We start from the raw sequence: 52,186 nt of genomic DNA on the forward strand, positions 1-52,186 counted from the left end.
AAAAGCCAATCCCTTGACCAAACCCTGATCAGAAAACCATACTTAGAGGTGGCTCACTTCTCGGTGGAAAAACCGGCTCAGTTCCGCGTGGAAACCAACACGCAGTCCCATGTAGCGCGTGTCTTCCTTCCACGACAGCATCGCCATGTACCAGTCGAGGTACTTCGTCGAAAAGCGGTGGTTGATTCCCTTGTAGGCCTTCTCGACACGGCTGAAGAAGCTCTCGATCACGTTCGAGTTCGTTCCGTCGTCCTCCTGATACTGCAGGCTGTGGTTCACGCGGGTCAACTGCACGAGGCCGATGAGATCGTCATACGCCTTGTGCTCGTCGGCGATCAGGAGCGCCTTCGGGTCGACATGCTTGGCGACAGCCGCCCAGGCGTCCTTGCCGTTCTCGTCCATGATCACTCGCGTCAATGTCCTGTCCGGAGCGTGTCGGTTGGCCTCTCTGAGCGCCAGAACGCACAAGCGCTTGCCGTTCTGGTTTTCCTTCTTACGCCCGTCCTTGCGCTCTTCCTTCTTGTTCGCCTTGCGAAGCACGCCGCCGACATACTTGCCGTCGAGCTGCACGGTGCCCTGAAGCTTGATCGCACCGCGACGAAGGCCGACAGCCTCGCGGAGCTTATGCAGCAGGACATAGGCAGTCTTGTACTGGACGTTTAGCTTGCGGCTCAAATGGAGCGCTGCCATGCCCTTGGCAGCCGTGATCTCCTCCCAGATCGCCATGATGATCTTCTTGAACGGCAGCTTTCGATTGGCGAAGACCGTTCCGGATGTCACCGAGAACTCGGCGCGGCATTCCGGCTCCGAGCAGCGGAAGCGGCGACGCCGGACGCTGTAGGGCTCCAGGCGGAAGTCGACGAACAGACCGTAGGCATCGTCTTCGGTGAGAGACCAGACCTTCTCGGGATCGAGATCGCGGCCATCCGGGCGCAGTAGCGGATGCTGTCCGAAACCATCCTTTGGATCAGGCCAAGCGCAACGGTCGTATTTCGAACCTCCGGTCTCCTGCAGAGAAGGGGTCGTAGGAGTTCGGCCTCAGGATAGGAATTCGCTTCTGGAGCATGTTCAGATTTCCGGTCGATACGCAGGACATAGGCGGACAACCCCGTCGAAGGACGGAAGCAAAGGTCAGCGCTCTATTCGTATCGATCTGAACATGCTGGACCAATACCAGGCCCTCTACCGGGAGTCGAGTCGCTTTGACCGCTCCATGAGGAAGTGGGTTGAAGTGCGCCCTATCTCAACGAAGTCATTTCGTCGGTAGAGGCTACCAACTGGGTTCCACAGAAGATATTCAAGGCGAACGGGGATGTCTTCGTTGTCCGCAAGTTCGAGGCAGTGGGCAAGAATTTTCGAGCCGATGCCGAGTCCTCGAAATGAGTCGATCAAATAGAATTCACCGAAGCGGACGAACTCCGGTAGCAATTGAAGCGAGAGAGTTCCAATTGGCCGTCCATTTTGCTCGATCTGACAGAATGGCTTCTCGCGCAATCGCTGCTCATGGACTTGGCGTTGGAACTTTTCATTCCATCCCCACCGCTGAATGATGTGAGGACCGAGGGCCTGCTTCTTCGCCTGGAATGAGAACTCAAGCTCGTCATCCGTTGGGGTGAGCATCCGAAATTTCAAATCGGGGGGAAGGTCAGGAACTTTCATAGGATCGAGCCTACCCTCAAGCGATCAGCCCGTCACCTCCGTTTTCGCTCGACGACTTCGCGGCAAGTGACACCGCCAAATGCTTTGTGGCACTTGCTCCATAATGCTGCATGTTTCCCTAGCCACTCTTTCGAGTATTTCACGCATTCGTCGGGACGCCAATGTTATATTGGTTACCGGAAATATGGATAGCTTTTCACGCTTTACCGTGCCGACCTTACGACTCGACCAGCACTTTGATGCGGTCAGCAACTCGTTTTACGAGGGACGGTTGAAGACCGACGATGGTGGCGCCTTGTTCATAAAATACGCTGACCGATTGGGCGCCTGCATTGAGGATTGCGTTCTAATCGACGATTCCAAGGAAGTCTGCTCTATCTTCTCTGACCTGGGTGGAACGCCCTTCCAAGTAACTGCAGAGCGCACGACAGATGCCATCCTGGACGGTTTGCTTAGGTCTTGACGACCAATGAAGTTGCGTTTTTGCCAATGACAGCTGTTGACGCTTTGTTGCCATCGCTGACACGGCATTTTCCGAGGCGGCAAGACACGCTTGGTCAAGGTGCGACTGGGACACCGCTCTTACCCGGCACCGTCATCCAGGCTGCAATGACCAGGCTGAGGGCAAAGCCATAAGTGGCTATAATTTGAGTTCTGGACTACCGTTTGTATGGCGTCCACGAAGGGATAGACACGGATCGCAATGTCGCGACGCGACTCCGCTCCCTGGCCAATATATGGTGGTCGCAAAATGATCCATCCCCCGGCAAAATGCTCGCCATACTGGAAATATTATCATAGATTGCAATTTGACAGTATGGCCCGCCAAAATGGGGATCTCACCTTGGCTCATTGGCTTGATAAATTACTCGATGTCACTATCATCGCGCGCGACCAGAAGACTCTCCAGTCCGCACTTTCTGATGTGGCTGAGCGCTTCGAATTTTCGGGTTACGCCTACATAAATCTTCGTTTCGGTCAGACTTTCGCGATTTCGAACTATCATTCTGACTGGCAAGACCACTATTTCAAGAGCGATCTAAAATTGCTGGATCCGGTCATCCAGCGAGCAAAGAAGCTGTGTCGTGCTTTCTCATGGTCAGGAGAGACCGATATGGGATCCATGTCCAAAGGCGAGTTGGCTTTCTTTGCCGATGCAGCTGACTTTGACATCCGATCAGGAATATCAGTTCCGATTACGCTTCCGAACCGGGGAACTGCGATGCTCACTTTCGCTTCCAGCAAGCCACAACTGGCGTCGGACCACGAGATCGACGCAGTAACCGCGGCTTCTACTGTCGCGCAGATCCATGCGCGCATTGAGTTGCTGCAAGCGACGCCGTCGGTCGAGGAACCGTTCTATCTCAGTCCGAAGGAAGTGATTTTCGCACGTTGGCTCGGGCTCGGCAAAACGGTGCAGGATGTCGCCGATGTCGAAGAAGTGAAGTACAATACGGTCCGCAAGACAATGGAGGAGCTGAGAGGCCGATACGACCTCTGCAACAACACGCAACTTGTGGCGTTGGCTATCAGACGCGGCTTGATTTGATCGGTCGTCAGACTTCCGGTGTCCTGCCGAGAATATCCAGGAGTGTGGTAAGCGCCGACATTTGCGAATGCATTTCGATTGCAGCGTCGAGGTATTCAACATGGGCGAGCGCTGCGGGTTCATGGCCTGCTTTAATATTGGGAGGAAGCTTGTGAAACAGCTTATCGGCTTTGTTCAGGAGATCGCGATGTCTTTTGATCGCCGTCACCGTCAGGTGTTCAACCACGGGTTCCGGCACACCGTTAAGGAGGCCGACAACCGCTCTCAAATTCAGATCGCGTAATTCAGTACGTTCGGTCATCATCATTCCATTTCCGTGAATTTAGCGCGATACGCGCCCAACTTCGGTGAATGGGCAAACGCCCTGCAGTTCGGCCGACGTGCCAATGAAGGCGAGCGCCAATTCACACTATTGCCATCAATACCACGACCGTAGAAGCTTTCCGTTGTTGCTTACCTTTATGGGCATAGAAATGATCGCATTTCCAATGCAGATTTGCACTCAACCCATTGGGTTCATTGAGTTGGGAGGCGCTCAAGCTCTGTTGCGTCCTTTTCCTCTCTCACGGCAGGTACCAATCAAAGCACGTCACCCTCGCCGGACCAGCGACTTCGCGATCTCGACGATATCATCACGAGATGCGGTGGGATCCTCCTTCGACCAGGCAATGCCAAGCCCGATCTTGAAGTCGATCCCCCTCACCTTCTTGAGCACGAAGCTGCGGTTCGGGATATCGGTTGTCCACTCCGGTGCAAAGCCGATACCGAGACCGGCAGAAACGAGAGAGACCAGCGAATAGGTGTCGTCACAGCTGTAGGCGACGTTCTTCGTCAGATCGTATTCCTCGAACTTTTCATTGAAGTATCGCTCGGTGAAGGAGAGGTTCTGCCGGTTGAAGGCAATGATCTTCTGATCGCGCAGATCCTCGATCGAGATCTCGTTGAGTGAAGCCAGAGGATTGCTCCCGGCAACTGCCAGCAGATAGCGCTCATGCGCAACGGAGAAGAAGCGCAGCGATCCGATGTTTTCGACCGGCCTGATGAAACCGAGGTTCAGCTGCCCGGTCTCCAGCCCGCGGATGATGTCTCCGGTATTGCCTGAGGCTATGTGGATGCGGACATCGGGAAACTTGCGGGCGATCTTGCCAAGGAACTGGGGCAGCATGCCCATGGTGGCTGGATAGACGGTGCCGATCTTGATCTGGCGGATGCGGCTTCCACCGGCCGCCCGCGTCAGCTCGGTCGTGAGCTCCATCTCGCTGAGGATGCGGACCGCCCGGTCATAGAAGGTCTCCCCTGCCCTTGTCAGCTCGACCCGACGAGTAGAACGGATGAACAACGGGCAGCCAAGCTCCCGCTCCAGCGCCATGACATGATTGCTGAGCGCAGGCTGGGCGATGTTCATCTTGATAGCAGCCCGACCGAAGTGAAGCTCCTCGGCGACAGCTCTGAAAAGAGATAATTGGCGCAGTTCCATCGAACCGATCTACGAGAAGAGTGGAGAACGAGGCCAAGCCACCGTGACGATAGGTAAAGTTCTGCTATGGTCGGAATCAGCCATGATCCGAGCTCCTGACAGCTTAGGTTGTGGCAGGCTGCATCTGGTGGCTCAAACACCGATGCGGCCGCTTTGAACCTAAATATTGCATGTGAACCAAAAAGTTTCAATGAGAAATCGTAAAAAATGAGCGAAATCACCGGGGCTCAAATTCGAGCGGCGAGAGCTCTTCTTAAATGGACGGCCGAAACCCTCGCTGAGACAGCGAGTGTAGGCCTGTCGACGATAAGGCGCGCAGAAGCCGAGAACGGAGCGCCGTCGATAACAGCCGCAAACCTGAAACTCATCCGGATGGTATTAGAGAGCGCTGGGATCCAATTTCTTCCAAGCAACGGTGGTGGGGTGGGGGTCCGATTCAAACAACCAAGCTAAACTTGTCCTCACTCAAGTGGCGGAAGTCGAAAACAACGCAGCCAGTTCATCAATCGCATAATCTAAACGCGCAGGTAGAGTTGGAAGCGCTAGACCAGTGCAATATCGATTTCATACTGGCGGGTGGGTGAACTCTAACGAGCGGGCATCGTCAACTTAACGAAACGTGGATACCGATGTGCGATGACGGGATATGACAGACCGTGACCCGCTCTATCGCCGCCATCGTTTTCCCGCTGAGGTGATTGCCCACGCCGTGTGGCTCTATTTCCGTTTTCCTCTCAGCCCGCGAATGGTCGAGGACTTGCTGGCTGCCCGTGGGATTATTGTCTCGCATCAAACGATCCGGCTTTGGGCGGAAAAATTCGGGCGAACGTTCGCCAACGAGATACGTCGTCGATCATCCGGTCGGCTTGGGGACAATTGGCACCTCGATGAAGCCGTTGTTTCGATCCGTGGCAAGAAGCATTGGCTGTGGCGCGCTGTTGATCAGGACGGTTTCGTCTTGGACGTTCTTGTGCAAAGCCGCCGAAATGCCAAGGCGGCCAAGCGTCTGATGCGCAAGCTCTTGAAGGCCCAGGGCCGAGCGCCGCGGGTAACGATCACCGATACGCTTCGATCTTACCACGCCGCAAAGCGGGAGATCATGCCCGGTGTTGAGCATCGTTCCCACAAAGGGTTGAACAATCGGGCGGAGAATCCCCATCGGCCAATCCGACGACGAGAACGGATCATGAAGCGCTTCAAGTCTCAGCGCCATCTGCAACGCTTTGTCTCCATCCATGACCCGATTGCCAACCTGTTCCATATCCCGCGCCACGACATCCCAACCAGCCATCATCGCGAACTGCGTTCGGTGGCGATGAACCTGTGGGCGAAAATCGCCCGGACATGAACCGCCATGGCGCAAGCGGGCTACGACTGCCTCGCGCCCTTTAAGTTTACGATGCCCTCAGACGTCGCTTGTTCCCACAGGATCAGTGGGCGAACCCGGCTTACTAAACGCCCATTTCAAGATCCTCATCCCCAAGCTTAGCCACACCGCGACCTTCTGACCCTCAGTGTATCCGACGAGCCCTAGCATCGTCAGCTTCGGCAAGCAGGAGGGGATTGATTGCTTCTCGCAAAACGCCACGACTACTAGCCGTATCGAAGAATAATGCATCCATGGATTGGTTTTTTTGGCTTGTCGGATTGGAAGATGTCCACTAACTAAAACTTCACCGTGTTTTTATGACCGCGTTGCACCAAACTGGGAATGTGAGACTAATGCCGAAATCACACACAGAAACTTCCTCAAGTTGCATTTTGCAATGATTTTATTTCAGCATAAGTCAACCGCGAGAGCATTCGCTCTGATCATTTGCAGTGCATCCGCAGCGTTTCCATCGCAGGCACAGAACGTCGCTCCCAAGGGCCAATTCATCGCTCAGAAATTCGATGACTGGTACTATCGTTGCAGCGGACAACCTAGCGACAACTGTGAGGTTGCGCAAATCGCGCAAGTGCAGAACGGCGGCAAAAACGTCAGCGTCCTCACGCTTGCCATCGCACCGAAATCCGTAGGCACCGGCAAAAAGGCAAAGACAGCTCTGACATTGACCGCGCTGCTGCCTCTGAACGTCTTTCTGCCTGCCGGTTTTTCGATCAACAGGAATGGCAAACCCTTAGCCAAGCTAGCCTACCGAAATTGCAATCAGGCTGGCTGCTGGGCACAGCAGGCGCTCGAGCCTCGCGACATATCGTCACTCGGCGGGAGTGAATCTGCAGAAGGTGTCGTGCGTCTGATGAATGGGCAGGACGTCAACATTCGCTTTTCCCTGAAGGGACTGAAGCAGGCTCTGGAGAAACTCCAAAGCACCAAAGTCAACTAGTCGAGCTGCATCATGATGATGACAGTTCGGTATGCCCCGGCGACGGGCATGGTTCTCCTATTGGGCATGACATTTGCGAGCCCACTCCAAGCACAATCTCCTGCAGACGAGTTCTCTCGTCGGCAAGAGCAACAAACGGAAACCCAGCGGTTGGACGCGCTGAAACGCATCACCCCGAACGCGGCGCCTGCTGCCAATGGTCGGCAGATACCCGTCGCCAGGACCCCCAACGGTCCTTGTTTCGACATCGAAGGCGTCGATGTCGACGGTGTTACGCAAATCTCATTGGCCTCGATCGCGAAGATCACCCGGCGCTACCAGGATCGCTGCATTGGACTTGGCGATATCAATGATCTCTTGCGGGCCGTGACCCATCTCTACCTCGATCATGGCTTCGTCACCTCCCGGGCATACGTGCCCGAGCAGGATGTCAGGGCCAGCAAGCGGCTTCGCGTGATCGTGATCGAGGGAACGATCGACGACATCTACGTGAATGGAAAGCCGGCTCCAAACAACGGCACGGTTGCGACGGCATTTCCACACATGATCGGCAGGATTGCGAACATTCGCGATGTTGAGCAGGGGCTTGATCAAATCAACCGTCTCTCGTCCAACAATGCCAAGACATCAATGTTGCCCGGCGCGAAAGTCGGCACGTCTGTTCTCAACCTCGAAAACAACCCGACGAAGCGCTGGCATGCATCCGCCGCCAACGACAACCTCGGCCAGGAAAGCACTGGGTACGCGCAAAGCTCGCTGCGTCTCGGTCTGGACGATGTGCTCGGCATAAACGATCAGCTTGGGTTGTCTTATCAACGCAGCGGCCCGGACTACCCCTGGGGTGGCGACGGACAAGGCAGCAGCAACAGCTATTCCGTCAATGCCAGCATCCCCTACGGTTATTGGACCTTTTCGGCCAACGGCTCCTGGTATGACTACGAGAGCGCCATTCCGGGGATTTTCGAGGCGATCGAGACATCGGGTGATTCCGGTCAGTTTGGCGTCGGGGCCGGCCGTGTGGTGCTGCGCGACAAGGATTCGATTACAACGGTCCGGAGTGGCCTCACCTACAAGCAGACCGACAACTTTCTCCTCGGCAACCGGATTGAGGTCGGCAGCCGCCGCTATAGCGTCGGCAGCCTCGGCCTGTCCCATTCACGTCGTATGCTGGGCGGTGTATGGGCTTTCGATGCGAGCTACGATCAAGGCCTCGATCTCTTCGGCGCGGTGGATGCCGGTGAGCCCGGCGCCGGCAGCGCCGATCCACGTTTCTCCAAATTCAGCGTCACCCTCAGTATAACCGAACCCTTCGAGATCGCTGGCGCGCACCTGGAGGCGACCTCGCTCCTCAGCGGTCAGTACTCACCAGATAATCTTTTCGGCGCAGAGCAAATATCGCTCGGTGGCTACAGCAATGTTCGCGGCCTGAGGGAGAGCGTGCTTTTCGGCAATAACGGAATGTTCACCCACAACGAGTTCGCCTGGCGCACCATGCCTTGGGCCAATGATGGGACGATCGCCAAAATACTAGGAGAGCTGAGGCCCTACATCGGTCTCGACTATGGCCGTGTCTTCTCCCAGGGCCGCTTCGACATTACCGGTGGCGATCTTTCCAGCTGGACCGCTGGTGCTCGTCTGGTCGGCGGCAGCCTCAACGTCGATCTGGGCTACTCCGACATTCTTTCAAGCAGTACCGCTACCGATGACGCCGGCTTCTTCTACGTCAGCGCGTCAGTCCATTGGTAGCGCCCTGCAAGGACAAAACAGAGCCAGAGAACTGAATTCGCGCGACGCTGTCGGCCGATTGTAATGCGTAAGGAGGCAAAGCAGATATGGAACGAGCAAGCAAAATTGCCTTTCAAGACATGAACGGCAATCGTCAGCAGAACCGAGAGTGCCAATATTTGGCCACTGGGCGCGTCGCAAAGCGATTGCTGGCGTCTGTTCTCAGTCTGGTTCTTGCGCTTCAACCAGTGCTTGTCCAGGCGCAGCAGGTCGCTCCTGACACCACGGCACCATCCGCCAATCAGCCGGGTATCAGTGTGGCTCCAAACGGTGTGCCGCTGGTCAACATAGCCACGCCGAACAGCCAGGGCTTGTCCCACAACAAATACGACAGCTTCAACGTCGGCGCACCAGGACTGATCCTCAACAACTATAATGGCGAAGTCGGAACCTCAAATCTTGGAGGCGTCCTTCCAGGCAACCCAAATCTTCGCAACGCCGGCTCGGCAGGCGTCATCCTCAATGAAGTTACCCGCGGTAGCCGTAGCGCCCTGAATGGGCCAACGGAAGTGTTCGGAGGGCGCGCGGACGTCATCATTGCCAATCCGAAAGGCATTACCTGCAACGGCTGTGGCTTCATCAACACGCCTCATGCGACCTTGACCACTGGCGTACCTGATCTCACAGCCGACGGCCGCCTAAACGGCTTCATTGTCCGTGGTGGCGATGTCACTTTCGGCTCCAATGGTACTAACCTTGCAGCAGGGGTCGGCGCGGTCGACCTTTTCGACGTCGTCTCCCGAACTATCAGCGTCAACGGTCCTATCTTCGGCAAAGATTTGCGACTGACGGCCGGAAAAGCGAAGTTCGATTACGCAACGGGTAAAGCAACAGATCTTGATACAACGACGGGCACACCGGAATACGCCATAGATGGCTCGGCGCTGGGCGCCATGCAGGGCGACCGCATCAAGATGGTCGTTACGGAAAAAGGAGCCGGCGTGCGGATGCATGCCGACATGGCCGCCAATGCCGGCGAACTATCCCTGTCGGCCGACGGGCGTATTTCCATCGGCAATGCATCCGGCAGCCAAGGTGTAGCAATTACCTCGCATCGTCGCGTCGATGCCGGAAACCTGACGTCAAAGGCACATGTCGTCGTTAAGGCAAAGGAGGGCATTACACTTCACTCGATCGCAGCGGACCGCGATGTGTCACTCGATGGGGGCACAGGCTTGATTTCGCTCTCCGGCGACACGTCGAGCCTAGGCAGCATCCAGATATCGGCCGGTGACGTTGCAACCGGCGACCTCAGATCCGGAAGCTCCGTTGCGGTGGCCGCGGTGTCGGGCGACATATTCATCGGGGACGTATCGGCAGCAGCAGGCGACCTCACCCTTTCCGCCATCAGTGGCGCGATTGCAGCCGGCACGTTGATCAGTACCGACAACCTCGCAATCACAGCCGGGCTCGATATTGCGCTCTCCGGGGATGCCATGGCAGGCGGAAATGTCGCCATGTCTGGCAGAAGTGTGAGCGTCGGCGGCATCACTTCGGGTTTTGATGTCGCTGCGACCGCTGCCGCGACCTTGGGTGCGGTTGTGCTATCGGGCACCGGCGACCTGACCCTTTCTGCGACCGCCGGCAACATCGAGGCACGTCAACTCCTCTCGGCGGGAGAGCTCAAGGCTACGGCGTCTCGAGACATCAGCGCAAACGCTATCAGCCACAAGTCCCTCAAGCTTGATGCCGGCAATGTGATTACACTGACCGGTCAATCGTTGGCTGCGTCCGATGTATCCGTCCAGGCAAACCAGTTGAACATCGATACGCTCATCTCCGGTGTCGATTTCGATGCGACGACGCTTTCATCGTCCGGAAGCATCGTTGTCGGGACCGACGGCACGCTTCTTCTTGTCGCCACGCAAGGGTCGATTGCGGCAAGGAGTCTGTTCAGCGCCGGAGACCTATCAGCGCATGCAAGCCAGGATATCACCTACGACAGTCTTCAAAGTTACGCCGATGCAAATCTTGCAGCCGACTTGGGCATCATCAGCCTCGAAAATATCACGCGCGCCGCAGGCGACATATCCGTGGCCGAGCGGGTTGTTGACCTTAGCGACGGACAAAGCGGAATAAGCACCGCCGGGACGCTTAGGATTAAGGCAAACAGCGCGAATTTCTCCGGTAGCACGTTAACCTTTGGCGGTCTCGACATCACGGTCGGTGGAACAGCCAACGTCAAGGATGCCACGCTGAATGCAACCTCGTCATCGGGGGGTAGCGGCGATCTGTTGATTTCCGCCACAACCCTCGCAGCCAACATGTCGACGAACCTGCGGGCAGCGGGCGATCTTGATCTGACGCTACCATTCTTCACCAATTCAGGAGAGCTTGCAGCAGGCCACGATGTGACGATCACGACTTCTGGCGATCTGACCAACGCAGCCACCGGCCTGATTTATGCCGGACATGACGCCAACATCTTTGTCCTCGGTGACATGCTCAATGATCAGGGCGCCATCTTGGCAGGGCATGATCTATCCATTGCGGGAGATGCCGGCGGCACCAGAAGCGGATCTATCACCAATCGTGCCGGGCTGCTGCAGGCTGGCAATGATGCCGCCCTTGTCACGAGCAACCTCGTCAATGAGCGGTCGAGCGTGCCGGCGCTCACCAATGTCCTCGTCTCCTCAGGAGTGGTGTCCAGATTTTCGCTCAATCCGACCGCCGCCGGACTGCCTTTTGCCTATATGGAATCGGCAGACCAGAATATGTACCAACTCTATCCGGGCATGAACCCGCCGCAGTTCGCCGACTACCAGCCGCTTCTCTGGTCGGTTGCGACGCTTCCTGATGGCACGACTTACCACGCCTGGACCTGGATTAGCGGGAACGGCCCGACGGCCGTCGCACCGATCTTCAACTGGATCAAGGATCGAGTGCCGAAAGATGCGAATGGCAATCCGATCCTCGATCCAAACAACCCGTCGCAATATTTCATCGTCGACCAGGTGATGCTTGGAGGTGTAGCCGACACCAGTACCACGTACACATTCGACGGCGGTGCCAATCTCAGCCAGTCGGTCTATGAGGACAGGTTTGCGTGGCCGCTGGGTGCACAGGGCCTAATCCAAGCCGGCGGAAACCTGACGGTCGATGCAACCACCCTTACCAACAGCTACAGCGCAATTGAGGCGGGCGGAAACGCGACGCTGAAAGGCAATGTCCTCAACAACCGGGGCGTCTCCCTCACCCGCACCACCACCACGACCTGCCATGCCGACGGCGCATGCGAAGGCTATGACGCGTCGGGCACGCGCAATCCCTCCAAGGACATTGCCAACGGCACGACAATCATCAACAAGACCGAATCGATCGGGGGTGCGTCGGCGACAATCAAGGCCGGCGGCGCCGTTAACATCTCCGGCTTTGCTGCGATCAACAACACGTCGGTGGCGGGATCGATCGCTGGAGCGAGCAACGTCGCTCCGTCCAACAGCCACGCGGACCCAACCGCCGTCCTGTCAGGCATATCGGCTGGAGGTGCGCTATTTACACTCAACGCCGCAGCCGGTGGTGCTTCCGGGGCAGCCCTGCAGCTCGCTCTCGCAAATTCGACGCCCAAGCCGCAGTCGGGCGGCTTTGGCGGCACTATTCCTGGCCAGACCTTCCTGTTTGAAACGCGTGCACAATTCCTGGATGTCGGTGCGTTCTACGGGTCCAGCTATTTCATCAGCCATCTCGGGTACCAACCCGACACCGAACGACCTTTCCTCGGGGATGCCTATTTCGAGAACCAGTATATCGACCAACTCCTGAGGCAGACGACCGGCCAAGGACTCGGCACCGCCTCGTTTATTCCCGGCAGCGATGCTGTCGAGCAGGTCAAGACGCTCCTGGACAACGGTCTGCAATATGCCACGGATCATGGCCTCAACATCGGGCAGACCCTCACGGCCGATCAAGTGGCCTCCTTGACCGAACCGCTGGTGTGGTACGAAACGCAGACCATCGATGGCGTGTCTGTCCTTGCACCTGTGGTTTACATTCCGAACACCGACATGGCGCAACTGACTGCTGCCGGTGCTCTGATTTCCGGTGGTTCCGTGCGTGTCGACGATGGTACCATCAGCAATTCCGGTGCGATGGTTGCCGACAGCCGTCTGTCAGTTTCCGGATCGACGATTTCCACCAACGGCGGCACCTTCAAAGCGAGCGGCGACGTCACGCTTGCCGCTTCTGGGACCATTACACTTCAAGCGCAATCTTTGGATCTCGGAGTCGAAGCGGTCGTCAATTCGAATGCCGCGGTTGTCGCGGGCGCTGATGCGACACTTACCGCCGGTTCGGATCTCGCGCTCAAAGGTGCGGCTGTCAAAGCCGGCGGCGACCTGGCGGTAGTGGGTCGGGACGTTACGCTGGATTCGCTGAAGGTCGCAGTCGGCGCCCAGCAGAATGCCTCGGGAACGCAATTGGCGAGCGGTGGGGCACTGACGATCGCTGCGGCCAACGACGTCAATGTCATCGGCAGCTCGGCAAAAGCCGGAACGACGCTTGATGTCACTGCCGGGCGTGGTTCGGTCAACGTCATTACCACCAGCCTCGATCGAAACACCGACGACGGATACAGCAGGACGTCCTCGACCGATCAGCAAAAGTCACAACTGGGTGCCGGCACCGATGCGACGATCAAAGCCGGAGACAGCATTCTCCTCTCCGGCTCATCGGTCAACTCTGGCGGCGACGCTGTACTTCAGGCTGCAAACACGATCAACGTTACCGTATCTCAGGGCGAATCCGACCCCCGTTTCGGCAAGAATACGTCCTCGACCTTTAGCCACAGCGGCTCCGAGATTGCGGCCGGAGGGGCGATCAGCGCAACAGCAGGCCAGGATCTCAGCATCGTCGGTAGCAAACTGACAGCCGAAGACACGGTCGACCTCAAGGCCGGCGGCGATGTGACGATCGCTCAGGCGACCGATTCGAGTACGCTCGATCTGCAGTCCTCGACGAAGAAGGGTGGTTTGTTCGGCTCTAAATCAGCCTCGACCAGCCATCTGGAGACAGAAACAGCGGTTGGGTCCGCAATCAGCGGCGCTGCTGGCGTCACGATCGTGTCTGGAGAGAACACCCAGATATCCGCCTCAACGATTCAGGCGGGGACGGACCAGACGAAGGCCAACCTGACTGTCACCACCGGTGGTGATCTGATCGTCGCGGCGGCTGAGGACATGGCCACTCGTGACGATCAGAAGAACAAAAGCGGCTTCCTCAGCAAGGGTGGATCTTCTTATCAAAGCTACGACGAATCCACCGTCGCCTCCAAGCTCGGTGCTTCCGGCAACGTCACCCTGAACGCAGGTGGCAACGCTGTCATTGCCGGCTCAATGGTGACGGCCGGCGATGCCATCACCGCCTCCGCCGACAGCATCTCTGTGATCGGCGCTCAGGAACGGCATCAGCTCGAGATCGAACGCAAGAAGTCCGGTCTGTTCGCCGGATCAGGAGACGGCTTTCTTTCGCTTTGGGGCAAAGAGCAGAAGGATCTCAGTCAAGCGTCGGAGTTGAATATTGCCTCTCTGCTGTCGGCTGGTACCGATCTGACGCTCAAGGCGCGCGAAAGCGACATCAACATTATCGGCTCCGGTATAACCGCAGGACAGGATATCGCCCTCGAAGCTGCCCGCGATGTCAACATCACGCCGGGTGCGGAAAGCGCGTCCTCGGCAGAGAAAGAGAAGCGCTCAGGCTTCGGCATCGCTTACAGTTCAGGCGACGGCAGTGCCTCGATTGGCATTGGGTTCGGCAAGTCGGTCGATCAGACCGCCCAGTCCTCAGCGACCAACGCAGTGTCCTCCCTGTCTGCCGGTCGCGATTTGACGATATCGGCCGCACGCGACGTCAACTTGCAGGCGGCACAGGTTTCGGGTGAGCGGGATGTCGCCATCCTGGCAGAGCGCGATGTCAATCTTCTATCGGCCCAGGACCAGACGAACTACGAGCAATTGCATGAAGAGTTTTTCGCAGGCATCAGTCTCTCCGTGTCAACTTCACTGCTAACCACGGCTCAAAGTGTCGGTAGTGCGGCCAAGAAGATCGGCGAAATCTCAGATGGGTACTCCACTGCAAATGCGGCCTTTGCCTCACTCAAGGCCTACGATGCGCTCGACAAGATCGCAAAGGGTGGCAACGTCGTGTCGGCGTCACTCACAGTGGGATTCACCTACGAAAAGGAAAAGGAGGCGGCTCAATCCTCTGTTTCAGTCCTGACCGACATACGCGGAGGACAGTCTGTAACGATCGAGGCCGTCTCTGGGAATCTTACGAGCCACGGAGCGCAAATCGCAGCGGGTTACGATGCCGATGGCGCGGTTGTCATCTCGGATAATGGCAAAGCTGGCGATATTGCGCTGAAGGCTGGCAAGGATATCATTCTCGAGATCGCACAGGCGACCACCAGTTCATCGACGAGCAACACGTCAGGAGGTGCAAGCCTCGGCGTTTCCGCGGGCGTAGGCATCAAGGGTGTCAATGCCGGACTGACGGATAGCGCCAATGCGTCGGTTGGAAGATCCAACGCCGATGGTACCACTCAGGTCAATAGTCACGTCAACGGTACCGGTGACATCACCGTGGAGTCGGGACACGATACGCGTCTCGCGGGCGCGGTTGTCTCCGGCGACACCGTGACAGCAAATGTCGGTGGTAATCTTACAATTCTCTCCGTACCCGACACCGGTGCAAATTCAAACCGCTCCGTTTCCGGTGGCTTTAGCCTCGGCGGCGGACAGGTTTTGTCCGGCGTGCGGATTGGCGGCGGCAGCGGCTCCGGCCAAACGAACTGGATCGCGGAGCAATCGAGCCTGATCTCCACTGGGGCGATGGACGTCGCGGTTGGCGGAAATACCCATCTCGGCGCTGGCAAGATCGTCTCTGAGTCAGGCAATCTCCTACTCGACACTGGCACGCTGACTTACGACAACTTCGAAGGCCGGATTGGATACGAAGGTTTCAGTGCCGATCTCGGCGTCGATCTCTCCAGTGGCAAAGACCAGAACGGCGAGTCTACCACCAACCACACGCTAGAAGGCTCCTATCGGCTCGACGATACTCGCCAAACGGTGCGCGCAACCGTCGGTCCCGGCGACATCATCATTCGCGATGAGGAAAAACAGGCCGCTCTCGCAAAGGACGGTAGCACCACACGCCCGCTCAATGAACTCAACCGCGATCCCGACAAGGCCTACGAGCTTACCAAGGACAAGCATGTCGAGCTCGACTTCTACCTATCCAGCAACAGCTTGCGGGCCGTCGGGAACGGTATCAAGGAGGCAATCGAGCCGGGCGGCTTCATCGACACTTATCTCCTTGGCAAGAAACTGACCCAGGAAGAAGTCGCGAACATCAAGTCGGGTCTTGCCGCGCTTGCTAATGGAGGATCCCTTGGAGGCTGCACTCAGCAACAAGGGTTCAATCTTTTCGACCTAATCGTGGCACCAGCCTATGCTGATGACTTCTTGACGGATTGCACAATTCGTCAGCGGGACGGCGAGCTCATTCATCTCGGCATAAAGTCTTATCAGGATTGCCAAGATGCCATCTACGCCTACCTGAACACAATCGACCCTAAAACCCGTTCGAACATCCTTCAAAACGCCGGCTTTGCCTTCGTCGTTGATCATCCTCTAGATGTAGAAAGTTGGATAAAAGGTGACTGGTTACTAGACGCAATCAGGAAACTCGATAGCGATGACCCCAATGGCGCGAATGCGAAGGCGTATGCGCAAGGGCAGAACGCCGCCGCCCTCGTCGGCGAGCAGCTTCGCGGAAAACGCTGGGAGATTTGGCAAGACACGTCGATTTCCTGGAGCGTCAAAATCGATCGCCTTGAGGCTACCGGTCTTGATGTGAACACGATCATCGCGATGGCGATGATCGGAGTCGCCACGAGCGGCGGAAAAATGTTGGGTGCGAACGGGGCGCAATTTGCCAGTAAGACAATTTGGAAGGGCGGCGGGAGAGAGCGTATTGACGTAGAAAACCCCAATCCCGGACAAAGGCCGGGACAAATTCACTATCAAGACAACAACGGCAACAAATATCTTTATGATCCGGCGTCGAATTCGTTCCCCGGAGCGCCGAAATCAGTGAACAATTTGCTGACAAATCCAAGCTTTAGCGCAGCCATCCAAAAGGGCCTCAAGAGCTATCTAGGTGAAATGTGATCAAGACAAACGAACAAATGCGAAAGCTGCTTAGTGAGGTAGCCGGCCGCCCCCCCCTTCATCCGGAATTGAAGGCACTCGCGGCCGGCGGCTTTACTGCCAAGTCCGGTTGCCAGTTCCTCTCCGCGCTCCTTCAGAACTCCAAGAGCGTTACTCGGAAGGATTTTCCCGACGCGGTGGGCCTGGAGTGCTTCGTCAACTCGGTCCACATCGACGACTACGATGTGACTGATCCTCTTTTGCAAGCGATAGTCTTTGTGGAGGAGGTTCTCAGAGCTTGGAAGGCCACCGGATCCGATTATATTCTAGTCGCGATAATCTCCTCCGAGGAAAACAATGTTGTTGTTAAATTTCACCTGAAGCGCGACGGGCAGAGATGGCTAGCCGAAGATCTCGATCGCTATCTGGATGCAATTCTTGTCGCCGAGATATCATCGAAGGAGCCATTAAACGCCTTGTTTTAGTAACGCCCGGATCATCAGCGTATTTGATCAAGCGACCGGAAAAGCGGTACAGCTATCCGAAGTCGAACTATCTGCACCAGGGGAGACGATCAGGACGCCTGGCGGCACGGCAAACGCCACCACCGGCATAAAATTGAATATGGCACCTGGAAGACATCCTTGATCACTCCTTTTACAGGGCGAGTTCTCCGGCCTTGGCATCAGAACGTCGGCGCAATTCCGTGCACATGTGGAGAACGTAATTTTGCATCCCAGCGAGATCCGGTATTATGCGAGCGGAAGAGAAGTCTATCTTCAGGAAGCCGCAGGCACCGTCGTCGTGGTCAATCGGACGGGTTCGGGACAAAGCACTGCATTTCAACCGCAAAATTGGTCCGAGTACATCTCATCCTTGCCAAAGCGAACCACTCCTTATCAGTGAAAGAGATCATGCAACTAATTGAGAGATCTAAGAATATTGTTTCCGTGGCTATGACATCAAGAAGCGTTAATGATCGTGGCAATTATCAGGGAGGCGGTATTCGGAACGTGTATTTCCAATTTCCACACTACAGTTGGCTATCCTCCAGAAGAGGTCGGGAAGATCGCCACTGATCTGGTCGCAATCTTGGACAGCTTGGGAGTGCACGAATAAGCAGCGGCGTAGCTCACCAACGGCGGTGATCTCCTCACCGCGCCGCTGCGATCTTCCTGTAGTTCTAGCACCGCGCGATCTACGAATTGTGTTTCTGTCGGTGCGACTTTTGTTGGCCGCGCGTGAAAGTTGAACCGTGAAAGCAAAAGTTACAAAGATACGGCCACTCAATTTCTCTTTCGACGGCTATACGCCGGAAAACGTCAGTCATTTTTATTTCCCAGCAGAGGCGTTAATTGGGCCAGAGGACAATGATGGTGCCGAGATATTCTCCTTCGAAGTAAGTTCCCCAAGCTGGTTTGCGGAAAATCAGTTGGATCGCCCTCGGTTTGCACGCCATTGGATCTTTATGGATTGCTATGATGAAATTGCTCTCAAAGCGCTTATTGTCGAAACTGTCGAAACTGTCGAAAGTATCGAAGGTGAGTGCTGGGAGGACATTGCGACAAAGCTGTCCCGCTTTATGTTTTGGGAATTCGAGGATTATCAACCTTACAACCCGTAACGATCAGAACGGATCAGCATTTCCAGTTGACAGGACCGGCCCTTCCAGCCGCCCAGGATCAACAGTTTTGCGAAGACCAATCCGATATACGCGAGCTCTCTGCGAAGAGCAAAGTCTCTTTTAAACTCAATTAAATAGCCGGTTTTCCAGTATGCGTTAAGAAACAAGAATATGGGCTCGCTAAATCGAATACTGCCCGGCATCTATCCGAAAGACCACCGAACATGGCGTCGCTCGTTGAACGTTCGGCAAACTTCTGGGTGTTTTTCCCGGTTGGCGCGGCTTTGAGGAGGAAGCTGATACGAAAAGTTGGATCTTGCGACAATGATGGCCCTGGCGGACGTAAGCGGAATAAAGATGTCTAACAGATCACGGCGTTTTAGTATTGTATGCCCACTTTCGATAGTCCTCGTTTCGCTTTTACTTGGCGGCTGCAATGCGGAAAAGACCGTGGGGCCAACGTAAATAGGGCCTTAAGCACCGGTCTTGCCAAGCCCTACAACAAGCTCAACGACCAATGGATGGGCAGGTCAAGCGCGGAATTCCATAGGAGGTTTGGTGCTGCCGTTGAGAATGCGGAAACGCCCAATGGCGTTTTGTCGACGTGGCGTCATGAACGCACGGTTCGTGTTCCCGGCCGTTGGTCACAGGACAGCTATCCCGGCGCCACGATGAAATATTATGTGCCACAACACGATGAGCCGAGGCTATGCGTGATCGCCGTTTCCATCGACAAGAACGTGATCTCGAAAATAAAAACGCTGGAGGATAATGCCGTTCCTGGCGCAAACTCCCTCTGCCAGAGCGCCTTCGGCCTATAAGGCAAGAGTGACATTCTAAGGAGAACCTTCTTGCCAAGTTCAGGCTCCGGCACGATTGGCATTGAGTACCGCAAGTCGGTGGATGAGACGTGCAGTGCTAACGTGGTCTCCTCCCTCATGATTACGACAAAGCCGGCGATATTACCCTGAGGGCTGGCAAGGAGATCATTCTCGAAAGCGCACAGGCGACTACCAGTTCATCGATGAGCAGCGCGTCAGGAGGTGCAAGCTTCGGCCTTTCCGCGGGCGTCGGCATCAAGGGTGTCAATGCCGGACTGACGGGTAGCGCCAATGCGTCGGTTGGAAAATCCAACGCCGCTGGTACCACTCAGGTCAATAGTCACGTCAACGGTACCGGTGACATCACCGTGGAGTCGGGAAACGATACGCGTCTCGCGGGTGCGGTTGTCTCCGGCGACACGGTGACAGCAAATGTCGGTGGTAATCTTACAATTCTCTCCGTACCCGACACCGGTGCAAATTCAAACCACTCGCTTTCGGGCGGCTTTAGCCTCGGCGGCGGACAGGTTCTGTCGGGCGTGCAGATCGGCGGCGACAACGGCTCTGGCCAAACGAACTGGATCACGGAGCAATCTGGCCTGAACTCCACTTGGACAATGGACGTCACGGTCGGCGGCAATACCCATCTCGGCGCCGGCAAGATCGTCTCGAGTCAGGCGATCTCATACTCGATACCGGCACGCTGACTTACGACAACTTCGAAGGTAGGAAGGGTTATGAAAGCTTCGGTATAGATCTCGGCATCGATCTATCCAGTGGCAAAGACGAGAACGGCAATTCCACTACCAACCACGCACTGGAGGGTTCCTACCAGCTCGACGACACGCGCCAAACGGTTCGAGCCACCGTCGGTCCAGGCGACATTGTCATTCGCGACAGGGAACAGCAAGCCGCTCTCGAACGGGACGGCAGTCCTACTCGCCCTCTCGATGAACTCAACCGCGATCCCGACAAGGCCTACGAGATCACCAAGGACAAGCATGTCGAGCTTGACGTGTATCTGTCGACAAACAGCCTGAAGGCGGCGGTCGAGGCAGGAAAGACCATAACACAGGCACTCGGCGAGGCCTTCGACCGGATGTCTACGGGGCAGGACCGGATTTCGGCGCAGGAGATTGCTCTCTACTGGAACGATCCGAATGTGCGCGCGCAGCTTGCTGCCTGCGGTCAACACGGCGCGGCCGACTTCCGCCTGTTTGATTGGCTGATCACGCCAGCCTATGCCGATGATGACGGCAGCTGCCCCGTTTCTCTACCCAACGGCCACAGGGTCGTAATGACAAGAGACGGGGCAAAGACCTTAATTTTCCTGACTACTAAGGTCGCAACTTTAATGCGCTTTCCGACATGCTATCGGATCTATCTTGGATCCCAAAACCCTCATATCTGATCTTGATTGGTGATGCGGACGACATCCTTTCACTCGAGCCAGATCAAGCGTTACAGGGATTTCTGGAACTGCTGACAGATATCGGGGAAGAATGGAGTAACCCGGTCGAAGGGAGCGACGGGTGGGATAGACCCTGTGTTCCCTTCCATGCAGTTCTTGAGGTAAATTCACGGAAGCCCGTCGGACGCCTAGATAGGCTGCCCGTTGCGGTATCTAGGCCAAGTTGAAAATTCAAATAGGCAATGCGATTAGCTTGCAAATCTGTATCTGGTGCAGACCTGCCTCAGGATGCCCGCGTACGTGGCGAAACGGATCAATTCGAGGCGCGGAATATTCTGATGAATCGACTCTGAAGTCAGCGACGGCGAAAATCCGGAGGTAATGATCGACTGCATGAGGCTTTGGAACGCCTGAGAAATGTGACGGTTGACGATCTAATCCGACCGTGCGTGGTGGATTAAACTCCACGCCGAAATGATTGGCGCCGTGCTTGTCTGCCAGCCACTGGCCGGCGCCGTAGACTTCGAGCCCCGTGCTGTCGATGAGGACGTGAACGGGCTCCTTTCTCGGAAGGCTGNTTGGCGCCGTGCTTGTCTGCCAGCCACTGGCCGGCGCCGTAGACTTCGAGCCCCGTGCTGTCGATGAGGACGTGAASGGGCTCCTTTCTCGGAAGGCTGCGGCCATTCCGCCTGTTCTCCGTTTGCCTTTTCCGCGCCCGGCGGCTCAATGTGGTGTGATCGGGCACGGCGAGATCCAATCCCATCAGCTTCAGCACAGATGCCAGCAAGCCCTCNCCATTCCGCCTGTTCTCCGTTTGCCTTTTCCGCGCCCGGCGGCTCAATGTGGTGTGATCGGGCACGGCGAGATCCAATCCCATCAGCTTCAGCACAGATGCCAGCAAGCCCTCCGTCTGGCSTAATCGCAGGCCGAACACCAGACCAAGCGTCAGGGCGGTCTCGATAGCCAGATCGCAATAGCGTGGCTGGCCACCGCGTGTTGTCCGCTTCGGCGCCKGCCAGGACGACAGCGCTTCTGGTGTTATCCAAAGCGTCAGGCTGCCACGGCGGCGCAGGCCAGCCTCATATTCCGGCCAGTTCGTCACCCTGAACTTCATCTTGCCGATACGATGACGGCGGGCGGCATTGTGTTTGAAAGGCATCGGGGAAGAGACCAGTTATCGCGTTCGCCAACTACCTAAGACCACCCGATTAATGATCCACGCAACAACGTCATGTTGATTTGCACGCGGAGCTAACGCGCCGAAGCCCCCTACCCTCCAACGATTTCGCTGAGCTGCACGATGGGCGCGATATCGGTATAGTTGGCGACGTCTGCGACGATCTCCGCGCGGTAGGGACCGAACGCCTCCTGGAGTGTCCCCAGGGTCGGCGAGTAGATGTGGCACGCCGCGACGAACTCCGGCGCGCTTCCAGGTTCGCGACCCGCAAGGCCCTTATCGATCTCGTAGCGCAGGCAGGCACCGCCGAGCCGTTCCTGGATCAGTGGCATGTGGCGGGTGCGGTAGTAGTCGTGATCGAATTTCGAGCCGCCATCGGCCGGATAGTAGACGCTCATCTTGATCATAGTCGGGCTCCTGTCTGAACGCCTCTCCGAGCGTCCGGGGGCCGTTTCTAGGTCACAGACTCGTAAAGCGCAACCAGATTCTGGCTGAAGCGAGTTTGACGAGAGCAAGGTAGTTCCGCGGAGCGTTGGTGCAGCGATCAGCTAATTTGCGGAATCTGGTTTTTGGTGGGTCCGCTTATTTGGTTGCTCCCGTCGAGGCTTGGCAGCGAACGGATTTCGGGCGTCCGCAGTCGAGCATTCGGTTAAGGATGGCCACGCCGATCGCTTCAGCCGGCCCTCTATCTGCATGGAGGCGATGTGATCGTCTCTCTGGCAGGATGCTGCTTGCGCGTTGGGCTGTTCAACCGCGTTCGATCGCGGTGGAATGACGACCCTCGCGCCTGCGCTGTGACGCAGAACTCCGTCGTAGGTTGGAGTGCCATCATAGGCTCCATCGGCAGTGAGCTGGCCGATCTCATCATCGATCTGATCAAGCAATGGCTCCACCTGCGAGGCGTCGCCTGTTTCCTGATCTGTCAGGCTATGGGCAATAATCTCGCCACTGTCGGCGTCAACCGCCAGATGCAGTTTTCTCCAGCCACGCCGGGACTTTGCCCCATGCTTTTCTCCCAGCCATTGGCCGGCGCCATAGATCTTCAGCCCGGTACTGTAGACCAGAACGTGAATGGGGCCATCCGCCACATGCTGCCGGTCGTTGGTTCTGGCCCTACGGCTCAGTGTCGTGTGATCAGGCACAGCCAAATCCAGCGCCATCAATTCCAAAACAGAGTTCAAGAAGCCCTCGCTCTGGCGCAGCCGCAATCCGAATACCATGCCCAGCATCAGCGTGGTTTCGATCGCCAGATCAGAATAAAGCGACTGACCTCCGCGCGGTGTTCGACGCGGGGCGGCCCCGTACTCCGCCCAGTTCGTCATTTTGAACTTCATCTTGCTGATACGGTGTCGCCGGGAGGCGTTGTGCTTATGCGGCACGCTGGACCAATCAAAAGAGTTTCGATCCTGGCCGCATAGATGCAAAATGTTGAAATTTGGTCCGTGCACCATCCGGCCCCCAGCCAAATATCATCTCGTTGACAGGAGATTAAGTCCGCAATATGGATTTGATGTCTGCATATCGGATAAATGCGCGCTGAAGGTTAAGAGGGCTTCAAGGCACTCTTTCCCCTCTGCTATGCGATGTCTCGCCAAGGTGGCGCTCGCTCCGCAAACTCCTTGAACTACAGGAAGACGATGGCTCAAAAACAATCTGCTGACTCCGCGCAGTGCTTCCTCGCTTCCATTGTAAAGGCTGTGGGCGCGGCTCACGTGCTTTTGGAACCCAAGGCCATGCGCCGTTATGTCTATGGCTATAGGTTCGGGAGCGGAGCAGCCCTGGCGGTCGTAAGACCGGGAACCCTACTTCAATTGTGGCATGTTCTCCAGGCATGTATCGCCGCAGGGAAAATCGTTGTTGCGCAAGCGTCGAACACCGGTTTGACTGGCGGCTCCACTCCCTTCGGCGATGACTATGATCGCGATGTCGTCATCATAAATATGATGCGGGTTAAAAACCTCTATCTCATAAAAGACGGCACGCAGGTGGTATGTTTCCCTGGTACGACACTCGATGAGCTTGAAAAAGCACTTAAGCCTCTAGGTCGCGAACCCCATTCCGTCATTGGATCATCTTGTCTCGGGGCTTCGGCGCTTGGCGGCGTCTGCAACAATTCCGGTGGCTCCCTCATTCACCGCGGTCCTGCCTACACCGAGCTGGCCCTGTTTGCGCAAGTCGACGGAGATGGCCGTCTGCATCTCATCAATCAACTCGGCATTGATCTTGGACGGACGCCGGAAGAAATTCTGAAGCGGCTCGATAATGGGAGGTTCTCCGACGCAGACATCGAAACAACGGATAGACTCGCCTCAGATCCAGATTATGCTAGGTATGTCCGCGACATAGATGCTGATACTCCTGCCCGCTTCAACGGGGATTCGCGCAGGCTTTATGGCGCGTCCGGTTCGGCTGGCAAGGTCATCGTGTTTGCTGTTCGGCTTGATACGTTCAAGGCGGAACTCAACACCAAGACGTTTTATATTGGGAGTAACAGCGCGGGCGACCTGACAAAAATTCGGCGCACGATGCTCGCAACTTTCGCGTCCCTACCCATTGCAGCCGAGTATGTGCACCGGGACGCTTTCGACATCGCTGAGCGATATGGAAAAGACACGTTCCTACTGATCAAGCATCTTGGAACAGCGCGGTTGCCGAGACTTTTCGCCATCAAAAGCCGTATCGACGCCTTCGCCGGAAGTCTTCCGTTCTTTCCGCGCGATCTCACTGATCGGACGCTACAATTTATTAGCCGATTTTTCCCGCCCCACCTTCCAGCCCGGCTGAAGGAGTTTCGAGACAAGTATGAGCATCATCTTCTGCTCAAAGTGTCAAACGATGGAGTTGGGGAGACAAGCGCTTTTCTAAAGACCCTTTTCTCTACCGGCGCCGGCGACTTCTTCGAGTGCACAAACGGAGAAGGCGTTGCAGCTTTTTTGCATCGATTTGCGGTGGCTGGTGCCGCCGTCCGCTACCGAGCGGTCCATCGGGCAAAGGTCGGGGAGATCGTTGCGCTCGACATCGCTTTGCCGCGAAATACTATTGAGTGGCAGGAAAGGCTACCTGAATCGCTTGGCAGCGTCGTCCTAAAGCGCTTGTATTATGGGCATTTTTTCTGCCAGGTTTTCCATCAGGACTACATCATCAGCAAGGGCGCCCACTGGTCGGCAGTCGAGCACTCTATCCTTGAAACGGTGCAAAAGCGCGGCGGCAAATATCCGGCCGAGCACAATTTCGGCCATCTATACCCTGCTGGTGAGGCGGTCGCCGAACATTACCGGAAACTCGATCCTTGCAACTGTTTCAATCCAGGCATTGGTCAGACGTCGAAGCGGCTGAGATGGCGGGGGGCGTGATGGACGTGCAGGACAGGTTTTTAGGCAGCAAGGCTTGACTCCTCCATATGTCCGCCATATGGACGGACAATCCGGTATGTGGATAATGGAGGAGATTGCAGAAATGAATGAAAACGTAGGGCCGCAACCCGTCTCGTACTTTTCCCCGATGCCTTCACGCTTGGAAGGCAAGCGCGCCCTCGTCACCGCGGCGGCGCAGGGTATCGGTACTGCGGTAGCGCAGCGTCTCACTGCCGAAGGCGCTGAAGTCATTGCCGGCGACATCAATGGCGAGGGGTTGTCAGTGCTCAAGCACACCGTATTCAGCACCGAGGTGTTCGACGGATCCGATCCCATCGCCCTTGCCGCAGTCGTTGCCGCGCAGGATCGCCCCATTGATATTCTGGTGAATTGCGTTGGCTGGGTTCATCAGGGCACTATTCTTGATTGCGATCTCGACGCCTGGAAGCGGAGTTTCACGCTGAATATCGACTCGGTTTACCACGCGATACAGGCAGTGCTGCCCGGCATGATCGCCCAAGGGCGAGGCAGTATCATCAATATTGCCTCGATAGCATCTTCAGTAAAAGCGGTCGCGAACCGAGCAGCATACTCGGCAACCAAGGCCGCTGTCATCGGGCTTACAAAATCTGTCAGCATTGACTACGTCGGCAAGGGCATCCGCTGCAACGCGATCTGCCCCGGGACCATCGAGTCGCCCTCGCTCCAAGATCGCATCAACTCATTCGCGGATCCCGTAAAGGCAAGGGGCGACTTCATCTCCCGCCAGCCGATGGGGCGCCTTGGAAAACCCGACGAAATCGCCGGCCTTTCCGCCTACCTCGCCTCGGATGAGAGCGCGTTCATGACGGGTTCTGTCGTGATCATCGACGGTGGCATGGCCGCCTAAATATACCAGCAATCCGGAGCAATCCATTGAAACTGTTCAGATATGGTCCGCACGGCGCCGAAAAGCCGGCACTCCTCGACAACAGTGGCACCGCACGCGATATCTCGCGCATTGTCGCAGATATAACGCCCGACACGATCGAGCGGATCTCGCTTTTAAAAGATGTCGATCCCGAAACTTTGCCGGAATTACACGATGTGGGTCGCATCGGCCCATGCATCGGCAAAGTCGGCAAGATGATCTGCATCGGGCTGAACTATATCGACCACGCAAAGGAAACCAACAGCCCCATCCCAGAGGAGCCGATCGTCTTCATGAAAGCAACCTCGGCAATCTGCGGACCGGATGACGACGTCATCATTCCTCCCGGTTCGGAAAAGACGGACTGGGAGGTAGAACTCGGCGTCGTCATCGGTAGGGCGGCAAGATACGTTTCGGAAGCCGACGCGGAAGACTACGTCCTTGGATATTGCGTGGTGAACGACGTGTCGGAGCGCGCCTATCAGCTGGAGCGCGGCGGCCAATGGGACAAAGGGAAAAGCGCGGATACGTTCGGCCCCACAGGCCCGTGGCTTGTCACCAAGGACGAAATACCCAACCCGCAGAATCTCGGCATGTGGTTGGATGTGGACGGAAAGCGCGTTCAGAATGGCAACACTAAGACGATGATCTTCACGGTTCGCCAGATCCTCAGTTACGTCAGCCAGTTTATGTCGCTGCAACCGGGCGATATCATTAGTACCGGCACCCCGCCCGGGGTCGGCTTGGGACAAAAGCCACCCCAGTTCCTGCGTGCCGGACAGGTGATGGAACTGGGTATCGACGGGTTGGGAAAGCAGAAGCAACGTCTCGTTTCCGCTTAACCAAAACTTCCATCTCAATGAATGTCAGCTCTTATGGAGGAACCGATGAGCGCATTGGAAAAACTGCAGGTGGGCGCACAAGTGGCCCGGATGTCCAACGAAGAATGGGAGGCTCGCGTCAATCTGGCGGCCTGCTACCGCCTTGTCCATCATTTCGGGCTAACCGATCTTATCTACAATCACATCACCCTGAATGTTCCAGGCGAACCGGGTGTTTTCCTGACGAACCCGTTTGGCCTTGCCTATGACGAGGTTACCGCATCCAGCCTTGTTAAGATCGATGTCGATGGAAATATCATGAGCGATACACCGTATCGCATCAATCGCGCAGGCTTCATCATTCACAGCGCCATCCACATCGCGCGGGAGGATGCCAAATGCGTTTTGCATACCCATAGCCGCTACAGTGTCGCGCTTGCCTGCATGGAAGGTGGTCTGGTGCCGATGACGCAAGGCGGCCTGCAGTTCTACAACCGCCTGTCCTACCACGACTACGAAGGCTTCAACGTCAATGCCGATGAGCGGGCTCGTCTCGTCGAAAGCCTTGGTTCTAACAATGCGATGGTGCTTCGCAATCACGGCGTCCTCACTGTGGGTGAGACCGTCGGCAAGGCTTTCCAGCGAATGTATTTTCTTGAGCAGGCGGCAATGGTGCAACTCGATGTTTTGAAATCGGGAAAGAGCCCGTATCTGCCGAGCGTCGAGGTTTGCGAGGCTACGGCAAAGCGCTGGGCCGACGGCACGTCCGATGCAAGTGCGAATGACGATATCGAATGGGCAGCACTTGTCCGTCAGATGGACCGATGCCATCCAGGCTTTAGAGCCTGATCTTTTGCAATCTTTGGCTTGAACTGGTGCCGCATTTGCACTGTGGCCGCGCGAGGAGGTGTGCGTGTCAGTTCAAGCCGTCCTTTAGGGAGGAATTCAATGTCGGAATTCAATTCATCACTCGCCGAGACGAAGCTCGTTATGAGTTCGGACATGGCGGATCAGTCCTTAAGTCCGAATGCGCGCCGGGCAGTCGTGGCTTCCACGGTGGGCACCGTGATCGAATGGTACGACTATGCCATATACGGAGCCGCATCCGGACTGGTCATCAATAAGCTCTTCTTCAGCAGCCTTTCGCCCGCCGCCGGTGTTCTGGCAGCATTTGCAACCTTTGCAGTTGGCTTTTTCGTCCGTCCTCTCGGCGGTATTGGTATCGCCCATATCGGCGACCGGTTTGGACGCAAGCCTGCTCTCATGTTGACGATCATTCTCATGGCGGCCGCAACTGTCGGAATGGGACTTTTGCCGACCTACCAACAAGTGGGCCTTCTTGCGCCAATATTGCTCGTTTTCCTGCGATTGGTGCAGGGTCTCGGAGCAGGCGCGGAACTGGCTGGAGCTATCACGATCGTCGCTGAATACGCACCGCCAAACCGTCGCTGCTTTTACACCGCCATTCCGAGCGCCGCGACAGTGATTGGCATTCTGATGGCGAGCCTCGCTTTCCTCACCGTCTCCTATGTTCCCGAAGAAACGTTGTTGGGATGGGCATGGCGTATCCCGTTTCTTTTCTCCGGTGTTCTGTTTCTTGTTGCGGTTTACATCCGCCAGCATCTCAACGAGACGCCCGAATATGTCGAGGCTATGGAGAAAGCCAAGATGCGTAGAGAATCCCAGGCAGTTCCGATTGGAGAGCTTTTTCGTAAAAGTCCGCGAGAACTCCTATTCGGCTTCCTTTCAGTGACCGGTCATAACGCCAATGCCTACATTTTGAGTGCATTCGCGTTGAGCTACATGACGAACACCCTTGGCATGGCGCGGTCGGATGGCTTGATTGTCGTGGTCATCTCCTCGATCTGCGGTTTTTTCGGCGTCTTGCTCTTCGGGCGCCTCGCCGACAGGATCGGCAGCGCTCAGGTGTACATGATTGGCGCGGCTGCCGTTATCATACTTGCATTTCCGATGTTCGCGCTTTTTGAAACAAAGAACGTGCTCTACTGCGCAATCGGCATGGGCCTATGTTACACGATCGGTTATGGGGCGATGGCCGGCGGCCAAGGCGCTTTTCTTGCGAATCTGTTCCCAACGAAATATCGGTTCACTGGAATTGCGATGTCACGCGAACTCAGTGGCTTGGCCCTTGCCGGTCCGACACCGTTCATCGCTGCCAGCCTTGTCGAATATTCGAACGGCAAACCAACGCTCGTGGCCATCTATCTCATTGTATGTTCGATTGTTACCATTGCCGCTGTTTTGGCTGGCAGGCGGCTGTCAGTGCACACGTGATTGTGCTCGACACTTAAAGCTAATGAGCGCGCGCTGCCAATACATACGGGCTTGGCAGCGCCCAACGCCCGCCCCGGTTGACGAGCAGATTGGCGGCCGCGTCGCAATCTCGACGCCGAAGCTTAGACGGCTGATCAACCGGCGCAAGCAATGATTACCCATCGTGGACGTTAGGACTGTCGGCATTGATGAGCAAAAGATCCACCCCGATCATAACGCTCATCTGCCGACCCCTCTCTTTTGTGGCTTACACCACATCACCTTGGCATATTGCGATGCCGTTGGAGGACGACGCCCCCCCATCTTAGACGCCTCGACGTTTGCCCGCTCGCTATCATTTTCCGCTGTCATGGGGCGGTAGAGAGCTTTCGGCAGACAGACAAGGACTCAATAACTGAGCATTATGCCCAGTGCCGCCGATCCGGAGGGCTTTGGCGGCGTTTGGCAGCTACCTTTTGGTTGGCAATTCGGCCGATTCCCCATATCAAACTACTATCGATCGAAAATGCAGCTTGAAGGTTAGGTAGATGCAACAAGAGAACCGCAATCCCGCTGCGGCCGAAGGAACGACGAGACAAAGTTCTGCAGATAAAGCCTTCGGTGTGCTGATGGCTTTAGGTGATCTGGGCGTGGGATCTGCAGGTGGTGTCAGGCTCTCCGATCTCGTGGCCTATCTTGAATATCCCCATCCAACAGTCCATCGACTGCTCGGAGATCTTAAGAAAGCTGGCTTCGTCGCGCAGGATCCTGACAGCAACCGCTATCGGCTTGGGCCGAAGATCTTGCTTCTCAGTGCACAATGCCTCGGCGGTATGGACCTGAGACGGATAGCCCAGCCAATCGTTTCGAACCTGGTGGAGGAATTGGGCAGTACAACCCATATCGGCATTCGCGAGGGGTCGTCCATCATCTACATCGACAAGTTCGAGTCTCTTCGTTCAACCCGCCTCGGCTCTTCAATCGGACAGCGGCGCAAAGCGACGACGACCGCACTCGGAAAAGCAATACTCGCCTTCACGGATGGGGATGAAGTCGAAGCGGTGCTAGCGGACGGATTGGAAAAACTGACACCGCATTCAGTTACGAATGCCGATGAGTTTCGCAAACAGCTTGAGCGAGTTCACGCACGGGGCTGGGCCATCGACGACGAGGAATGTGAAATCGGCATACGCTGCGCGGCAGCGCCCATTTTCGATTATTCCTCCGCGGTCGTCGCGGCGCTCAGCATGTCGTTCATAGCGAGCCAGGTCTCTCGAAAAGAACTGGAAAAGCACGCAAAGCGTGTGGCAGCCGTTGCCTCACAAATCTCCTCAGAGCTTGGATACGCCGCTCGACCGCCCCGTTCATTCAGGTCAGGTTCGTAGCCCAGGCTTGCTTTATTGCCAACGCTTTTGCCAACATCGGTGTTCGAACATTCCGGCGGAACCACTGGCGGTTCTGTCGCAAGTTTTTGGAAAGGCCGCAGAACGGCTATCGCTGGACACACTTATGCAGCGAGTGCGGCAAATTGCTGAATGCCGATTGGCCACTGGTTGAAAATTGGCGCTTGCGGATCATGTGAGCTACCTCGATACCATCCAGTGTTGCTGACGCAGACTGAAAAGATTTGAAGCCCTTCATGGGGCGGGTCAGCTTCTTGATAAACCGGTGGTCCTGCTCAATCATGTTGTTGAGGTATTTGATTGAAGCCCTTCATGGGGCGGGTCAGCTTCTTGATAAACCGGTGGTCCTGCTCAATCATGTTGTTGAGGTATTTGACCTGCAGGATCTCGATCAGCCAGAACCATCCACGCAACAGCAGTAGCCAGTTGATGTTGTGTAATCCTGCCAGRTTCGCGCCGCTCTTGTCGAGGACGACCTTTTCGGGCCAGCCATTGTTCTTAATCGTGCGGGCGAAGAAGGCGCTGGCTGCGGCCTCATCGCGGTGCTCAGACAGCATGAAATCAAGGGTTTTGCCGAATTTATCGAGCGCGGTAGAAATGGAATCTCATGTAAAACGTCGNGACCTTTTCGGGCCAGCCATTGTTCTTAATCGTGCGGGCGAAGAAGGCGCTGGCTGCGGCCTCATCGCGGTGCTCAGACAGCATGAAATCAAGGGTTTTGCCGAATTTATCGAGCGCGGTAGAAATAGGTCCCCTTGCCTTTGAGCCGGATATAGGTCTCGTCCATCCGCCAGGAGCTGCTGGTTGCGGATTTGCGGCGCTGGGCCTAGCAGGCAATCAGGGGCGAATATTTAACGACCCATCTGTTCAGCGTCGCCTGGTCAACGGCAACGCCGCGCTCAGCCATAATCTCTTCCAGATCATGATAGGAGACCGCATGCCTGACGTAGAAAAATACCGCGTATAAAATCACGTCTTTCGGGTAATGACCGCCTTTGAATCGACCATGATTGGGAAACTCAATCTGCCTGCTCATCTTCAACCCGGATCTACGCCTACCATACTGGTTGCAAACCCGGTGAAAAGTTTGCGACAGAACCAGCGCAACCAGCCCGCCTCTCTGAACGGACTGCTACTCTGCACCACGCTGGCCAGTGTTTTGGGGCACCTCGTACGGCCAGTTCGTTATCTGATTTCATCTTCCATGCGATGGAGGTGAGCGCTGTTTTATTTGAAAAACATGTAAACTCAGCTGATGAGTTGCCGCACGCCCACTCCAATAGTGATGCACTTAGCTGGGCGGCATCCGATCGAATGTCTGGAGCGAGGGATCCATCGCGTCCCATGGGTAGCCGCTAGAGCTGTAGGTCACCGCCTGCGGGGTAAACTCGCTAGGCTCATCCAGACTGGTGGCGTGGATCACAATTAAATCCGACATCGCCGCGAATGCGAGATAGACCGGCGCCCCGCAGGTCGGACAGAAGGAGTGGATCTTTTCGTTCCCGCTGTCGCCCGCGACCCGCCAGCTCGCAGCTTGGCCCTCGATATGCATGTCGGATCGGTTTGCAAAGGTAAGGTAGGACCCGTGTCCGGTACCACTGCGTTTCTGACAATCCGTGCACTGGCAGTGATTCTGGAAGATTGGTTCACTTTTCGTATGGTAGCGGATTGCGCCACAGGCACATCCGCCCTTATAGGTCTTGGTCATAGCTTCTTACCTTTTAATATATCGTCGTCGATTGATAATCGTAATATGCACGGCCCACATTGATCCCCACCGAGTTGTTTAGAGTGGGTTGAGCGAGCGGTTCAGCGCAATGACATGCGGGTGGACATTTGCGTAGGCAGGTCGGTCGGCGAAAAGCCTAACGTATTTCTCCCTCCACTCGCCGTCGCGTATATTCTCTGCCTTACCCTTGATTGCTGCATCGAGCCCCTTGCGCGTCATTTCCGCTCCATAGTCGCAACAATAGGCGGGCGTTGAGGGTTGCTGGCGCCAGGAGTCTGCGAGATTGCCGCCATCGACGGGGTCAAACCCCGTCTCATTTACCAGCCGCATGACAAGCTGTTTGCCCTTCGCGTCGTCACCTGCGACTGGAATTGCCAATCGGTCTAATGCGCCCTCTGGCTTATCCAATTCAGAAAGAGCGTAGAACATGATGCTATTGAACGCCTTNCGCGTCGTCACCTGCGACTGGAATTGCCAATCGGTCTAATGCGCCCTCTGGCTTATCCAATTCAGAAAGAGCGTAGAACATGATGCTATTGAACGCCTTGAATATGGGACGACCAAGCTGCTGCGAAACCCAGACGCTTTCCGGCATCCCGGCATCGATCTCCGGAATGCGAGGGTCGCGCACTTCAGGGTAATAGTTCGCTGTATCAATGATAGTAGTACTCGCGCGCGCGCGGCCAAACAGGTCCTTTGGCAACGTCCCCACGCTCGGAAATGGCATCGACAGTAGTACGACATCCGCCCCCTCTATGGCGCCGTAGATATCAACTGCAACAGCGCCTATACTATCTGCAAAGCTCTTCACCGCTTCTGGACCGCGTGAGTTCGCGACGCGAATACTATGGTTTTTGCTGGACAGCCTGGTGGCGAGAGTGCCGCCAATCTCACCAACACCAATAATACCAATCTTCATAGTTTGTCTTTCCTGCGATAGTTCAGATCGGTGATAGTGATCGATCAAGCCGACTTTGGTTTTGCGAAGACGTCGAGCCCGCGGCCGGTTTCCAAGAACGATTTCAGGCTGGAGAGGACGACAGGCCAGCCTTTGCTGATCCCGGTGGCCATGCCACTTCCGGCGATCAGGTCGTCGTGACTTACGGTTAGACGGACCATGTCGCCGCTATAGGGCTCGATTGCAAAGGTCACGCGGCTGTGGGCACTCGGGTCGGCGGNAGGTCGTCGTGACTTACGGTTAGACGGACCATGTCGCCGCTATAGGGCTCGATTGCAAAGGTCACGCGGCTGTGGGCACTCGGGTCGGCGGCCTCGGACCTATTAGCCCATGTGATCACGAGGCGCGAGGGTGGTTCAATTTCGACGACCCTACCCGTGAGTTCAACCGTCCGTTCGTCATTCGCACGAATATGTTCCCACGTTGATCCCGGCGTCCAATCCGATACATTCTCGTGTCCCCAATATCGGCTCGCGAGTTCTGGCTTGGTTATCGCCTCAAACACTTTCGCAGGGGTTGAGGCAATGTAGGTCACATAAACAAAACTGGTTTTTTCTGCACTCATTATTACTCTCCTTCGAGTTCCTTTTTTAGATCGTGCAGCAGTGTGAGCCGCTGCATCTCAAATTTTCGCACCCATCGCATATAGACGTCGTGGAGCGGGACGGGGTTTATGAAATGCAGCTTCTCGCGGCCGCGTTTCACAGTGGTAATCAATTGGGCGTCCTCCAGGAGCCCCAAATGCTGTGTCGCCGATTGTCGCGTCATCTCCAGATGCTCGCACAGTTGCCCCAAGGTCTGTCCGTTCTTCTCGTAGAGAAGATCGAGTAATTTTNCCCAAATGCTGTGTCGCCGATTGTCGCGTCATCTCCAGATGCTCGCACAGTTGCCCCAAGGTCTGTCCGTTCTTCTCGTAGAGAAGATCGAGTAATTTTCGACGGCTCGGGTCAGCAAGCGACTTAAATAATTTGTCTGAATCCATCGAGCCCTCTTGTTGGTTGAACCATATGCAGGCAAATACCTGCATGTCAAGACTGAAGCATTACTCAGCGTGGTTATAGGTGGATGATGCCGCTCAGCGCACCACTAGCTTCTCCTCCCGGTAGATCTGGAACAGGCCTTGTGATTCATCGATAGGTTCAACGCCACAATCGGACGTCTCGTAACGCGCCAACTAGAGCTGATGTCCCGCGTGCCATCGGGAAAGCGGCGCTCGCCTTGACGACGCAGCCACGCTGCGGCGCGCGGTAACCCCTGCGGATCGAGAGCCGGGCCGCGCAGGAACTCCAGCTGTCAAACAGCCGGTTTGGATTTCTCGAACTGTGGCTGTCCTGGCATCCATCGGCGGCAGGGATGCTCGTCACGCTTAATGAAAGCTTGGCCTATAGTTTCAAATCCCGAACGCTATTCTCGGCACCCGTCGGGTACTCCAGCAACCCTTCGGCTAGCATATTAGCGGCAACGCGGATCCACGCATCTGCGGAAAGTTCGGTCGACTGGCGCTTAATGCACGTTCCGCTACCCCAGAAAGCTAGATGCCAAAGTAACATCAAGATCGAAGCGACGAATGTAGGCCGAGGATCGCAAGGATCCGCATTGGATTGCTCAGCAAGAAGCGCCGCTAATTCGCGCTCCGTCTCCCATGTCCGGATGCGCAAGCGCTCGCCAATAGAGGGCGATGCCGCAAGCACGCGGCGGAAGCGTTCACGCTGTTCGCGGGGCATTGTCTCGAGCTCCCGCAGCACCGTCAGCGTACACTCCAGCACAGTATGCAAAACACCCTCATTGCCCTGCCGATCCGCGATCGAACGCAGCAACACATCTTCGTGCCTGCGGCGGCCCACCAGCACCAAATCTTCCTTGACCGGGAAATAATTGAAAACTGTCTTGGTTGAGACTCCCGCGGCTTTGGCAATCTCTGCAACCGTTACCGCCTGAAAACCGCGGGCGTCGAATAACGCCATCGCCGCATCCGCGATCGCACGACGTGCCGCCCGCTTCTTTTGTTCACGCAACCCCGTCGTTGGCATTGACGATGCACCTTATATATTTATATTAACTATAATTATTTAGTGAGTGGAAGTTTTAGCATCGAAACCATCGGAGTGGAAGTCCATGCCCCGCGTCGTCGTGTTTAGTGAATATGGACCGCCGGATGTTCTGCATGTCGTTGACCGCCAAGAGCCGGTTCCAGCACCCAACGAAGTCTTGATAAGGGTCGAAGCGGCCGGTGTTCAGCCTTTTGACGCGATGTTCAGGGCCGGCTATGCCCGACAATGGGCACCCGCACATTTCCCACAACCTCTGGGCAACGAGTTCGCGGGTACAATTGTTGGAATCGGCGAAAACCTGCGCGAGTTCAAGATCGGAGATCGGGTGCTCGGCTGGTCGCGAGGGGATGCTTATGCCGACGTGATCACCGTTCCGGCAAACCAAATGGTTATTAAACCGGAACACATGAGCTGGCCAGAGGCAGGAGCTCTGTCGGCGTCCGGTCAGACTGCGAGCACGGCACTCGGCGCCCTCGACCTCGCAAAAGGGGAGACGCTTCTGGTGCATGCCGCGGCCGGCGGTGTGGGAAGCTTTGCCGTGCAGATCGCGGTAGAGCACGGAATACGAGTCATCGGCACCGCCAGCGAGGTAAACCATGACTATCTGCGGGAGCTTGGCGCGATTCCGGTCGACTATCATGGAGATCTCGTTGCCAACGTGCGCGCTGTCGCGCCGAGTGGAATCGACGCTTCATTGATCGCCGTCGGTGGCGAGCCGCCGCTTGAGGCGTCAGTTGCGCTGGTCAGCAACCGCACGAGGATCGTCACCGTCGCCTTCGAGGCGAGTACGGAACGCTATGGCATCACCCGGGTGGGCACCCAGCGCTCACAGGAGCGGCTTTTATCCCTGACCGCGCTCTATGACGCAGGAAAACTGCACGTGCCGGTCGGCCAGGTCTTTGCACTTACCGAGGCCGCCGATGCACACCGGCTCATCGAGACCGGACATTCACGCGGCAAGGCGGTTATCGTTACCCAATGAGGAAGAACAGCCCATGGCGCTTCTTTAGCGCCACGGTTGACATACGGCAGGCGCCACTAGCCCGCCAGCCAATAGCGATGCGGATCGCTCGCACACGTATCTATCTCGGGCTCTGATAGCGGCCGAAATGCATTCACGCCTCATTCAAATACGCCGCGTTGTCACCGGCGACTCGGAAACCTCGTAGCCTTGGCCGTGACGTGTCTGGCGGACTTCGCCGCTGCTGGTACCGGTCACGGCATCCGTGTTGATGCGCCGCCCCGAGCTCAGCCGATGACTGAGCAACCTGCATCTCGCATTTCGAGGTCATCACGCTCGCATTCATCGGCGCTGACCGGTGGAGAACTCGCACTGACGGCGTTTCGCCCGCAAAACGGCATCTTTGCCTACCGAGGCGAAGTGATTGCCCACGCCGCGTCGGCAAGCGGTCCTTGGTCGAGGCCGCGATCGGCCGCTACAAGTCGATCATCGGACACCGGCTGCGAGCACGCTCCTTCCGCGCGCAACAGACCGAAGTTGCCATCGACTGCGCGTCCTCAACCGAATGCTGGCATGTGCACGCCCGAAGTCCGTCAATCCACTCACGCCGGGAGCGATGCACCAAAGCCATGCTCCATGGCTCTCTAACGTCGCAGACGAGTGCAAGCTTCTTTCCGTGCCGGTCCGCGAGGGCAGAAGTGCCGTGGCGTCGTCTTTGTCGCTCACCACCACGTTGGCGCCATCCCCCGAAAGGCGCTCACAGTAGGCCCAACCGATGCCGCGGGCGCCGCCGGTGACCACAGCAGTCTTTCCTTGAAGTGACATCACAGAACGTCCTTCATTTCGGCGCGATAAAAAACCGCCGGTGGCAAGCCATTGATCGGGCGCAGAGGACCGTCGTCACCTTCTCCACGGGCGACGCGGTCTTGTCGGATCCTTGCAAGGCCCTCCTGCCACCGAGGGTCAGCATGGAACCGATCCCAGTTGTTCTGGACGTCTTCCAGACTTGTATGGCGCGATATCTGATACAGCTTGTTCGCCTCCTCCTCCGCCCACAAGCCGAGCGAGTCGATTCCGAAATCTGGCATCATCGGAAGAGCGAGTTCGTTCAGGACTTTGGAAGGCATTGCTATATCGCCTGGCGCGACGTTGTAGACCCTCAGGTCGTAGGTAGCCTCTCGACGGATGGTTTGACTGCGTTCATCGTCATATCCTTCAATTTGGTGCGGGGCCGCGTTGGCTGACGCGAAACGCCTACGGCTTGTGGCGTAATATCCTGCGCGTTGAAGATCCTCGAGATAGGCTAACCTCTCGCGGTCTCCATTCGAGGATTGCTCGCGTCTTTTCACTCGACGCCGCCATGTCGGCCCCCGCGAAGTGGGCGAACCAGCCGAAATGTTCGCTCGGTCGGGATTCGACCGGAAGATCAAGCGCGGCGCCGATGGCTTCGGCGATCTGTTTGAAGGGCACGGTTTCGTCTGCCACCGCATGATAGGCCGCTTGGGTGACGCCTGTTTCGAGGGCGAGTCGATACTCGGACCCCGCAACTCGTATCGGCAAACAGCAGGGCCCGAAATGAAGATCGCCGCCTTTCGTGGCAGGTTGAGCCCGAGGCCCGCCCCGATGAGCGCGTATTCAACCTGTAAAACGGCTCCAATACGCGGGTGCGTTCTGCAGAGGAATGCTGGGGACCTTCATCGCAGACGTCTATGAAGCCGCCTACATCGGCGCTAACAGCAATGGTACCCTGTAGCCGGCACGATCTACCGCATTGCTGGTCAGATTGGTCACCGCAAGCTCGATCTTTGAGGGGACCGTCACTATTACAAGCATGTCAATGGTTCTCCGATAGTTTGACCCATCCGGTGCCCGCCGCGCACTTGCGTATTGAACAAATGCAGGTCCTGCCTATCGCCGCGCTGTCGTCTAATGCCCTGGCGACATGCCGTAGGTGCGAACCAAGAGCCGAGTCATATGACTCTGATCCGCAAAGCCGTTGTTGCAACAGCCAGTGCCGTATCAACTCAGGATTTTGCGAAGATCCCGATTGCGCGATCAGTCGTTTCGCCGTCGCGAATGATCTTGTTGATTTCATTGGCGATTCACAAAAACACATCCCGTTGTGTACTTTTGACAAAATGAGTCCCGAGCGGGATCAGACGTTTCTGTCGACCCCTGACAACGCCACGAGCCGCTCAACGAGCAAGCGAACCGCGTGGCGTTTTGGGCCTCGCTCGGTGATCGCATAGAACCTGAGTGGACTGCTCACGGGTTCATTTGACAAAGGGATAAGCCGGTCGCCTCGAACAAAAGATTCCCCGTAGGGCATACGCAAGAGGGCTATCCCGCAACTGGCCGCAGCCGCATGCAGACAGAGGTCATAATCCGGAAACCGGCGATCTTGAGCGCGCGGACGGTAGCGTTGTCCGCGTTCGCCAAGCCAGGTGCTCCAGGAATCCGGATAGGCATCATGGATCAATGGGTAGCGAAGAATCGCGTCGGCCTTCGGATTCTCTCCAAGCGCATCGGCAATTTGCGGCGAGGCTGCCGGAACGAGATCCTCGTCAAAAAGCGGCGCTGCAACACCATCGCTCCAATTTCCCCTGCCATAGCGAATTGCCATATCCACTTCGTTCAACTGCGCAAACCGGCGATCAAGCTCCAATTCAATGCGCAGATCAGATCTCTCCAAAGCAAGAAGGTTTGGAAGAATCCATAGGCGAGCAAACGACGGCAAGACACTGACCCTGACCGTTTCCGGTTGACGGTTTTCCCTCCAGTCAGCCGCGCCGCTCTCGATCAGTTCGAAGGCTTGCCCAAACAACCGCACCAAACGCTGACCTTCAATTGTCAAGCGGACGCCGCGTCCGTGCCGCTCGAACAAGGGCGTGCCTGCCCATGTCTCAACGGAGGTAACCCGCCGGCTGACAGCACCATGCGTGATATCAAGCTCTTCGGCTGCGCTGGAGAACGACCCCGTCCGGCTAGCCGAAAGTACGGCCTGAAGAGAATTAAAAGATGGGAATGATGAGCTGTGATCCATTATCACAGCTCATCGCATCTCGGCGCTCTATGTCAAGGCTGAAATCTGTTCTACTCTCATCGTCATGATCCACACCCGCGCTACATTCATGCCATCCCTAGCCATTGCCACGACAATACTTGTCTGGGCGACAGCGTTCCCCGCAATCAAGCTCGCGCTGACCGAACTGGAGCCATTGCCATTGGCGTCAATCCGCTTTGCGATAGCTGCATTGCTGGCCGTGATATGGTTGATCTGGAAACGACCCGCCCGAATGCCCTTCAATGACACCCTCCTATGTGCAGTTTGCGGGATCATCGGGGGGGCGGGATACAGCGTACTCCTGAATTTCGGTGAACAAACCGTAGCAGCTGGCGCCGCGAGTTTCCTCATCAAGACCGAGTCCCTTTGGATGGCGACATTTGCAGTCCTGCTTCTCAAGGAAAGATTTTCAGCCCTGGCATGGGGCGGGACTGCCCTGTGCATTATTGGGATCGCTTTGATAGCAAGCGCACAGTCGGGAGGATTGAGTTGGAGTTCGGGAGCCACTTTTGTGCTGGCGGCAGCATTGTGCTCGGCGGGTGGCTTTACGATGCAACGCCGAATGGTTGCACGCTATGGAGCACTCCATGTGGCCGCAATCATGTTTATCGCAGGGGCTGTCGCCTTGCTTCCGTGGTTGCCGCGGGCCCTGGCCGAAACGGGCAGTGCCTCCCTCGAGGTGCGCGGCTGGAGCTTTTTTCTGGGTGTGTTTCCAACGGCCATCGGCCTTGTCTGCTGGGCCTACGCGCTTGGGCACTTTGGCGTGGCCCGTGCCGGAAATTTTCTCTACCTAATTGCGCCCCTTGCCACATTGATTGCCTGGATTGTTGCGGGCGAAACACCTAAGCCAAGCACAATCCTCGGCGGGCTTCTGATCCTTACCGGAGTCATTATCGTCAACGCACGCGCGAAGAAAGCCACGCCCGCAACAGCTGCTATCAGCGAAGCACCTTTGGGTGCAGGCAAATAGCGATTACCTGACACAGTCCCCGCCCAGAATTACTCGATCACTGTCTTGGCAGTTCTGACCCGTTCTCCTTTCATCAAATAGACAATGGACAGGCAACATGGCTGAACGGGAAGCTCTAGCGAACTCGCTTCATATTGCCCAAAGTCATCATGAGGATGGAATCGACCGGCTTTTTGAATTCCTCCGCATTGCATCGGTGTCGTCGCAGAAGGAACGGGCTCACGACTGCATGGAAGCTGCGGTCTGGTTGCTTGAAGAATTGATCTCCATCGGTTTCAAAGGATCCCTTATGGAGACCACGGGCTTCCCCATTGTTCTGGCAAAATGGCCGAGCACGACGCTGCATGCACCTCATGTTCTGTTCTACTGCCACTATGACGTGCAGCCCGCAGGACCGCTTGAACAATGGACCTCGCCCCCATTCGATCCGCATCTTGAGCGAGGAAGCACCGGCAAGGAACAGATTGTCGCGAGAGGAGCAAGCGACGACAAAGGGCAGTTGATGACGTTCATTGAGGCCTGCCGATCCATCATCCATGCCACAGGGAATTTGCCGGTCAACTTGACCATCGTTGCTGAAGGGGAGGAAGAAGTCGGTTCACCATCACTATCGGCATTTCTTTCCAAACATGCATCGCTGTTAAGGTCGGATGTTGCATTTGTTTGCGATGGCGAAATGTGGGACCCCGTAACGCCAGCGATTGCCACGTCCTTGCGAGGTATTTTATCGGAGGAAGTCACCATCACAGGTGCAGAAGCAGACCTTCATTCCGGCTTGTATGGCGGCGCCGTTGCCAACCCGTTAAACATCCTATCCAAATTGCTCGCGTCTATGCACGACGGCGACCTGCGCGTAACGATCCCGGGTTTTTATGAACAGGTTGCAGAGCCGGGCAAGGATCGGCTCGAGACCTGGAACAAGCTCGAGTTCGATGAAGATGATTTCTTTGCCGAAGCCGGACGCCCGGTGAAATTTGGCGAATCTCAAAGGACAACATTGGAGCGCATTTGGGCCCGTCCGACAGCCGATATAGTGAGTATCTCTGGAGGATATACCGCCGAAAATTTCCGAACCAGCATCCCTTCACAAGCGAAAGCGATCGTCTCGTTTCGGCTCGTGGGTGATCAGAGTCCCGCCACCATTCGGCAAGCCTTTCAGAATTTTTGCTGTTCGCACCTGCCAGTAGGGATGCAAGTGAGTTACAAATCACTCGGTGAGGCTATGCCCTATGCGACAACTTCTGGCACACCGCTGTTTGATAAGGTTGAACGAGCATTACAAGATGAGTGGCTCAAAAAGCCGGCTTTGATTGGTTCTGGTGGATCTATTCCAGCTGTTGTCACTTTCAAAGAAATTCTTGGAATAGATGCGCTGCTGATCGGTTTTGGCTTGGTGGATGACGGAGCCCACTCACCAAACGAAAAACTTGCATGTGAAAACTACAAGCGCGGAATACGTAGCTGGATTCGAATAATAATGGCATTGGGTGAAACTGCATGAATATCGGGGAAAGCCGTCACGCTCGTGCCGCCGGAGGGACTGGCGGGATGGGCGAGCTCCGCAACGCAAGACCCGCGGCCGCCAAGCACGGTATTCCGTTCTCACTCTTGAAACGTTGTTGACGCTTGGTTACGCCTTCGAGGCGGCCCGCTGCATGTGGTCGTTGATAGCGCTGGGCAGTGTGGCTGGAGCGGAAATATGGAGCTAGATCACGTCGCGACTTACGCACGGTGCATCTGGCATTAGATGCCAAGAGTGGAGCTATCATTGCCCATGGGCTTTTGACCAGAACAGGGGGTTCCTCTCCAGGTGGCGTCATAGAGGCGACCGAGCCTATGACAGCGTCGATCCCGGGCCCAATGGGTGGCGCGAAATTACTTTACGTCGACCTCTTCACTGATCGAGCCGCGGCTGCGCCTAGATTTTGATCATCGCCGACGACGCTGACAACTGCTCGAACAATCTCGCCTGCATCCACTCGCTCCCCGGCAGCAACGTACCGCTCTCGCCAACGCCCAAGGCCGGGTGCCTCGGCCCTTCGGCGACCTGCGGCGAAGGCGTAGAGATCATATGATTGCTCGCATAAACCTGAACTACAAGCGAGCGATGCACTAACGCAAACCCTCTAAATTTGAAACCGGTTCAGTTGACTTAGGGATATTGCCGCTCGATATCGCGCTGCGCCGTAATGACCGGGACTGGTTCGAGCATCGGCCAGAAGAGGTCGAGTCGCAAATCGAAAAGAAGATCTACTACGGCCATTTTCTATGCCAGTAAAAAAGGCATCGATCCGTTGAGCCTCAAGGCGAGGTGCGGGTTCTGCTCGACGCCCGCGGCGCAGAATACCCTGCGGAACACAACGTGGGCCATATCTATCGGGCAAAACCCGCCTTGGCTTCTCATTACACATCGCTCGATCCGACCAATACTTTCAATCCAGGGATTGGAAAGACGTCGCGTGAGCGAATTCACGTCGAAAATTGCGATTGCTCCAGGCTGTGGCCGGGGGCTTGAATTAGCCCAGCCGTAAAACGGATTTGCGGCGCTGAGCCGCTCGAAATGGCCGTTTCTGCTAATCGGCTTGGGTCGCCTGATTCGTAAAATGGTAAAAAACGATGGCGGCGGAGGGCGACAAAGCCCGGTCCTTTAATTTCACGATCCCAAACTCGGGTAGAGTGATGTCAGGGCCCGTCGGGACGGCACGCAGCATTCCGTGTCGATCCAATAAATCGGCTACTGGCCTCGCAAAGATGCCGATCATCCCAGACCCCATTACCAATGCAATCATGAGAAGCAAGGACGGCGTCGAAATAATATTGCCTCGTGGAATATTATGGAGCGTTGCAAACTCATCAATGGCCCTGCGAAGATAGGATCCCTCTGGCTCAAGCACCCAATCGTAGCCTGCCAGATCTTCGATAGGCACGTATGTACGCTCGGCAAGCGGATGGCCACGGCCGACGACGAGCTTGAGTGGATCGTGGCCCAGATAATGGTAATCAAACATCCCCGGGTTAAAATCGTCCGTAATGCGACAGATGGCGAAATCGAGCCGCCTTGACAGGACACTCTCCAATAATTCCGCGCTGCTGGCGACATCGGCTTTTATGTCCAGTCTTGGATGGGTGGCGAACACGCGCCGCAACGTCGGTGCGACAATCTCCGCCGCGGCAGTCATAATGCTTCCGAAAGTCACGACGCCGCCGTGACCCGCTGCGACAGAGCGCATCTCGAACTCGGCGCGCCGAGTGTCTGCAAGCACGATTTTGGCATGGCGAATGACGATCTCGCCTTGCGGAGTAATGACCATCCCCCGCCGGTGGCGTTCAAACAGCTTCTGCCCGACCATATTCTCCAAATCGGAAAGCGTCCTAGAAAATGCAGGTTGGGAAACGCCGAACAACTCGGCAACCATCCCCAGTTTCCCGTGTTCGCTTAGGGCCAGCAGCATTTTCATGTGCCGCACTTTCAGATTGTCCAAACTCATACAACCTCCTTCGGATACCGATTTAGTTATGGCAGACTGCAATTTCTCGATTTTACTGCGTTTGTGAAATGCGATATTTGCATTTTTATACCAACGTGGACAAAGGAAAACTCACGAATACGCCCGACCGATGATGAGCGGTTGGTTCAACGGCAAAAGGACGGGATCACGGACGATATCTGGCAGGCAAGAGAAATGACTGCGCGTGGCGAGGTTCGACCGCGAAGGCTTTCTCAAGCTTTTCGCGTCCGCGTCACCTTCGACGGTTTCTGCAACACCAGGGGCCCGGCATCGACGATGAACAGGCGTTGGGAGGCAGCCCCAAGATGCACTGCCGGCGCTGTTCTTGAAAACACCGTAGGCTACTAGCGCATTTCCCAGACGATGGGAATTCCACGAGATAATCACTGGCGACGCGGCAGTTCGCTCGCCCTCGAACCGATTTCTGAAGGAATAGAATTATGGACAAGCTTGCTATTGTTACCGGTGGCAGCACTGGCATCGGCGCACATGTCGTCGAAGCATTTTCGCTCGCGGGATTTAAGGTGGCGTTCAGCTTTCTATCGAGCAGGGAAGCTGCCGACGCCTTAGTCAGTGGTTTGACTACTCGTAGCGGTTACGTCGCTGGTTTCGAATGTGATGTGGGATTCAGCGGTGAAGTCTCGCTGTTTTACGACGAGGCAGTCAAATGGGCAGGCACAGAGCCTCATGTTCTCGTCAACAATGCCGCAGTTCAGACATGGTCGCCACTGCTCGACCTCGAAGAGGATTCCTGGGACAAGGTTATCAGGACAAATCTTAAGGGGACTTTTCTGAATACCAAGGAGGCCGCCCGGCGCATGATCGCCGCAGGCATAAAGGGAAGCATAGTCAATATCGGTTCAGGCTGTAACAAGCTGGGATTCCCGAACCTTGTTGATTATACGGCCTCGAAGGGAGGCATCGAGCAATTTACCAAGGTCGCGGCTATCGAACTCGGACCACATGGTATTCGTGTGAATTGCATAGCACCCGGCTCCGTAGCCACGGAACGCACGAATCGTGAATCGCCCGACTACGGCGCAACATGGTCGAAGATCACACCATTAAGACGCGTTGGCACTCCGGAAGATATTGCGGGTCCAGTCTTGTTTCTGACAACTGAACAATCTTCTTTCATAACCGGGCAGACAATCTGGGTCGACGGCGGTCTCTTCTCCCAACCCAACTGGCCTTATTAGCACACGGATTTGGAACTGGAATATCGAGGGCGCCTTCCCGGGGCTCGGTACTCCCTCAACGCCGGCTCTTGCAAATGCGTGGGACGGATTCGGCTCGTCGACCTCTTCTAGCAAGCCGTGGCAGACCAGCAGGTCCTTCTCCGGGGCATGGACCGGCCGCGCCTTCATCCGCGGCGGCCGGGCCAATGTCCGGCAGCCCTATACATGCCGGCACTCGTCGCCATGCGCTTCAATCCCGATCTCAAAGCAAAATACGACCAACTAAACGCGGCCGGAAAAGCACCCAAGGTTGCCATCACAGCAATTATGCGACAACTCATAGTCCTGGCAAATACGCTGCAAGCAGGGCAGAAAATGGGTGCCATCCTTTACTTGACCAACGCAGATACTCTGGCTCGGGAATCGTCCACGATCGAAGGGGTGTCCTAAGCGATACCGCTGGATAATAGTCCAACAGGGGGTCTTTGTGCTCTCCCAGACGCCGAAGCTCGAGCGGGCGGCAGTGAGCCGTATGCGCCGCCCCCTTCCCCACTACGCAACATAGAGATCGCCAGCCGTATCAAAGGCCATGCCGAGCAGAGAAACGAAACCGTCCCAGAGTTTTCAGGGGCGGCTAGTTTGGCCTATGTAGCGTCCGGAGCCAAGAGCGGGACGCGGGAAGAGGACGACAGCGCAAGCCGCTCCTATGGCTTCGCCGCCTGCTCGGGATCCTTGTTAAACGTCCGGGACAGGTCTCCTTGGGCGTTGTTCGATCAGCGCCCGATAACGTGACAACTCCCCGGCCCCGTAGGTCAACAGCGAGCCACTCTTCAATCGCGGCTTTGGGAAACAGCGATAATGAAGATGGTTCCTCTTCAGCGAGTGCCGGGCTCACCGAGCGCCATCTACGGATATACCCTTTTGGCGAGCTAAGTCGCCGCACCATGCGAGGTGTTGGACGCGCGCATGTGTCATAGTCGCAATAGCGGGCGCAGGGACTCCTCGAATTTTGCCTAGACCCGCGGAACCAGCTCATGCCAACGCCTCTTGGGCTTTGATAGATAACTTGGAAGCGCGAGGTCTCTCACCGCAACAGTTTGAGTGATCCAGTGAGCGATTTGACCCATTTCGATGGGCCAGCGATGCCAAGACCATCGATGACTTCCTCGACCAAGTCATGGCCCGGAAAAACAGCTTCATAGTCTGCATAGTCGTGTAGCGATCGCGCGAAAGAAGGGAATGGAACCACCATGCGATCATCTGCCTGAGAAATAGCTTTCAACAACAGGCGTGCGATTTCCTCAGTTGTAGCCTGAAGGATAGGCACCGGTCGGTTAGAGCTGACATCGATCGTGCGACCCCTCAGATCGGTTAGCCTGCCTCCGCCGAGACTGGGTAGTTTTGCCCCGAGCCCGATTGAAACCGCGCCAATAGTGTTTGCCATAAGTCCGATTGGCAAATGAGGATTAACAATGATTGCAATATAGAGGTGGCTCGGTTTGTCTGAACAGCTTCGGGCGTTTCGCTAAGTGGATTTCCGCCTCGATTATGCCGCCACCATCATTGGTGCCAGCGCGTTGAAGTCAGAGGTGGCTCGGTTTGTCTGAACAGCTTCGGGCGTTTCGCTAAGTGGATTTCCGCCTCGATTATGCCGCCACCATCATTGGTGCCAGCGCGTTGAAGTAGGCCTGATCCGGCGTCTGCCGGTCAAGGGATGAATGTGGGCGTCGGCTATTGTAAAAGGTCAGATATCGGCCAATGCCGACGCGGGCTTCGGACACGGTCTTGTAGGCGTGGAGGTAGACCTCCTCGTATTTGATCGAACGCCAAAGGCGTTCCACGAAGACATTGTCCCGCCAAGCGCCCTTGCCATCCATCGAGATGGCGATTTCGGCTTTCTTCAACACTGCCGTGAAGTCCATCGAGGTGAACTGCGATCCCTGGTCAGTATTGAATATGTCGGGTTTGCCGTAACGGGCCAGCGCTTCCTCGACTGCTTCGATGCAGAAGGCTGCTTCCATCGTGATCGACAGCCGCCACGACAGAACAAAGCCGCGTGCCATCGGAATATATGTCAGGTCCATTGCCCACACCTGGTTGGGTCGGGTGACCGCCAGCTTTCGCAGGAGGTAGGGATAAATCTTGTGCCCAGGCGCTGGTTTGGAGGTGTTCGGCCGACGGTAAATCGCTTCGATGCCCATCTTCTTCATCAGCGTGGCGACATGAAGCCGCCCGGTTTCCAGCCCTTCTCCTCTCAAAAGCCCCTGCAACATACGACTTCCGGCAAATGGGTAATCCAGATGCAGCTCGTCGATCCGCCGCATCAAGGCCAGATCGCCGTCGGACACTGGACGCGGTAGATAATAGACGCTTCCACGGCTGAAGCCGAGAAGCTTCGCCTGGCGTGCGACCGACAATTTGTGCTCGCGGTCGATCATTTCTTTCCGCCCAGCAATCCCGCCTTGCCGAGCGCACCGGATAAAAAATCGTTCTCCAGTGTCAGTTCGCCGATCTTGGCGTGCAGCGTTTTGACATCGACGGTCGGACCCGTTGGCTCCGCCTTCGTTTCATCGCCGAACACACCCGTCGCCCCCTCAAGGAGCTGGTCTTTCCACTGTTTGATCTGGTTGGCATGCACATCGAACTGCTGGGACAATTCCACCAGCGTCTGCTCACCTCGGATGGCGGCGAGCGCCACCTTTGCCTTGAAAGCCGGGCTGTGGTTCCGGCGCGGTCGTCTCGTCATGGTATCTCCTGTTCCCGGCATCTAAGMTTTCCCGAGCCAGCTTTTATGAACTTTTTCTTTCACATTTCCACCTGAAGCTGGAACGACGACAGCGAAGAGATTAGTCGATCTTGGCCGGTCAATCCTGTCTATTTCACCTCACGGTAACCTTTTTTTGGTATGGTCTGCCTCCTATTTTGTGTTTATAGGAAGGTTGCACCATCTTGGAACTTGAAGCGATTGACAAGCGAATCCTCCGCGCATTGCAAGAGGATGGTCGCTTAACCAACCAATCATTAGCTGCTGAAGTTGGCCTTTCCGCCTCACCATGCTGGCGCCGTGTCCGACAGTTAGAGGATCGCGGTGTCATCAAGGGCTACAAGGCCACACTAGACCGACGTGAAATCGGTCTTGGTGTTTTAGCCTTCGTGCGGATCAAAATCGACAGTCACAGCGAGGCAGAGGCCGACGAATTCTCCCACGGCATCACGAAGCTCGCGGAGGTCGTGGCGTGCTATTCGATAGCTGGAGATGCGGACTTTATGCTGCACGTTGTCGCACGCGACTTGGATACATATGCAGATTTCGCAATGACTGTCATCCGACGGTTGCCGCGGATTAAAGAAATGCAGACGACCTTTGTGCTAAAGGAGATTAAGCCATTCAACGGCTTTCCACTTGATTTTATCAAGACATAATTGAAGCCGGACGGATGGAGAGAATTGCGAGTGGGACAAACCCCTCAGATTGCTGGTTCGATCCCTTATGTCTCGCGCTCGCCACGCAAGAGCGATCACCGCGTGTGCCGTCCCGTTGACTGTGAATTGTAAGCACCTCGCTTTCCGCCACAGGTTATCGCTGGCAGTCTGGCTGCATTTCCGGTTTCGGCTTAGCATGCGATTGGTCGAGGAGATGCTGCTGGAACGCGGCATCTTGGTTTCCTATGAAACCATGGCCGATAGGGCCGGAAATTCAGCCCGAACAGTCCTGGACATTGTTGAAGGCCGGAGCGTGGTAAGCGTTGCACGATGGTTGAAGCGGCACCCGTCTATTGAGGTCGTCAGCAGAGATCGATCGGGCTCTACGCGCAGGCCGCTCGTGAAGGTGCCCCACAAGCGACTCAGGTGGCAGACCGCTCTCATCTCATCCGCAATCTTCGTCTTGCTATCGAGGAACAGATGAGCCTCTCCGGCCGAGCTACAGGCCGGGCACTGCTACCAGACGAGGACATGGAGAACGATCCCGACGATCGGGCTTTGCATTAGGGGACGCCTGAGACTCCTTGGCGCAATCAGCTTCGTCGGGCGCATCGACAGTCTCGGAAGGATGTGTTCGAAACAGTACACGCCTTGAGCAAAGAAGGCCTGACNCCCAGAAGCGGCAGACCGCATAGTCCCGACGATCGGGCTTTGCATTAGGGGACGCCTGAGACTCCTTGGCGCAATCAGCTTCGTCGGGCGCATCGACAGTCTCGGAAGGATGTGTTCGAAACAGTACACGCCTTGAGCAAAGAAGGCCTGACCTGCTCGGACATTGCACGTGGCACAGGATATGGCCGACGAAGCATCACGAAATGGCTGACGTTCGAAATCCCACCCGATCGACGCAGGGGCACGCTACAGCCGACATCTCCTCTATACTTCGAAGCGTTCCTCACCCAGTGTTGGAAGGATGGCAACCGCCGTGGTCGNCCACCCGATCGACGCAGGGGCACGCTACAGCCGACATCTCCTCTATACTTCGAAGCGTTCCTCACCCAGTGTTGGAAGGATGGCAACCGCCGTGGTCGACATTTGTTCCATGACCTCAAGCACCGAGGATACACCGGCAGCTTTTCTAATCTTGAACGTCTCCTGGCAACATGGCACCGTGCCGAGAGGTCGGAAACGGATGAGGATAAGGATGATGCGGCGTCGGCTCGAACTGGGCTCTCGGACAGAGTACCTGGCAATTTGCCTGTCCGTGATCCGCAAACCGGTCATTTGATATCACCCATTGTCGCCGCTACTCTTTGCATCAAGCCGCGCGGCGCACTGACAATCAATCAGTCATTTGATATCACCCATTGTCGCCGCTACTCTYTGCATCAAGCCGCGCGGCGCACTGACAATCAATCAGGCGCGGAAAGTCGATGCCCTCAAACAGGGATCACGGACGTTTGCTGTATTGCGCAGCTTCGCCATGCGATTTCGCGGCATATTTCGTGGCCGAACGTCGGCGAAACTTGACCAATGGATCGAGGATGCCATTCATTCTGGGTTTGCCTTCTTAGCCCGTTTTGCCCGTGTACTTCGCCGTGACATCGACGCAGTCTGTAACGCCATCGACATGCCTTGGAGCAACGGTCAGGCAGAAGGCCAGATAAACCGACTGAAGACCATCAAGCGCGCAATGTACGGCAGGGCGGGATCAGAGCTTCTCAGAGCGCGGATGATGCCAATCAAATTGACCGATCTCCATACAAATTGAGGAAGACCCCGGCAAAGCCGGAATATGTGATCGGGCGGCGGGTGGCTTCTGTAAAAATTTCTTCCAGCTCGCGGCCGGTGATGGTATCGCTGGCCAGTCTTACGGTCCTCCCACCGAACCGCATTTTGTCCGCGAAGATCACCGCTGCGAATTTCCCAATATCGTCCACCGCGACGAGTTGCATTGACTGATCCGGTCTTGGAAAGAATACATAACGACCCTCGTTCAGTTCGAAACCGGGCCTCGCAAGCATCTCCATAAAGATCACGGGCCTGACAACGGTCGCAGTTACTGGCAGCGCGCGGATGTGTGCCTCGATACGAGGCTTGGCGTCGAAACGCGGTACACCGGTCGGCTTCTCTCCTACACTAGCCCCCGAGGAATAAACGAGATGTGCGACGCCACTCTCGGCAGCCAGATTCGCGATAGCAGTCCCAAAATTGACTTCCTCGTCGTGCAGTTGGCAAAACGCTAAAAACGCCGTGTGTGTCTTTCATCGCGACACGTACGGCGTCGATGTCAGCGAACGACCCCTCCACGAGTTCGACGCCGCTGTTGCGGAGCTTGATTGATTTGGGTGAAGAAGGATCGCGTACCAGTGCGCGTACCGTCCAACCCGCCTTCAATAATGCAGTGGCTACCGATCCGCCCTGCTGGCCTGTCGCACCAGATACCAAGATCGGAAGTCTATCGTTCGTTATATGAAGACCCTCGTGTTGAACGAAGGCAATCCATACGAATGGAGGGCTGACGGAAGACAGCACATTTTTCAGCCTCGAGCGCAAGGATGATACCCTTGAAAAAATCTATTCACGTCAGGTCTGATGAGCGGGCACACGATGATCACGAGTTCAGACCGATTCCTTCGAATGGTATATGCACGCGTCTCGGCGACAAATGGACGGTCCAGGTCATTTGGCGCCTATCCGTTGCTAGTGGGCGTCGGCTCCGATCTTCCGCGCTTTGGAAGGAGATCGACGGGATCACCCAGCGGATGCCGACGCTGACGGTGCGCAACCTGGAGCGTGACGGCTTGGTGATGCGACATTACTTTCCCGAAGTTCCACCACGAGTAGAATACGAGTTGACGGAGATGGGAGCCGGCATCTTGCGTGCCCTTCAAGATATCAATTTCTGGCTTCGCGACAACTTGTCCCGTGTTGAGGAAAGCCGGCGCGCTTACGACGAGGCCGAGCTCGAGATCTCCCGGCGGCTTTAGGTTTAACGCGGCTTTCGCCAACAAACTGATCCTAAGTGAAAGCGTTGGCTAGCCGAAGGCGCCCCTCCTCTGCATTCAACATTAGCCAGAAAGCTGGAGTTTCGCATTCGAGTTGTCTTCGGATGATGTCCCCATTTGGCGCTTCGGCGGCACGGTCCATAGCGGCAATACCATCGCACCGCCCACAAAATCACTTCACCCTGAAAATGGCGCCAGTTGAAATCGCTCATCAAAGTCTCGCTGAAAGTCTTCGGCGCTCTTTCGGACATCAACGGGATTTTTGCATGTATGGATGCCCCCGTTGGTGCAAGTAGTTTTTTGAACGGCTCGGGTGTGTGATCGGGTGCGGTCATGTATCAGGCCTCTCGATGCGGCGCTGATAGGACCGCGGGCCGGTATGGCGATGCGCGGATTAGAGGCATATCAACAGATCGAGCTCATTGGCTCCTGCAAAAATACTGCGTTCTCTAACCCGGATCTGGTCGATCCTTTGCCCTTACTGTCCAGTGACCTCCTCTATAGCGCGGCGATCTGGATGAGAGGCGCGCGACAATCTGGATGAGAATCCTGTGTGTCGCTGGCTGGGTGAGTTTATCTGTTTGATTGACGCTCGCA

General features: G+C 56.1%; 43 protein-coding genes and 16 pseudogenes. 31 read left to right on the plus strand and 28 right to left on the minus strand.

Translation table 11 applies throughout. The annotated features are described in order from the left end of the window. Positions 1-42 precede the first annotated feature (42 nt). Positions 43-780: an IS1595 family transposase gene (locus ASC97_RS23775; protein WP_057470817.1), complete on the minus strand. Its 738-nt coding sequence runs from the start codon at positions 778-780 to the stop codon at positions 43-45. A 402-nt stretch (positions 781-1,182) separates the two neighbouring features. Continuing rightward, the gene (locus ASC97_RS23780) at positions 1,183-1,659 is read right to left on the minus strand and encodes a GNAT family N-acetyltransferase (protein WP_057470818.1); all 477 of its coding nucleotides are present in this window, start codon (positions 1,657-1,659) and stop codon (positions 1,183-1,185) included. Between the two features lie 844 nt (positions 1,660-2,503). Between ASC97_RS23780 and traR the strand changes: the two genes are divergently transcribed. Continuing rightward, complete coding sequence (gene traR / locus ASC97_RS23790) at positions 2,504-3,208, plus strand: autoinducer-binding transcriptional regulator TraR (RefSeq protein WP_156390448.1); 705 nt, start codon at positions 2,504-2,506, stop codon at positions 3,206-3,208. Between the two features lie 7 nt (positions 3,209-3,215). Here traR and ASC97_RS23795 read toward each other — a convergent pair whose 3' ends face one another. Both ASC97_RS23795 and ASC97_RS23800 read right to left on the minus strand, forming a co-directional pair. Continuing rightward, on the minus strand, positions 3,216-3,515 hold the full coding sequence (locus ASC97_RS23795) for a transcriptional repressor TraM (protein ID WP_244481564.1): 300 nt from the start codon (positions 3,513-3,515) through the stop codon (positions 3,216-3,218). Positions 3,516-3,797: 282 nt separating this feature from the next. Next, complete coding sequence (locus ASC97_RS23800; protein WP_057470821.1) at positions 3,798-4,685, minus strand: LysR family transcriptional regulator; 888 nt, start codon at positions 4,683-4,685, stop codon at positions 3,798-3,800. A gap of 207 nt (positions 4,686-4,892) precedes the next feature. Here ASC97_RS23800 and ASC97_RS35605 point away from each other — a divergent pair, with 207 nt between their 5' ends. The 11 genes from ASC97_RS35605 (at position 4,893) to ASC97_RS36335 (ending at position 21,027) form a co-directional block, all read left to right on the plus strand. Then, positions 4,893-5,138, plus strand: coding sequence for a helix-turn-helix domain-containing protein (locus tag ASC97_RS35605; RefSeq protein ID WP_057470822.1), 246 nt, complete (start codon positions 4,893-4,895; stop codon positions 5,136-5,138). Positions 5,139-5,331: 193 nt separating this feature from the next. Beyond that, entirely contained in the window at positions 5,332-6,033 is a 702-nt protein-coding gene (locus tag ASC97_RS23810) for an IS6 family transposase (protein WP_057470823.1), read from the plus strand. Positions 6,034-6,439: 406 nt separating this feature from the next. After that, positions 6,440-7,012: an invasion associated locus B family protein gene (locus ASC97_RS23815; protein ID WP_244481565.1), complete on the plus strand. Its 573-nt coding sequence runs from the start codon at positions 6,440-6,442 to the stop codon at positions 7,010-7,012. Positions 7,013-7,024: 12 nt separating this feature from the next. Further along, a complete protein-coding gene (locus ASC97_RS23820) occupies positions 7,025-8,758 on the plus strand; it encodes a ShlB/FhaC/HecB family hemolysin secretion/activation protein (protein WP_057470824.1) in 1,734 nt (577 codons plus the stop codon). 119 nt (positions 8,759-8,877) lie between these two features. Beyond that, positions 8,878-16,965 carry a hemagglutinin repeat-containing protein gene (locus ASC97_RS23825; RefSeq protein WP_443216773.1) on the plus strand — a complete coding sequence of 2,696 codons (8,088 nt, stop codon included), beginning with the start codon at positions 8,878-8,880 and terminating at the stop codon, positions 16,963-16,965. A gap of 17 nt (positions 16,966-16,982) precedes the next feature. After that, positions 16,983-17,429, plus strand: a complete 447-nt coding sequence (locus ASC97_RS23830; RefSeq protein WP_057470826.1) for a hypothetical protein — start codon at positions 16,983-16,985, stop codon at positions 17,427-17,429. A 770-nt stretch (positions 17,430-18,199) separates the two neighbouring features. Beyond that, on the plus strand, positions 18,200-18,568 hold the full coding sequence (locus ASC97_RS33390; RefSeq protein ID WP_082530128.1) for an Imm8 family immunity protein: 369 nt from the start codon (positions 18,200-18,202) through the stop codon (positions 18,566-18,568). Between the two features lie 389 nt (positions 18,569-18,957). Next, positions 18,958-19,389 carry a hypothetical protein gene (locus tag ASC97_RS34200; RefSeq protein ID WP_156390445.1) on the plus strand — a complete coding sequence of 144 codons (432 nt, stop codon included), beginning with the start codon at positions 18,958-18,960 and terminating at the stop codon, positions 19,387-19,389. Between the two features lie 167 nt (positions 19,390-19,556). After that, the gene (locus ASC97_RS35610) at positions 19,557-20,096 is read left to right on the plus strand and encodes a hemagglutinin repeat-containing protein (protein WP_244481571.1); all 540 of its coding nucleotides are present in this window, start codon (positions 19,557-19,559) and stop codon (positions 20,094-20,096) included. Then, positions 20,000-20,800, plus strand: a complete 801-nt coding sequence (locus ASC97_RS35615; RefSeq protein WP_244481566.1) for a hypothetical protein — start codon at positions 20,000-20,002, stop codon at positions 20,798-20,800. The genes ASC97_RS35610 and ASC97_RS35615 overlap by 97 nt, the downstream gene beginning before the upstream one ends. Further along, positions 20,758-21,027: a barstar family protein gene (locus tag ASC97_RS36335; protein ID WP_082530131.1), complete on the plus strand. Its 270-nt coding sequence runs from the start codon at positions 20,758-20,760 to the stop codon at positions 21,025-21,027. Before ASC97_RS35615 ends, ASC97_RS36335 begins: the two co-directional genes overlap by 43 nt. Positions 21,028-21,378: 351 nt before the next feature. Here the strand turns inward: ASC97_RS36335 and ASC97_RS35620 are convergent. From ASC97_RS35620 to ASC97_RS23875, 4 genes and pseudogenes are all read right to left on the minus strand, one after another. Beyond that, positions 21,379-21,593 (minus strand): annotated as a pseudogene (locus ASC97_RS35620) (transposase); the annotation flags it as partial. A 1-nt stretch (position 21,594) separates the two neighbouring features. Beyond that, positions 21,595-21,959, minus strand: a pseudogene (locus ASC97_RS35625) (transposase); the annotation flags it as partial. A gap of 110 nt (positions 21,960-22,069) precedes the next feature. After that, positions 22,070-22,384 (minus strand): EthD family reductase, encoded by a 315-nt coding sequence (locus ASC97_RS23870; RefSeq protein WP_057470834.1) that lies wholly within the window; start codon positions 22,382-22,384, stop codon positions 22,070-22,072. Between the two features lie 175 nt (positions 22,385-22,559). Then, positions 22,560-23,311: pseudogene (locus ASC97_RS23875) on the minus strand (IS5 family transposase). 303 nt (positions 23,312-23,614) lie between these two features. Between ASC97_RS23875 and dld the strand changes: the two are divergent. From dld to ASC97_RS23905, 6 genes are all read left to right on the plus strand, one after another. Continuing rightward, positions 23,615-25,330, plus strand: a complete 1,716-nt coding sequence (gene dld, locus ASC97_RS23880) for a D-lactate dehydrogenase (RefSeq protein WP_057470835.1) — start codon at positions 23,615-23,617, stop codon at positions 25,328-25,330. 148 nt (positions 25,331-25,478) lie between these two features. Continuing rightward, positions 25,479-26,219, plus strand: coding sequence for an SDR family oxidoreductase (locus ASC97_RS23885; RefSeq protein ID WP_057470861.1), 741 nt, complete (start codon positions 25,479-25,481; stop codon positions 26,217-26,219). Between the two features lie 26 nt (positions 26,220-26,245). Continuing rightward, positions 26,246-27,082 carry a fumarylacetoacetate hydrolase family protein gene (locus tag ASC97_RS23890; RefSeq protein WP_057470836.1) on the plus strand — a complete coding sequence of 279 codons (837 nt, stop codon included), beginning with the start codon at positions 26,246-26,248 and terminating at the stop codon, positions 27,080-27,082. Positions 27,083-27,127: 45 nt separating this feature from the next. Next, on the plus strand, positions 27,128-27,910 hold the full coding sequence (locus ASC97_RS23895) for a class II aldolase/adducin family protein (RefSeq protein ID WP_244481567.1): 783 nt from the start codon (positions 27,128-27,130) through the stop codon (positions 27,908-27,910). Between the two features lie 99 nt (positions 27,911-28,009). Then, positions 28,010-29,356, plus strand: coding sequence for an MFS transporter (locus tag ASC97_RS23900; RefSeq protein WP_244481568.1), 1,347 nt, complete (start codon positions 28,010-28,012; stop codon positions 29,354-29,356). A 527-nt stretch (positions 29,357-29,883) separates the two neighbouring features. Then, the gene (locus ASC97_RS23905; RefSeq protein ID WP_057470837.1) at positions 29,884-30,720 is read left to right on the plus strand and encodes an IclR family transcriptional regulator; all 837 of its coding nucleotides are present in this window, start codon (positions 29,884-29,886) and stop codon (positions 30,718-30,720) included. Between the two features lie 122 nt (positions 30,721-30,842). Here ASC97_RS23905 and ASC97_RS36340 read toward each other — a convergent pair. The 10 genes and pseudogenes from ASC97_RS36340 to ASC97_RS23945 all read right to left on the minus strand — a co-directional run. Continuing rightward, positions 30,843-31,322, minus strand: a pseudogene (locus tag ASC97_RS36340) (DDE-type integrase/transposase/recombinase); the annotation flags it as partial. 37 nt (positions 31,323-31,359) lie between these two features. Beyond that, a pseudogene (locus ASC97_RS23920) lies at positions 31,360-31,774 on the minus strand (IS6 family transposase); the annotation flags it as partial. 255 nt (positions 31,775-32,029) lie between these two features. Beyond that, positions 32,030-32,446 (minus strand): GFA family protein, encoded by a 417-nt coding sequence (locus ASC97_RS23925; protein ID WP_057470839.1) that lies wholly within the window; start codon positions 32,444-32,446, stop codon positions 32,030-32,032. Between the two features lie 78 nt (positions 32,447-32,524). Then, the coding region (locus ASC97_RS34220) for an NADPH-dependent F420 reductase (protein WP_443216772.1) at positions 32,525-32,914 on the minus strand (390 nt) is incomplete at its 5' end. A 1-nt stretch (position 32,915) separates the two neighbouring features. After that, positions 32,916-33,386 (minus strand): annotated as a pseudogene (locus tag ASC97_RS34225) (NADPH-dependent F420 reductase); the annotation flags it as partial. 44 nt (positions 33,387-33,430) lie between these two features. Next, positions 33,431-33,586 carry a hypothetical protein gene (locus tag ASC97_RS34230; protein WP_443216774.1) on the minus strand — a complete coding sequence of 52 codons (156 nt, stop codon included), beginning with the start codon at positions 33,584-33,586 and terminating at the stop codon, positions 33,431-33,433. A gap of 60 nt (positions 33,587-33,646) precedes the next feature. After that, a pseudogene (locus ASC97_RS34235) lies at positions 33,647-33,990 on the minus strand (SRPBCC domain-containing protein); the annotation flags it as partial. 2 nt (positions 33,991-33,992) lie between these two features. Beyond that, a partial coding sequence (locus tag ASC97_RS35630) for an ArsR/SmtB family transcription factor (protein ID WP_244481569.1) occupies positions 33,993-34,260 on the minus strand: 268 nt, incomplete at its 5' end. A 1-nt stretch (position 34,261) separates the two neighbouring features. Beyond that, positions 34,262-34,452: pseudogene (locus ASC97_RS36345) on the minus strand (ArsR/SmtB family transcription factor); the annotation flags it as partial. Between the two features lie 355 nt (positions 34,453-34,807). Then, on the minus strand, positions 34,808-35,455 hold the full coding sequence (locus ASC97_RS23945) for a TetR/AcrR family transcriptional regulator (protein WP_082530133.1): 648 nt from the start codon (positions 35,453-35,455) through the stop codon (positions 34,808-34,810). A gap of 85 nt (positions 35,456-35,540) precedes the next feature. Here ASC97_RS23945 and ASC97_RS23950 point away from each other — a divergent pair, with 85 nt between their 5' ends. Next, entirely contained in the window at positions 35,541-36,458 is a 918-nt protein-coding gene (locus tag ASC97_RS23950; protein WP_057470842.1) for an NADP-dependent oxidoreductase, read from the plus strand. Between the two features lie 416 nt (positions 36,459-36,874). Next, positions 36,875-37,032 (plus strand): annotated as a pseudogene (locus ASC97_RS34240) (IS5/IS1182 family transposase); the annotation flags it as partial. A gap of 116 nt (positions 37,033-37,148) precedes the next feature. Here ASC97_RS34240 and ASC97_RS34245 read toward each other — a convergent pair. The 4 genes and pseudogenes from ASC97_RS34245 to ASC97_RS35645 all read right to left on the minus strand — a co-directional run. Beyond that, positions 37,149-37,262, minus strand: a pseudogene (locus ASC97_RS34245) (SDR family NAD(P)-dependent oxidoreductase); the annotation flags it as partial. Further along, positions 37,262-37,927 carry an NIPSNAP family protein gene (locus ASC97_RS35965; protein ID WP_274534172.1) on the minus strand — a complete coding sequence of 222 codons (666 nt, stop codon included), beginning with the start codon at positions 37,925-37,927 and terminating at the stop codon, positions 37,262-37,264. The pseudogene ASC97_RS34245 and the gene ASC97_RS35965, both read right to left, overlap by 1 nt. Before the next feature lie 665 nt (positions 37,928-38,592). Then, positions 38,593-39,480, minus strand: coding sequence for a LysR substrate-binding domain-containing protein (locus ASC97_RS23965; RefSeq protein WP_057470845.1), 888 nt, complete (start codon positions 39,478-39,480; stop codon positions 38,593-38,595). Positions 39,481-39,507: 27 nt separating this feature from the next. Continuing rightward, positions 39,508-39,744, minus strand: a complete 237-nt coding sequence (locus ASC97_RS35645; protein ID WP_244481575.1) for a hypothetical protein — start codon at positions 39,742-39,744, stop codon at positions 39,508-39,510. On the opposite strand from ASC97_RS35645, the gene ASC97_RS23970 reads away from it, so the two are divergent. The 3 genes and pseudogenes from ASC97_RS23970 to ASC97_RS33420 all read left to right on the plus strand — a co-directional run bounded on the left by ASC97_RS23970 (position 39,638) and on the right by ASC97_RS33420 (position 42,986). Then, positions 39,638-40,471: a DMT family transporter gene (locus ASC97_RS23970; RefSeq protein ID WP_244481572.1), complete on the plus strand. Its 834-nt coding sequence runs from the start codon at positions 39,638-39,640 to the stop codon at positions 40,469-40,471. The two genes, ASC97_RS35645 and ASC97_RS23970, sit on opposite strands and share 107 nt — an antisense overlap. A 97-nt stretch (positions 40,472-40,568) precedes the next feature. Then, positions 40,569-41,972 (plus strand): M20/M25/M40 family metallo-hydrolase, encoded by a 1,404-nt coding sequence (locus ASC97_RS23975; RefSeq protein WP_082530134.1) that lies wholly within the window; start codon positions 40,569-40,571, stop codon positions 41,970-41,972. Positions 41,973-42,632: 660 nt separating this feature from the next. Next, a pseudogene (locus tag ASC97_RS33420) lies at positions 42,633-42,986 on the plus strand (hypothetical protein). Positions 42,987-43,044: 58 nt separating this feature from the next. On the opposite strand, the gene ASC97_RS23980 reads toward ASC97_RS33420, so the two are convergent. After that, complete coding sequence (locus ASC97_RS23980; RefSeq protein WP_057470847.1) at positions 43,045-43,959, minus strand: LysR family transcriptional regulator; 915 nt, start codon at positions 43,957-43,959, stop codon at positions 43,045-43,047. Between the two features lie 461 nt (positions 43,960-44,420). On the opposite strand from ASC97_RS23980, the gene ASC97_RS23985 reads away from it, so the two are divergent. Next, on the plus strand, positions 44,421-45,179 hold the full coding sequence (locus ASC97_RS23985) for an SDR family NAD(P)-dependent oxidoreductase (RefSeq protein WP_057470848.1): 759 nt from the start codon (positions 44,421-44,423) through the stop codon (positions 45,177-45,179). Between the two features lie 139 nt (positions 45,180-45,318). Continuing rightward, a pseudogene (locus tag ASC97_RS23990) lies at positions 45,319-45,555 on the plus strand (transposase); the annotation flags it as partial. Positions 45,556-46,242: 687 nt separating this feature from the next. Here the strand turns inward: ASC97_RS23990 and ASC97_RS23995 are convergent. Both ASC97_RS23995 and ASC97_RS24000 read right to left on the minus strand, forming a co-directional pair. Further along, positions 46,243-46,641, minus strand: a complete 399-nt coding sequence (locus ASC97_RS23995) for a DUF2000 domain-containing protein (RefSeq protein ID WP_274534173.1) — start codon at positions 46,639-46,641, stop codon at positions 46,243-46,245. A 163-nt stretch (positions 46,642-46,804) separates the two neighbouring features. Continuing rightward, positions 46,805-47,904 (minus strand): IS3 family transposase gene (locus ASC97_RS24000; RefSeq protein ID WP_200959537.1). Its coding sequence is split into 2 segments (ribosomal slippage): positions 46,805-47,646 and positions 47,646-47,904, totalling 1,101 coding nucleotides; the frame shifts between segments, so codons are not numbered across the junction. Positions 47,905-48,107: 203 nt separating this feature from the next. Here ASC97_RS24000 and ASC97_RS24010 point away from each other — a divergent pair. The 5 genes and pseudogenes from ASC97_RS24010 (at position 48,108) to ASC97_RS36350 (ending at position 50,352) form a co-directional block, all read left to right on the plus strand. Then, positions 48,108-48,581 (plus strand): Lrp/AsnC family transcriptional regulator, encoded by a 474-nt coding sequence (locus ASC97_RS24010; protein ID WP_200959538.1) that lies wholly within the window; start codon positions 48,108-48,110, stop codon positions 48,579-48,581. A gap of 156 nt (positions 48,582-48,737) precedes the next feature. Then, a pseudogene (locus ASC97_RS35655) lies at positions 48,738-48,837 on the plus strand (IS6 family transposase); the annotation flags it as partial. Between the two features lie 24 nt (positions 48,838-48,861). Further along, a pseudogene (locus ASC97_RS35660) lies at positions 48,862-49,101 on the plus strand (transposase); the annotation flags it as partial. Between the two features lie 221 nt (positions 49,102-49,322). Further along, a pseudogene (locus ASC97_RS35665) lies at positions 49,323-49,573 on the plus strand (ISL3 family transposase); the annotation flags it as partial. Between the two features lie 362 nt (positions 49,574-49,935). Continuing rightward, on the plus strand, positions 49,936-50,352 hold the full coding sequence (locus tag ASC97_RS36350) for a transposase (protein ID WP_162246715.1): 417 nt from the start codon (positions 49,936-49,938) through the stop codon (positions 50,350-50,352). Here the strand turns inward: ASC97_RS36350 and ASC97_RS35675 are convergent. Then, positions 50,324-50,812 (minus strand): NmrA family NAD(P)-binding protein, encoded by a 489-nt coding sequence (locus ASC97_RS35675; RefSeq protein WP_338012540.1) that lies wholly within the window; start codon positions 50,810-50,812, stop codon positions 50,324-50,326. The two genes, ASC97_RS36350 and ASC97_RS35675, sit on opposite strands and share 29 nt — an antisense overlap. After that, positions 50,721-51,116, minus strand: a complete 396-nt coding sequence (locus ASC97_RS35680; RefSeq protein WP_244481574.1) for an NmrA family NAD(P)-binding protein — start codon at positions 51,114-51,116, stop codon at positions 50,721-50,723. Before ASC97_RS35680 ends, ASC97_RS35675 begins: the two co-directional genes overlap by 92 nt. 23 nt (positions 51,117-51,139) lie before the next feature. Between ASC97_RS35680 and ASC97_RS24035 the strand changes: the two genes are divergently transcribed. Beyond that, entirely contained in the window at positions 51,140-51,571 is a 432-nt protein-coding gene (locus ASC97_RS24035) for a winged helix-turn-helix transcriptional regulator (protein ID WP_057470858.1), read from the plus strand. A gap of 158 nt (positions 51,572-51,729) precedes the next feature. Here ASC97_RS24035 and ASC97_RS34255 read toward each other — a convergent pair. After that, positions 51,730-51,801: pseudogene (locus ASC97_RS34255) on the minus strand (IS6 family transposase); the annotation flags it as partial. Between the last annotated feature and the right edge of the window lie 385 nt (positions 51,802-52,186).

It is taken from the genome of Rhizobium sp. Root1203 (assembly GCF_001424945.1).
Lineage (GTDB): Bacteria > Pseudomonadota > Alphaproteobacteria > Rhizobiales > Rhizobiaceae > Rhizobium.

Bases quoted from the DNA above. Each gene is read 5' to 3' on its own strand.
- ASC97_RS23780 (WP_057470818.1), bottom strand. From the start codon at position 1,659: ATGAAAGTTCCTGACCTTCCCCCCGATTTGAAATTTCGGATGCTCACC.
- ASC97_RS23975 (WP_082530134.1), top strand. From the start codon at position 40,569: ATGGCTGAACGGGAAGCTCTAGCGAACTCGCTTCATATTGCCCAAAGT.
- ASC97_RS23800 (WP_057470821.1), bottom strand. From the start codon at position 4,685: ATGGAACTGCGCCAATTATCTCTTTTCAGAGCTGTCGCCGAGGAGCTT.
- ASC97_RS23810 (WP_057470823.1), top strand. From the start codon at position 5,332: ATGACAGACCGTGACCCGCTCTATCGCCGCCATCGTTTTCCCGCTGAG.
- ASC97_RS23985 (WP_057470848.1), top strand. From the start codon at position 44,421: ATGGACAAGCTTGCTATTGTTACCGGTGGCAGCACTGGCATCGGCGCA.
- ASC97_RS23795 (WP_244481564.1), bottom strand. From the start codon at position 3,515: ATGATGATGACCGAACGTACTGAATTACGCGATCTGAATTTGAGAGCG.
- ASC97_RS23950 (WP_057470842.1), top strand. From the start codon at position 35,541: ATGCCCCGCGTCGTCGTGTTTAGTGAATATGGACCGCCGGATGTTCTG.
- ASC97_RS34200 (WP_156390445.1), top strand. From the start codon at position 18,958: ATGCCCACTTTCGATAGTCCTCGTTTCGCTTTTACTTGGCGGCTGCAA.
- ASC97_RS23830 (WP_057470826.1), top strand. From the start codon at position 16,983: ATGCGAAAGCTGCTTAGTGAGGTAGCCGGCCGCCCCCCCCTTCATCCG.
- ASC97_RS36335 (WP_082530131.1), top strand. From the start codon at position 20,758: ATGCTATCGGATCTATCTTGGATCCCAAAACCCTCATATCTGATCTTG.
- ASC97_RS23900 (WP_244481568.1), top strand. From the start codon at position 28,010: ATGTCGGAATTCAATTCATCACTCGCCGAGACGAAGCTCGTTATGAGT.
- ASC97_RS23870 (WP_057470834.1), bottom strand. From the start codon at position 22,384: ATGATCAAGATGAGCGTCTACTATCCGGCCGATGGCGGCTCGAAATTC.
- ASC97_RS35965 (WP_274534172.1), bottom strand. From the start codon at position 37,927: ATGCGGTGGCAGACGAAACCGTGCCCTTCAAACAGATCGCCGAAGCCA.
- ASC97_RS23895 (WP_244481567.1), top strand. From the start codon at position 27,128: ATGAGCGCATTGGAAAAACTGCAGGTGGGCGCACAAGTGGCCCGGATG.
- ASC97_RS23980 (WP_057470847.1), bottom strand. From the start codon at position 43,959: ATGAGTTTGGACAATCTGAAAGTGCGGCACATGAAAATGCTGCTGGCC.
- ASC97_RS23825 (WP_443216773.1), top strand. From the start codon at position 8,878: ATGAACGGCAATCGTCAGCAGAACCGAGAGTGCCAATATTTGGCCACT.
- ASC97_RS23945 (WP_082530133.1), bottom strand. From the start codon at position 35,455: ATGCCAACGACGGGGTTGCGTGAACAAAAGAAGCGGGCGGCACGTCGT.
- ASC97_RS35605 (WP_057470822.1), top strand. From the start codon at position 4,893: ATGAGCGAAATCACCGGGGCTCAAATTCGAGCGGCGAGAGCTCTTCTT.
- ASC97_RS24035 (WP_057470858.1), top strand. From the start codon at position 51,140: ATGATACCCTTGAAAAAATCTATTCACGTCAGGTCTGATGAGCGGGCA.
- ASC97_RS23905 (WP_057470837.1), top strand. From the start codon at position 29,884: ATGCAACAAGAGAACCGCAATCCCGCTGCGGCCGAAGGAACGACGAGA.
- ASC97_RS23820 (WP_057470824.1), top strand. From the start codon at position 7,025: ATGATGATGACAGTTCGGTATGCCCCGGCGACGGGCATGGTTCTCCTA.
- ASC97_RS23925 (WP_057470839.1), bottom strand. From the start codon at position 32,446: ATGACCAAGACCTATAAGGGCGGATGTGCCTGTGGCGCAATCCGCTAC.
- ASC97_RS34230 (WP_443216774.1), bottom strand. From the start codon at position 33,586: ATGGTCCGTCTAACCGTAAGTCACGACGACCTGATCGCCGGAAGTGGC.
- ASC97_RS23885 (WP_057470861.1), top strand. From the start codon at position 25,479: ATGCCTTCACGCTTGGAAGGCAAGCGCGCCCTCGTCACCGCGGCGGCG.
- ASC97_RS23965 (WP_057470845.1), bottom strand. From the start codon at position 39,480: ATGGATCACAGCTCATCATTCCCATCTTTTAATTCTCTTCAGGCCGTA.
- dld (WP_057470835.1), top strand. From the start codon at position 23,615: ATGGCTCAAAAACAATCTGCTGACTCCGCGCAGTGCTTCCTCGCTTCC.